55 protein-coding genes and 1 pseudogene (2 of these 56 only partly in view) are annotated in these 55,924 nt (G+C 64.9%); 24 read left to right on the forward strand and 32 right to left on the reverse strand.

Annotated features, from left to right (window positions below; genetic code table 11):
- The 4 genes in view from MRBLWH13_RS12465 to MRBLWH13_RS12480 are tightly spaced (at most 27 nt apart) and all read right to left on the reverse strand, a layout consistent with a single transcriptional unit that may run on beyond the window.
- Window positions 1-1,294, reverse strand: the 5' portion of a protein-coding gene (locus MRBLWH13_RS12465; RefSeq protein ID WP_341955322.1) for a beta-L-arabinofuranosidase domain-containing protein. The gene continues 590 nt to the left of window position 1, outside the view; only the first 1,294 of its 1,884 coding nucleotides appear in the window; its start codon is at window positions 1,292-1,294; its stop codon lies beyond the left edge, outside the window.
- A gap of 27 nt (window positions 1,295-1,321) precedes the next feature.
- Window positions 1,322-2,239 (reverse strand): carbohydrate ABC transporter permease, encoded by a 918-nt coding sequence (locus MRBLWH13_RS12470; RefSeq protein ID WP_341955323.1) that lies wholly within the window; start codon window positions 2,237-2,239, stop codon window positions 1,322-1,324.
- Window positions 2,236-3,168: a sugar ABC transporter permease gene (locus MRBLWH13_RS12475; protein WP_341955324.1), complete on the reverse strand. Its 933-nt coding sequence runs from the start codon at window positions 3,166-3,168 to the stop codon at window positions 2,236-2,238. Before MRBLWH13_RS12475 ends, MRBLWH13_RS12470 begins: the two co-directional genes overlap by 4 nt.
- Window positions 3,169-3,170: 2 nt before the next feature.
- The gene (locus MRBLWH13_RS12480) at window positions 3,171-4,445 is read right to left on the reverse strand and encodes a sugar ABC transporter substrate-binding protein (protein WP_341955325.1); all 1,275 of its coding nucleotides are present in this window, start codon (window positions 4,443-4,445) and stop codon (window positions 3,171-3,173) included.
- A 212-nt stretch (window positions 4,446-4,657) separates the two neighbouring features.
- Here MRBLWH13_RS12480 and MRBLWH13_RS12485 point away from each other — a divergent pair, with 212 nt between their 5' ends.
- From MRBLWH13_RS12485 to MRBLWH13_RS12495, 3 genes are read left to right on the forward strand one after another with little or no spacing between them, the layout of a single operon-like run.
- Window positions 4,658-5,608, forward strand: a complete 951-nt coding sequence (locus MRBLWH13_RS12485; RefSeq protein ID WP_341955326.1) for a LacI family DNA-binding transcriptional regulator — start codon at window positions 4,658-4,660, stop codon at window positions 5,606-5,608.
- Window positions 5,605-6,486: an MBL fold metallo-hydrolase gene (locus MRBLWH13_RS12490; RefSeq protein WP_341955327.1), complete on the forward strand. Its 882-nt coding sequence runs from the start codon at window positions 5,605-5,607 to the stop codon at window positions 6,484-6,486. The genes MRBLWH13_RS12485 and MRBLWH13_RS12490 overlap by 4 nt, the downstream gene beginning before the upstream one ends.
- A complete protein-coding gene (locus tag MRBLWH13_RS12495) occupies window positions 6,476-7,354 on the forward strand; it encodes an SMP-30/gluconolactonase/LRE family protein (protein WP_341955328.1) in 879 nt (292 codons plus the stop codon). Before MRBLWH13_RS12490 ends, MRBLWH13_RS12495 begins: the two co-directional genes overlap by 11 nt.
- 29 nt (window positions 7,355-7,383) lie before the next feature.
- On the opposite strand, the gene MRBLWH13_RS12500 is transcribed toward MRBLWH13_RS12495, so the two are convergent.
- The 3 genes from MRBLWH13_RS12500 to MRBLWH13_RS12510 are packed head-to-tail and all read right to left on the reverse strand — an operon-like array spanning window position 7,384 to window position 10,265.
- Window positions 7,384-8,205, reverse strand: coding sequence for an alpha/beta hydrolase (locus MRBLWH13_RS12500; protein WP_341955329.1), 822 nt, complete (start codon window positions 8,203-8,205; stop codon window positions 7,384-7,386).
- Between the two features lie 24 nt (window positions 8,206-8,229).
- The gene (locus tag MRBLWH13_RS12505) at window positions 8,230-9,249 is read right to left on the reverse strand and encodes an ankyrin repeat domain-containing protein (protein ID WP_341955330.1); all 1,020 of its coding nucleotides are present in this window, start codon (window positions 9,247-9,249) and stop codon (window positions 8,230-8,232) included.
- Complete coding sequence (locus MRBLWH13_RS12510) at window positions 9,246-10,265, reverse strand: alpha/beta hydrolase (RefSeq protein ID WP_341955331.1); 1,020 nt, start codon at window positions 10,263-10,265, stop codon at window positions 9,246-9,248. The genes MRBLWH13_RS12505 and MRBLWH13_RS12510 overlap by 4 nt, the downstream gene beginning before the upstream one ends.
- A 116-nt stretch (window positions 10,266-10,381) precedes the next feature.
- Here MRBLWH13_RS12510 and MRBLWH13_RS12515 point away from each other — a divergent pair, with 116 nt between their 5' ends.
- From MRBLWH13_RS12515 to MRBLWH13_RS12540, 6 genes are all read left to right on the forward strand, one after another.
- On the forward strand, window positions 10,382-11,002 hold the full coding sequence (locus MRBLWH13_RS12515; protein WP_341955332.1) for a TetR/AcrR family transcriptional regulator: 621 nt from the start codon (window positions 10,382-10,384) through the stop codon (window positions 11,000-11,002).
- A gap of 82 nt (window positions 11,003-11,084) precedes the next feature.
- On the forward strand, window positions 11,085-11,522 hold the full coding sequence (locus tag MRBLWH13_RS12520) for a hypothetical protein (RefSeq protein ID WP_341955333.1): 438 nt from the start codon (window positions 11,085-11,087) through the stop codon (window positions 11,520-11,522).
- A 124-nt stretch (window positions 11,523-11,646) separates the two neighbouring features.
- Window positions 11,647-12,855, forward strand: a complete 1,209-nt coding sequence (locus MRBLWH13_RS12525; protein WP_341955334.1) for a histidine kinase — start codon at window positions 11,647-11,649, stop codon at window positions 12,853-12,855.
- The gene (locus MRBLWH13_RS12530) at window positions 12,852-13,538 is read left to right on the forward strand and encodes a response regulator transcription factor (protein ID WP_341955335.1); all 687 of its coding nucleotides are present in this window, start codon (window positions 12,852-12,854) and stop codon (window positions 13,536-13,538) included. Before MRBLWH13_RS12525 ends, MRBLWH13_RS12530 begins: the two co-directional genes overlap by 4 nt.
- 71 nt (window positions 13,539-13,609) lie before the next feature.
- Window positions 13,610-14,074 carry a MarR family transcriptional regulator gene (locus MRBLWH13_RS12535; protein WP_341955336.1) on the forward strand — a complete coding sequence of 155 codons (465 nt, stop codon included), beginning with the start codon at window positions 13,610-13,612 and terminating at the stop codon, window positions 14,072-14,074.
- Window positions 14,075-14,133: 59 nt separating this feature from the next.
- Window positions 14,134-15,012, forward strand: a complete 879-nt coding sequence (locus MRBLWH13_RS12540; protein WP_341955337.1) for an NmrA/HSCARG family protein — start codon at window positions 14,134-14,136, stop codon at window positions 15,010-15,012.
- A 38-nt stretch (window positions 15,013-15,050) separates the two neighbouring features.
- Here MRBLWH13_RS12540 and MRBLWH13_RS12545 read toward each other — a convergent pair whose 3' ends face one another.
- The 5 genes from MRBLWH13_RS12545 to MRBLWH13_RS12565 all read right to left on the reverse strand — a co-directional run bounded on the left by MRBLWH13_RS12545 (window position 15,051) and on the right by MRBLWH13_RS12565 (window position 21,246).
- Window positions 15,051-16,349, reverse strand: a complete 1,299-nt coding sequence (locus tag MRBLWH13_RS12545; protein WP_341955338.1) for an ABC transporter permease — start codon at window positions 16,347-16,349, stop codon at window positions 15,051-15,053.
- 23 nt (window positions 16,350-16,372) lie between these two features.
- Window positions 16,373-17,047, reverse strand: a complete 675-nt coding sequence (locus MRBLWH13_RS12550; protein ID WP_341955339.1) for an ABC transporter ATP-binding protein — start codon at window positions 17,045-17,047, stop codon at window positions 16,373-16,375.
- A complete protein-coding gene (locus MRBLWH13_RS12555) occupies window positions 17,047-18,615 on the reverse strand; it encodes a hypothetical protein (RefSeq protein WP_341955340.1) in 1,569 nt (522 codons plus the stop codon). The genes MRBLWH13_RS12550 and MRBLWH13_RS12555 overlap by 1 nt, the downstream gene beginning before the upstream one ends.
- Complete coding sequence (locus tag MRBLWH13_RS12560; RefSeq protein ID WP_341955341.1) at window positions 18,615-19,634, reverse strand: hypothetical protein; 1,020 nt, start codon at window positions 19,632-19,634, stop codon at window positions 18,615-18,617. Before MRBLWH13_RS12560 ends, MRBLWH13_RS12555 begins: the two co-directional genes overlap by 1 nt.
- A gap of 472 nt (window positions 19,635-20,106) precedes the next feature.
- Window positions 20,107-21,246 carry a site-specific integrase gene (locus tag MRBLWH13_RS12565; protein WP_341933458.1) on the reverse strand — a complete coding sequence of 380 codons (1,140 nt, stop codon included), beginning with the start codon at window positions 21,244-21,246 and terminating at the stop codon, window positions 20,107-20,109.
- A 345-nt stretch (window positions 21,247-21,591) separates the two neighbouring features.
- Between MRBLWH13_RS12565 and MRBLWH13_RS12570 the strand changes: the two genes are divergently transcribed.
- Both MRBLWH13_RS12570 and MRBLWH13_RS12575 read left to right on the forward strand, forming a co-directional pair.
- Window positions 21,592-21,828 carry a helix-turn-helix domain-containing protein gene (locus MRBLWH13_RS12570; protein WP_341933457.1) on the forward strand — a complete coding sequence of 79 codons (237 nt, stop codon included), beginning with the start codon at window positions 21,592-21,594 and terminating at the stop codon, window positions 21,826-21,828.
- 137 nt (window positions 21,829-21,965) lie between these two features.
- On the forward strand, window positions 21,966-22,280 hold the full coding sequence (locus MRBLWH13_RS12575; protein ID WP_341933456.1) for a hypothetical protein: 315 nt from the start codon (window positions 21,966-21,968) through the stop codon (window positions 22,278-22,280).
- A 1,227-nt stretch (window positions 22,281-23,507) separates the two neighbouring features.
- On the opposite strand, the gene MRBLWH13_RS12580 is transcribed toward MRBLWH13_RS12575, so the two are convergent.
- From MRBLWH13_RS12580 to MRBLWH13_RS12590, 3 genes are read right to left on the reverse strand one after another with little or no spacing between them, the layout of a single operon-like run.
- Window positions 23,508-24,452 carry a hypothetical protein gene (locus tag MRBLWH13_RS12580; RefSeq protein ID WP_341933455.1) on the reverse strand — a complete coding sequence of 315 codons (945 nt, stop codon included), beginning with the start codon at window positions 24,450-24,452 and terminating at the stop codon, window positions 23,508-23,510.
- A gap of 1 nt (window position 24,453) precedes the next feature.
- Window positions 24,454-26,325 carry a hypothetical protein gene (locus MRBLWH13_RS12585; RefSeq protein WP_341933454.1) on the reverse strand — a complete coding sequence of 624 codons (1,872 nt, stop codon included), beginning with the start codon at window positions 26,323-26,325 and terminating at the stop codon, window positions 24,454-24,456.
- Window positions 26,318-27,202, reverse strand: a complete 885-nt coding sequence (locus MRBLWH13_RS12590) for a hypothetical protein (RefSeq protein WP_341933453.1) — start codon at window positions 27,200-27,202, stop codon at window positions 26,318-26,320. The genes MRBLWH13_RS12585 and MRBLWH13_RS12590 overlap by 8 nt, the downstream gene beginning before the upstream one ends.
- 300 nt (window positions 27,203-27,502) lie before the next feature.
- On the opposite strand from MRBLWH13_RS12590, the gene MRBLWH13_RS12595 reads away from it, so the two are divergent.
- Genes MRBLWH13_RS12595 through MRBLWH13_RS12605 form a run of 3 tightly spaced genes read left to right on the forward strand, consistent with a single transcriptional unit; the run spans window position 27,503 to window position 29,487 of the window.
- Entirely contained in the window at window positions 27,503-28,021 is a 519-nt protein-coding gene (locus MRBLWH13_RS12595) for a hypothetical protein (protein ID WP_341933452.1), read from the forward strand.
- 2 nt (window positions 28,022-28,023) lie between these two features.
- Entirely contained in the window at window positions 28,024-28,758 is a 735-nt protein-coding gene (locus MRBLWH13_RS12600; RefSeq protein ID WP_341955342.1) for a relaxase/mobilization nuclease domain-containing protein, read from the forward strand.
- 39 nt (window positions 28,759-28,797) lie between these two features.
- Window positions 28,798-29,487, forward strand: coding sequence for a hypothetical protein (locus MRBLWH13_RS12605; RefSeq protein WP_341955343.1), 690 nt, complete (start codon window positions 28,798-28,800; stop codon window positions 29,485-29,487).
- A gap of 7 nt (window positions 29,488-29,494) precedes the next feature.
- Here the strand turns inward: MRBLWH13_RS12605 and MRBLWH13_RS12610 are convergent, their stop codons facing one another.
- On the reverse strand, window positions 29,495-29,881 hold the full coding sequence (locus tag MRBLWH13_RS12610) for a helix-turn-helix transcriptional regulator (RefSeq protein WP_341955344.1): 387 nt from the start codon (window positions 29,879-29,881) through the stop codon (window positions 29,495-29,497).
- A gap of 75 nt (window positions 29,882-29,956) precedes the next feature.
- Between MRBLWH13_RS12610 and MRBLWH13_RS12615 the strand changes: the two genes are divergently transcribed.
- The 5 genes from MRBLWH13_RS12615 (at window position 29,957) to MRBLWH13_RS12635 (ending at window position 33,749) form a co-directional block, all read left to right on the forward strand.
- Window positions 29,957-30,778, forward strand: a complete 822-nt coding sequence (locus MRBLWH13_RS12615; RefSeq protein WP_341936249.1) for a hypothetical protein — start codon at window positions 29,957-29,959, stop codon at window positions 30,776-30,778.
- Window positions 30,762-31,373, forward strand: a complete 612-nt coding sequence (locus tag MRBLWH13_RS12620) for a helix-turn-helix domain-containing protein (protein WP_341933449.1) — start codon at window positions 30,762-30,764, stop codon at window positions 31,371-31,373. Before MRBLWH13_RS12615 ends, MRBLWH13_RS12620 begins: the two co-directional genes overlap by 17 nt.
- On the forward strand, window positions 31,366-31,932 hold the full coding sequence (locus MRBLWH13_RS12625) for a hypothetical protein (RefSeq protein ID WP_341933448.1): 567 nt from the start codon (window positions 31,366-31,368) through the stop codon (window positions 31,930-31,932). Before MRBLWH13_RS12620 ends, MRBLWH13_RS12625 begins: the two co-directional genes overlap by 8 nt.
- A 114-nt stretch (window positions 31,933-32,046) precedes the next feature.
- On the forward strand, window positions 32,047-32,877 hold the full coding sequence (locus tag MRBLWH13_RS12630; protein WP_341933447.1) for a hypothetical protein: 831 nt from the start codon (window positions 32,047-32,049) through the stop codon (window positions 32,875-32,877).
- Between the two features lie 65 nt (window positions 32,878-32,942).
- Window positions 32,943-33,749, forward strand: coding sequence for a hypothetical protein (locus MRBLWH13_RS12635; protein WP_341955345.1), 807 nt, complete (start codon window positions 32,943-32,945; stop codon window positions 33,747-33,749).
- Window positions 33,750-34,202: 453 nt separating this feature from the next.
- Here the strand turns inward: MRBLWH13_RS12635 and MRBLWH13_RS12640 are convergent.
- Window positions 34,203-34,582: pseudogene (locus tag MRBLWH13_RS12640) on the reverse strand (pyruvate carboxylase); the annotation flags it as partial.
- 148 nt (window positions 34,583-34,730) lie between these two features.
- Window positions 34,731-35,234 carry a MarR family transcriptional regulator gene (locus MRBLWH13_RS12645; RefSeq protein ID WP_341955346.1) on the reverse strand — a complete coding sequence of 168 codons (504 nt, stop codon included), beginning with the start codon at window positions 35,232-35,234 and terminating at the stop codon, window positions 34,731-34,733.
- 91 nt (window positions 35,235-35,325) lie between these two features.
- Between MRBLWH13_RS12645 and MRBLWH13_RS12650 the strand changes: the two genes are divergently transcribed.
- Window positions 35,326-35,949, forward strand: a complete 624-nt coding sequence (locus tag MRBLWH13_RS12650) for an NADPH-dependent F420 reductase (protein WP_341933444.1) — start codon at window positions 35,326-35,328, stop codon at window positions 35,947-35,949.
- Between the two features lie 364 nt (window positions 35,950-36,313).
- Here MRBLWH13_RS12650 and MRBLWH13_RS12655 read toward each other — a convergent pair whose 3' ends face one another.
- The 8 genes from MRBLWH13_RS12655 to MRBLWH13_RS12690 all read right to left on the reverse strand — a co-directional run bounded on the left by MRBLWH13_RS12655 (window position 36,314) and on the right by MRBLWH13_RS12690 (window position 43,565).
- The gene (locus tag MRBLWH13_RS12655; RefSeq protein WP_341955347.1) at window positions 36,314-37,180 is read right to left on the reverse strand and encodes an NAD(P)-dependent oxidoreductase; all 867 of its coding nucleotides are present in this window, start codon (window positions 37,178-37,180) and stop codon (window positions 36,314-36,316) included.
- A gap of 39 nt (window positions 37,181-37,219) precedes the next feature.
- Window positions 37,220-38,149: a LacI family DNA-binding transcriptional regulator gene (locus MRBLWH13_RS12660; RefSeq protein ID WP_341955348.1), complete on the reverse strand. Its 930-nt coding sequence runs from the start codon at window positions 38,147-38,149 to the stop codon at window positions 37,220-37,222.
- A gap of 268 nt (window positions 38,150-38,417) precedes the next feature.
- On the reverse strand, window positions 38,418-39,674 hold the full coding sequence (locus MRBLWH13_RS12665; protein ID WP_341955349.1) for a Xaa-Pro peptidase family protein: 1,257 nt from the start codon (window positions 39,672-39,674) through the stop codon (window positions 38,418-38,420).
- A 266-nt stretch (window positions 39,675-39,940) separates the two neighbouring features.
- Window positions 39,941-40,330, reverse strand: a complete 390-nt coding sequence (locus MRBLWH13_RS12670; protein WP_341933440.1) for a RidA family protein — start codon at window positions 40,328-40,330, stop codon at window positions 39,941-39,943.
- 39 nt (window positions 40,331-40,369) lie between these two features.
- On the reverse strand, window positions 40,370-40,933 hold the full coding sequence (locus MRBLWH13_RS12675) for a flavin reductase family protein (RefSeq protein ID WP_341955350.1): 564 nt from the start codon (window positions 40,931-40,933) through the stop codon (window positions 40,370-40,372).
- Between the two features lie 55 nt (window positions 40,934-40,988).
- On the reverse strand, window positions 40,989-42,191 hold the full coding sequence (locus MRBLWH13_RS12680; protein WP_341955351.1) for an acyl-CoA dehydrogenase family protein: 1,203 nt from the start codon (window positions 42,189-42,191) through the stop codon (window positions 40,989-40,991).
- Between the two features lie 155 nt (window positions 42,192-42,346).
- A complete protein-coding gene (locus MRBLWH13_RS12685) occupies window positions 42,347-43,015 on the reverse strand; it encodes a GntR family transcriptional regulator (RefSeq protein ID WP_341955352.1) in 669 nt (222 codons plus the stop codon).
- Between the two features lie 7 nt (window positions 43,016-43,022).
- Window positions 43,023-43,565, reverse strand: coding sequence for a VOC family protein (locus MRBLWH13_RS12690; protein WP_341955353.1), 543 nt, complete (start codon window positions 43,563-43,565; stop codon window positions 43,023-43,025).
- A gap of 155 nt (window positions 43,566-43,720) precedes the next feature.
- Here MRBLWH13_RS12690 and MRBLWH13_RS12695 point away from each other — a divergent pair, with 155 nt between their 5' ends.
- Genes MRBLWH13_RS12695 through MRBLWH13_RS12705 form a run of 3 tightly spaced genes read left to right on the forward strand, consistent with a single transcriptional unit; the run spans window position 43,721 to window position 48,605 of the window.
- On the forward strand, window positions 43,721-45,898 hold the full coding sequence (locus MRBLWH13_RS12695) for a thiamine pyrophosphate-dependent enzyme (protein WP_341955354.1): 2,178 nt from the start codon (window positions 43,721-43,723) through the stop codon (window positions 45,896-45,898).
- 2 nt (window positions 45,899-45,900) lie between these two features.
- A complete protein-coding gene (locus tag MRBLWH13_RS12700; protein WP_341955355.1) occupies window positions 45,901-47,202 on the forward strand; it encodes a dihydrolipoamide acetyltransferase family protein in 1,302 nt (433 codons plus the stop codon).
- Window positions 47,203-47,222: 20 nt separating this feature from the next.
- Complete coding sequence (locus MRBLWH13_RS12705) at window positions 47,223-48,605, forward strand: aldehyde dehydrogenase family protein (protein WP_341955356.1); 1,383 nt, start codon at window positions 47,223-47,225, stop codon at window positions 48,603-48,605.
- 173 nt (window positions 48,606-48,778) lie between these two features.
- Here the strand turns inward: MRBLWH13_RS12705 and MRBLWH13_RS12710 are convergent, their stop codons facing one another.
- Window positions 48,779-49,993: an acyl-CoA dehydrogenase family protein gene (locus tag MRBLWH13_RS12710; protein WP_341955357.1), complete on the reverse strand. Its 1,215-nt coding sequence runs from the start codon at window positions 49,991-49,993 to the stop codon at window positions 48,779-48,781.
- 422 nt (window positions 49,994-50,415) lie between these two features.
- Entirely contained in the window at window positions 50,416-50,802 is a 387-nt protein-coding gene (locus MRBLWH13_RS12715; RefSeq protein ID WP_341955358.1) for a RidA family protein, read from the reverse strand.
- Between the two features lie 186 nt (window positions 50,803-50,988).
- Here MRBLWH13_RS12715 and MRBLWH13_RS12720 point away from each other — a divergent pair, with 186 nt between their 5' ends.
- Window positions 50,989-51,888 (forward strand): N-acyl homoserine lactonase family protein, encoded by a 900-nt coding sequence (locus MRBLWH13_RS12720; RefSeq protein ID WP_341933430.1) that lies wholly within the window; start codon window positions 50,989-50,991, stop codon window positions 51,886-51,888.
- Window positions 51,889-52,075: 187 nt separating this feature from the next.
- Here MRBLWH13_RS12720 and MRBLWH13_RS12725 read toward each other — a convergent pair whose 3' ends face one another.
- The 4 genes in view from MRBLWH13_RS12725 to MRBLWH13_RS12740 are tightly spaced (at most 60 nt apart) and all read right to left on the reverse strand, a layout consistent with a single transcriptional unit that may run on beyond the window.
- Window positions 52,076-53,092, reverse strand: a complete 1,017-nt coding sequence (locus tag MRBLWH13_RS12725; RefSeq protein WP_341933429.1) for a TerC family protein — start codon at window positions 53,090-53,092, stop codon at window positions 52,076-52,078.
- A 27-nt stretch (window positions 53,093-53,119) separates the two neighbouring features.
- Window positions 53,120-54,532, reverse strand: coding sequence for a glyceraldehyde-3-phosphate dehydrogenase (locus MRBLWH13_RS12730; RefSeq protein ID WP_341958309.1), 1,413 nt, complete (start codon window positions 54,530-54,532; stop codon window positions 53,120-53,122).
- A 60-nt stretch (window positions 54,533-54,592) separates the two neighbouring features.
- Window positions 54,593-55,432, reverse strand: a complete 840-nt coding sequence (locus tag MRBLWH13_RS12735; RefSeq protein ID WP_341933427.1) for an aldolase/citrate lyase family protein — start codon at window positions 55,430-55,432, stop codon at window positions 54,593-54,595.
- Window positions 55,433-55,453: 21 nt separating this feature from the next.
- Window positions 55,454-55,924, reverse strand: partial view of a cupin domain-containing protein gene (locus MRBLWH13_RS12740; protein ID WP_341933426.1) — the 3' portion only. The gene runs 273 nt beyond the window's last position; only the last 471 of its 744 coding nucleotides appear in the window; its start codon lies off the right edge, out of view — the gene reads right to left on this strand; its stop codon occupies window positions 55,454-55,456.

Genomic DNA, 55,924 nt, shown 5'->3' on the forward strand with positions numbered 1-55,924 from the left:
TGCGCAGCCGCAGGGCGACATCGCGCTCCGCCGTGGAAGCCTCGATGCGGAATACGATCGTCTCGTCGAAGGGGTAGTCGGTCTCCTCGACGATCGTCAGCACGCCGCCGCCGATTTCCGCCTCGACCCTGCTCGGTCCGTATGCGGTGATTGACAGGGTGTCGTCCGCCGTCATCCACAGGGCGGCGATGAACTTCGGCCACCCCTGGTGGTAGTTGGCCGTGCAGCATCCGAAATGCGGCTCCAGTCCGAAGACGTTGGCGCCGTTGGTGCTGTACGCCCAGTTGCGGTCAGCGGTCGACGCCTCGATCTGGTTGGCCTGCTGATGGTACTGATGCGCACGCATGAGCGGGTCGGATGACGCGGGGAGCAGGTTGTACGCAGCCCCCTCCAGCAGATCCGAATAGGTGGCCTCCCCGGTGACTCGGGCCGCGATCTGCATGGTGAACATGTACTCGACGACCTGGCAGGTCTCCACTCCCCTGGCGGCCTCGCGCCCCGCGAGCCATTCCTCGCCGGAGAACATGCCGTGCACCATGCCGTGCCAGCGGTCGAGGTTCGCCAGTGCCCGCAGGGTCTCCTGATGCGGGTCTCCCTCGCCGAGCATCATCGCGCGCACGGCCGGATTCTTCAGCGCCATCGCGACGTTCGGGCCGTGGGTCCGATGGTCGAAGCCCATCGCTCTTCCGGTGATCAGCCCGTCGCCCAGCGCGTCGTCCCAGTCCAGCCCCTGGATCAGGAGGAGCCTCGCCAGTTCGGTCCACTCGGGACGAGGACTCCGCTCGTGGACCCAGGCCAGTGCGAGCACGTTGTCGATGGCGCGCGCCGCCGCCCAGCTCTGCAGGGGCCGACCGGGAAGCTCGCGGAGCTGGAACTCGTAGTAGCGCTCGAGGAACGGCAGCACCCGCTCGTCCCCTGTCGCCTCCGCATGCTGCTGCAGCACCTTCGCCGCGACCATCCGGGTCCACCAGTCGTCGTTGCTCGAGGGGCCGAACTGACCGCTGGGCTGCTGGCTCTGCAGCATCCATTCGATCCACTTGCGACCCTTGGCGATCAGCGCCTCATCGCCGAGGAGGTGAGCGAGCGGGATCAGACCGTCGAGGTAGTACGGCCCGCGCTCCCAGCTCTCGCCGTCGCCGCCGAGCCAACCGGAGTCGGGGCCGAGATCGTCCCACAGCTCCTCGATGGAACCGGAGAGTCCGTCGGCCTGGATCTGCAGCTGTCGGCGGAGCCAGCCCGATGGGGTCACGGCGCCGAGCGGCAGGGGCGAGAAGGCGGAGTGGATGGATGACATGGGAGTTCTCCTGGGTCGAGACAAGGTTCAGCCGCGCAGCGCGCCCTCGGTGAGACCACCGATGTAGAAGCGCTGAAGCACGAGATAGAGGACGAGGCAGGGCAGGATGGCCACGGTGGTTCCCGCTTGCAGCAGGCCCCAGTCGATCGAACCGTACGCACCGCTTCGGATATTGACGAGCATCACCGACAGCGTGAAGTTCGAGCCGTCGTTGAGCAGGAGCAGCGGAATGAAGAACTCGTTCCACGACACCAGGAACGCGAACAGGGCGACCGTCACCACCCCAGGCAGCACCAAAGGCAACGAGATGCGCAGGAACACTCCGAACGAGCTCGCACCGTCGACCCTGCCTGCCTCTTCGAGCTCGACGGGGATGGCCTCGAAGCTGTTCCGCATCAGGAAGATGCTGAACGGAAGCTGGAACACGGTGAGCACGAGTCCGACAGCGACGAGGCTGTCCTGCATTCCGGCTCGTGCGAACATGAAGTAGAGCGGCAGCACGAGCGTCGCATGCGGCACCATCAGCACGGCGATGACCGCCAGGAAGACGATGTTCTTCCCGCGGAACTGGAAGCGGGCGAAGCCGTAACCGCCCAGCGTGGCGATCACGATGGTCAGCAGCACCGAGACTCCGGCGACGACGAGCGAGTTGCCGATGTACTGCCCGAGCCCCTCGCCGTTCGCGATGAGCTCTTCGTAGTTCTCGCCGCTGAGCTGCTGAGGCCACAGAGTCGGAGGAGAAGAACTCGCCTCTGCCGGGGTCTTGAACGAGTTCAGGGTCGACCACACCAGAGGGAACAGGAACACGAGCGCGAGCACGATTCCGGTGATGTGGTACGGGATTCCCCGCAACGTGTGCCTCGTGCTCGATCGACGACGGCTGCCCATGGTCGTCAGGAGCTGCGTGTCCGTGGTCGAGGTCGAAGTCCGGTCGATGATACTCACTTGTCAGAGCCCTTCACGAACTTCATCTGGAGGCCGTTGATGACCACGAGTGCGACGAGCATGATGATCGACAGGGCCGCCGCCTTGCCGAGGTCGAACGAGGTGAACGCGGTGTTGTAGATCGACATCACCAGCGTGACCGTCGTGTTGTCAGGACCTCCCTGGGTCATGACCACGAACTGGTCGAAAGCGAGCAGCGATCCGGTGACCGAGAGCACGAGCAGGAGCGCCAGGGTCGGACGCAGGAAGGGCAGCGTGATGCTGAAGAAGCGCTGCCACGAGGTCGCGCCGTCCATCATCGCCGCTTCATTGACGCTGGCGGGGATCGATTGCAGCGCCACGAGGAGGATGATGACCTGGAACCCGACGAACTTCCACACGATCATGACCGTGACGGCGAGCGTCGCGCTCAGAGGGGTGTCGAAGAAGCCGACAGGACCGTCGGCGATGCCGAGCCACCGAAGCGCGTGCGCGTAGATGCCGACCTGGTCGTTGTAGTTGACCACCCACATCAGGCTCGCCGTCGAGAGACCGACGACGTAGGGGGCGAAGATCGCGATGCGGTAGAACTTCGACCCGCGTCGCGAGGAATTCAGGAATGCCGCCAACAGAAGCGCCAGGACGAAGATGGCCACGGTCGCGAGCAGCGTGTAGCCGAGGGTGAACAGGATGGCGCCGATGTAGCCCGGGTCGCTGAAGATCTCGACGTAGTTCCCGATTCCGATCACCGTGGGGGATCCGAGAAGCGGCCAGTCGCTCAGCGACATGAACAGCACGATCGCCAGGGGCAGGAGGAAGAGGATCAGGATCGTGACGGCAGTGGGGCCGATGAAAGCCCATCCGGCGAGCTGATGGCGGATGCTGCCGCGGCTCCGGTCGGGTCGGCGCACGTGCGCCGAACCGACCGGAGCAGGGGTGACGACGGACACGGTCAGTTCGCTCCATCCAGCAGTGCCTGCACGGCCTTCTGTCCCTGGGCGAGGGCATCGGGGTCGTCATTGAAGACGACGCCGCGCATCGCGGTCAACCATGGGCCGTTCGGGGAATTGATCGCCTCGCCGTATGGGAGGGTCGAGGGCGTGTAGCCGTTCTCCATGCCTTCGGTGATGGCGGTGAGACGAGGATCGGCTGCGGTGTACTCGTTGCCGGAGAGATCGACGCGGACCGGGAGGTTGCCGTCCTTCGCGACGATGTCCACCTGCGCCTCGTCCTCGAGCGTCCACTCGATGAAGTCCCACGCGGCATCCGCGTTCTTCGTCGTGCTGGACACTCCGATCACGTCACCGCCGACGAACGTGCCGGTGGCCGACCCGTCCGCCGTCGCCAGCGGCATGTACCCCCATTCGAAGTCGACCGTCTCGTTGACCGTCGGAATAGAGTACGAACCGTTCGGCCACATGCCGACCTTGCCCTGAAGGAAGGGTTCCTGCTGAGTCGTGGTATCCCCTGTCGTCGCTCCCGCGGGGACGAGTCCGTCAGCGAAGAGCCGCTGGTACAGCCCGAACCATTCCGCCAGAGCGTCACTGTCGATGTCAGCGGTCTTGCCGTCCGTGCTGATCGGCAGCTCCTCCGCGGCGCGAGCCACGCCGAACGAGGTGTAGGCGTTGCAGCCTGCGCAGTTGCCGGGGAAGTAGAAGCCGTACGTGTCACCGCCGAGTGCCGTGACGGCCTTCGCCGCCTCATAGATCTCGTCGTAGGTCGTAGGCGGGCTCTCGGGGTCGAGACCGGCGGCGGCGAAGAGGTCCTTGTTGTAGAAGATGAAGCTGGAATCGACCTTGTGCGGCACCGCATAGGTCTTTCCGTCGAATGTCGATGCCTCTATGTGCGCGGAGACGAGGTCGTCTCCGAAGGGCAGCGATGCGATCCTGTCGGTGATGTCCATATAGACGGACTGCTTCGCGTAGTTGGGCGCATAGACGACATCGGAGGCGAGGATGTCGGGGAGGGAACCGGCACCGGCCGCGGCACCGACCTTCTGCTGGAAGCTGTCGGACGCGACGATCGTCAGCGAGATCTGCGTGTCGTGCGTCTCGTTGTATGCGTCGACCAGGGCCTGCGTGTAGTCCTGGGTGGAAGACCGCGCCCACATCGTGAGCTCGTCGACATCGTCCGAACCCGACGTCGTCGCCCCGCCGCATGCGGTCAGGACCAGGGCGGCGGTCATCAGACCGGCACCGCCGGCGATAACCCTTCGTACTGCAGTCATTTCTACTCCTCATTGAGATGGACCGGCTGTGATGTCAGTTTCGGGCTACGTCGACGCGAGCACCAAGTTTTTTCCAGTACTTTCCCAAAAATGAGGATTGACTCCCCTGGAAATAGAGAGAAAACTCTTGCGCAAGGAGGGCAACGATGCCGGATCTTTCTCATCCCACCATTTCGGATGTCGCTCGCGACGCAGGAGTGTCCATCAGCACCGTGTCCAAAGCACTGGGCGGAAGCGGCCGCATGCGCGAGGACACCCGCGCACGGATCGTCGACGCGGCGCAGCGCCTCGGCTATTCGGCTCGACCGCGCCGCCAGGAGCCCCGCTCCACTCGGTCGTACACGATCGGCCTGCTGACCACGGACAGCTTCACGCGCTTCGCCATCCCCATGATGCTCGGCGTCGAAGATGCGCTGAGTGCGGGACGCATATCGGTGCTGCTCGCCGACGGGCGCGGAGACCCCATCCGCGAGAACCACCACCTGCAGACCTTCCTCGCCCGCCGCGTCGACGCGATCATCGTCACCGGGCGCCGCGCGGAGGCCCGGGCACCCATCGGCATCCCCACGCGCGTGCCGGTCTGCTACGTCCTGTCCCCGTCGCAGCGCCCGGAGGACCTCTCCATCGTCATCGACGACGAGCAAGGAGCCCGCCTCGCTGTGACGCATCTGCTGTCACTGGGACGCCGGCGGATCGCCTACGTCTCAGGTCCGCAGAAGCACCTCTCGGCGCGGCTCCGCCACGCCGGGATGACAGCGCAGCTGAAGGAGGCGGGAATCGAACACCCCGAAGGCGCCACCCTGTGGGGCGAGTGGAGCGAAGCGTGGGGACGCCAGGCGGCGAGCATCCTCGCCCGATCCGGCACCCACTTCGACGCGGTGTTCTGCGGCAGCGATCAGATCGCGCGCGGCGTCGTGGAACAGCTCCAACAGGAGTCGATCCGAGTGCCGGAGGACGTATCGGTGGTCGGCTTCGACAACTGGGACGTCATGGCTCTCGCTTCTCGTCCGATGCTCACGACGATCGATCCGCGGCTCGACGAGCTCGGCCGGGTCGCTGCGCAATCCGTACTCAGCATCCTCGACGGCAAGGATCTCCGTGGCGAGGTCATGCACGAGTGCGAACTCGTCGTCCGCGAATCGACGTCGGTGCTCCCCTCATGACGGCGTCGGACTGGGCCCCTCCGCTTGTGCGACCGGAGGATCTCGAGCGGCTGACGGAGCACGTGCATGTGATCCCGGACGGGAGCGTGCCGGGGGTTCCGAACGTCGGGATCGTCGTCGGCTCCAGGGCCGTCCTCATCATCGACACCGGAATCGGCGCCCGCAACGGACGCCGCGTCCTCGACGTCGTGACCTCGATCGCCCCCGGTCGACCGCAGAGACTCATGACCACTCACGTGCATCCGGAGCACGACCTCGGAGCAGGCGCCTTCCCCGCCGACACGGTCATGCTCCGGGCGCGCAGCCAGGTCGCGGAGATCGCGGCGGAGGGCCTGCGCGTCGCGGCCGACTTCCGCGGGCGATCGAGCGACTACGCAGACCTGCTCGAAGGTGCCGCGTTCCGCGATGCCGACATCGTGTTCGACGATGCTCTGGAGCTGGATCTCGGAGGAGTTCACGTCCGGCTGCGGTCGATGGGGGCGAACCACACGCCAGGCGACACCGTCGCCCACGTCGTCGAGGATGCGGTGCTGTTCTCCGGCGACATCGCCATGTCGCCGCCGCCGGCCTTCGCCAGCCCCCGGTCGAGCATGCGCCAGTGGGTGCGAAGCCTCGACGTGCTCGAGGAGATGTCCGCCAGGATCATCGTGCCCAGCCACGGCCCCGTCGGGGGCGACGAACTGATCGACGGGTACCGTCTGTACTTCCGCGACGTGCATCGGCGCGCATCGGCTGCGCGCGCGGCCGGCCGCACGGTCGAGGAAGCCGTGGCCGAGATCATCGACGCCCTGCTCCCCCACTACCCCGACGCCGGTCGCATCGCCGGTGCCGTGCGAGTCTCCTGCGCCGAGATCCAGGAGAACACCGATGACGAGTGACACGAATCTGATCCCCCCGGGGGCGAACCTCGAGCTCCTGGCCTCCGGCGCCACCTGGAGCGAAGGCCCGCTCTGGATCCCGGAAGAGCGCGCGGTGCGGTGGAGCGACATCCCCGGGAACCGCATCCTGCGCTGGGATGCCGCGACGGGATCGGTCGATGTGCACCGCGACGAGGTGGAGTTCACCAACGGGCGCGCACTCGACCGCGACGGCAGTGTCGTGCAGTGCTCTCACGGGCGGCGCCGCCTGGAGCGGGAGGCTCCGGACGGAACGCTCACCGAGATCGTCGCCCGGTGGGAGGATCACCGCCTCAACTCCCCCAACGATGTCGTGGTGGCGCCGGACGGCTCGTACTGGTTCACGGATCCCGACTACGGGATCGTGCAACCGCACGAGGGGCATCCCGGCGTCCGCGAGTACGGCGACTGCCGCGTCTTCCGCTGGGCGGAGGAGGACGGGCTCACAGCGGTGATCGATGACATCGATCGTCCGAACGGCATCGCCTTCTCCCCGGGCGGAGACACCGTGTACGTCACCGACACCGCCGCGGGCCTGGGCGACGGGCCGGGACACTGGATCCGTGCCTACGACGTCGACGGAGCGCACGCGAGTGGGGGCCGGCACTTCGCCTCGATCGAGATCGGCCTGCCCGATGGCATCGCCGTCGACGTGGAGGGGCGCGTGTGGTCATCTGCCGGTGACGGCATCCACGTGTTCGACCGGGAAGGCACGGAGGTCCTCTTCATCGCCGTGCCGGAGGTCGTCGCCAACCTCTGCTTCGGCGGCGATGACGGAACTGACCTGTTCATCGCGGCGACGACGAGCCTGTACCGCATTCGGACGGCGACGAGGGCAGCGCGCTTCTGACCCCCGAAGAGCAGGTCGTCCCGCCCGTCTCAGGGACAGTCTCCGCTCGCGGGCGCGGCCGGAGACAGAAAAGAGCGGATTGCGTCAGCGAAAGCCGACGGTGCTTCGATCGGCAGGAAGTGCCCACTTCCTTCGACGAGTTGCAGCGTGATGTCGGTGAAGTGCTCGCCCAATCGGTCAGACCATTCGATCGGAAACAGCGGATCCTCCGTCGGCCAGAGCATGACGGCGGGGGTCTCGACCGGCGACCGGTCGGCCCTGTATCCGTGGTTCGCGAGGTACCACCGGATGCTCGCGGCGAATGCGCCCGGCCGTGAATACGCCGCGACGAGTTCCTCGCGTCGGGGGTGGGTCTGCGGCGCGGTGGATCCGCTCCAGGCACCCCAGAGATGGTCGAGATAGCTGGCCACCGCGTCGGGTCTGCCGTCGATCAACGCGGTCGCGATCGGCTCGCGCTGGAAATGCTGATACCAGAACACGGGCGCGAGCGACGGCGCTGTCGCGCGGTCGCCGATACCCGGATACGCCGGCGTGAGGACGGCACCGTGGAAACGCGAGGGGTCAAGACGCAGAGCCGCCTGAGCGATGCGGCTGCCGATGTCGTACCCGGCGATGACGGTGCGGCCACCGCCGGGTACGCGATCGAGAGCGTCGAGGAGACGGTGAGCATGCGCATCAGCGGTGGCCTCCGACAGCGGAAGATCGCCCGCGAACGCCGATCCGAATCCACGGAGGTCGGGCACGATCACCGTGGCCGGTTGAAGCGCATCCCGAACCGCGTCGAAATCTGACGGGAGTCCGGGCCACCCGTGCACGAGGATCACGCGGTCGCCGGTGCGCGGACTCTCCATGCTCTGCCTCCAGATCAGCCGAGTCTACCGACGGCTGTGCAGTTCCTCCTCTGCCAGCAGGTTCACGAGTTCGTCATATCCGTAGAGACTCGCGAGATCCTTCGGGGTGAGTCCTGCATGTGTTCTCAGCGTCAATGAGGCCCCGGCGTCGATGATCGCCCGAGCCGAGTCGATGTGTCCGTGCCACACCGCATCGTGAAGCGCGGTCAGTCCGTTGTAGGGCCCTTGCGCATCGACGTCCGCCGCGGCGCTCGTGCGGCCGCCTGCAAGCAGACTGCGAAGGACATCGGCGTGTCCGAAGTAGGCGGCGTCGTGCACCGCCGTGCCCCTCATGAGTCCGATGGTGCGTCGCGGATCTGCGCCCGCGGCGAGCAGTCGCTCGACGACGGCCACATGGCCTTCACGGGCGGCGACGCCCAAGGGCGTGTAGTCGTCATCGAAGCCACCGACGATCGGGTGGCGCTCATTCAGCATCCATCCTTCTTCGATGAGCCGCTCGACGGCAGGAAGGTCGCCCGCCTTCGCGGCCCCGAACAGAGATAGCGAGGCCACCCGTCGGGCGCTGGCGGAGTCATGGGCCGTGATGAGGTCCGCGATGGCGTCCAAGCCGTCCTCACGCGCGAGCTCCACTGCGCTCTGATGCCAGTGGTTCCTCACATCGGTTCGAGCTCCGCGATGCAGCAGCGCCTGGACAGCCTCCGGCTGTTTCTGGAGCACGGCGTCCATGAGGGCGGTGTTCCCGAGTGTCGGCGACTGCTGATCGATGAAAGCGCCATGGTCGAGAAGCAGTGAGACCACGTCGCCGCTTCCCCCCTGCGCCGCTTTGTGGAGCGCCGTGGCGCCCATCTGCCGCTCCACAGCCCGAGGATCAGCGCCGGCGCTCAGGAGGATCGCGACGAGTTGCGCGTTTCCTCGAGCAGAGGCCACCATGAGCGCGGTGAGTCCGTCTGCGAAGGCCTGGTTGACGTCGGCTCCTGAGCGCAGGAGCTCCGAGACACCGGAGAGATCCTCCCGTCGAACTGCGTGGTCGAGGTTCATCATCATCTGCTCTTTCCTTCGGTGCGGTCATGGAGCGTGTCGGGCCAGTCGATTCCGGCGAGGAAGGTGACGATCTCCGCCGTCACTCGTTCGGCTGCCTCGTGCTGCGGCCAGTGGCCTACGCCTTCGAGGCGAATCACATCGACCAGCCTCGGGGCGGATGCGCGCAACTGTTCCACGGTGGGCGGTTCAGGGTGGAACAGCTGGCAGAGGCCGTCTTCCGCTCCCCAGATGTAGAGAGCGGGCTGTCGGATCGGTACGCCCTTGAATGCCGACAACTGCTCGAAAGTGATGTCGGACGCTCGGTAGTAGTTCAGACCGCTATCGAAGCCGCTCTTCTGGAATGCCGCGATCGAGGACGACACGTAGGAGGGATCCGCCCACGAGGGGACGCTCACCGGTGCCGGTCGCAGCATTCCGCGAGAGGCGTCGATGGGATCCCATCCTTCGCCCGTTGCCGGACTTCCCGACAGCCAGTACAGCGCACTCGGGATCGATGCTGCGGCCGGTTCGAACGCGAGATGCCCCTCCGGCTTCATCATCTCGAAGGCGTAATAGCGATCAGCCAGCCCGTCATTCCTGAGCTGATCCCACGTGCTCACCTCCCCACGCGGAAGGAAAGGGATGCTCACGCTGACGAGACCGAGGAAGAGATCCGGACGAAGCACCATCGCGCGCTGCGCGACATCGGCTCCCCAGTCGTGACCGACGAGCACTGCCTCGGTGATCTCCAGCGCCTCCAGAAGGCCGACAAGGTCTCCGACGGTGTGCAGAGCACTGTAGAGCTCGACATCGCTGGGCGAGTAGCTTGCGCCGAACCCTCGCATGTCCAGTGCCACAGCCCGGTACCCTGCTGCCGCGACACCGGCCATCTGGGTGAGCCACGTCTCTGCGACGTCGGGGAACCCGTGGGCGAACAGGACGGCGGGACCTTCTCCTTGATCGAGCACGTGGAAGGACTGACCGTTCACGTCGACCTCCCCCCGCCGCAGCGGCGGGATCGTGCTTGCTGATGCGTTCATGTGTTCGTCTCCCCTTCTCGTGAGCGGCGGGAGGAAACCGCGGAACGTACCGCCGCTCCCGCCCCACGCTCGGTAAGCTACTTATAGTAACAACATAACCTACTGAAGGTAGTTTAATGACCGATACGACGACGGCAAGGCAGGGCGATCCCCCCAAGCGCCGACTCTCCTGGCAGGCCCGCCACCAGGATCTGCTGGAGAAGGGGCTGAGCATCGTGCGGGAGAACGGAGTGGACGCGCTGACACTCGGCACCCTCGCCCAGCGAGCGGGGGTGTCGAAGCCCGTCGTCTACGACCACTTCGACACCCGTTCGGCGTTGTTGACCGCTCTGTACCGGTGGATCGACGCGGAGCGGAAGCGGGCATTCCAAGAGGGCATGGCCCAGGGTGACCTTGCTTACGAACCCACGATCGACGCCCTTTCTTCGACGTACATCCGGTGCGCGACCGATGCGAGCGGCGAGTTCTTCGCCATCGGCGCCGCGATGACGGGCAATGAGGAACGCTCGCGCATCTATCGCGAGCTCGTCGACACGGGTGTCGAGATGTTCGAGGCTGTCCTTCGACCCCATGTCCGCCTGCCCGACCCAGAGCTTCAGCGCCTCTGCATCGGCCTCGTCGGCGCGGGAGAATCCCTGTCGACCTCGGTCCTCGAAGGCGCGACCACTGAGGCCGAGGCGATCGCGACGTTCTCGCGGTTGATCGGGCGGGCGATGGGCGGTCCACTGTCCGACTAGCCGGAACGTTTCGCTCCTCGCCTCAGTTTGCGATCATCGCGATCGTTTGCGTTCTTCGCAATATGCTGCTTACAATGCAAGCATGGACAAGAGAGACAGAGTCGACGACATCATCGATATCATCCTTCCGCTGCCCGACCCTGCGCCGGACGACTGGGACGAGCGGAGCCGCAAGGCCCGTGAGGCGGTGCGCGAGGAGGTGGCCACGAAGCGCGGGATCTACGAACATCACCTGCGCACGGGCGATGGAGCCGACGGGGACGGGCTGGCCGAGGACTTCCTCATCTCGGAGATCCGACTCGCGGGCGTCGACATGCGAGACGCAGAAGAACGGATGCGCATGTTGATCGCCTACGGGCGCGAGTTCATCTCGCCGCAGCCGTACCCGTTGAAGACGATCGCGGAAGCGGCCGGAATGTCGATCTCGGGCACGCGCAGCGCGTACACCGTCGACGAGATCACAGCCGTCGCGGCACGGATCGGCCGCCAGCCCATCCGGCCCAAGGGCGAGTCGATCTGATCATGACCGGATCAGCCGAAAGAGGCAGCAGTACCGGCGGGCTCGAGCCAGGCGCACAAGTCTCGCCTCCCACGGAATCCACCGACATCACCTCGCAGCTCGACGAGTTCCCTCCAGCTTCCTGATGAGGGACCGTCAGGAGGAGCCCTTCGCCCGACCGTCATCACCGGCACCGCGTCAGCGACGCGTGTGGGATGCCGCGTGGCGCGTCACGGTCGCCGCCATCGCGGGGGCCGTGACCCTGGGCATCGTCTTCGGTATGAGCATCGATCTGGGAGCAGATCGGACATCGGCTCGTTTCGCAGGCCTGGTGCTGCTGGACGTTGCGGTGGGGTGCATCGCCGTCGGGTTGCTGCCGCTGCGGCGGCGCGCTCCTGTGGTCGTCGGGGGACTGCTCGCCGTGGGCGGTGCCGTGTCAGCGTCTGCCTGGCCGGCCGCGCTCCTTGCACTGGTATCCGTGGCGACTCGACGCCGCCCGGTCGAGATCGCCATTGTCAGCGCGACCTGGGTCGTCGCGGTGATGAGCGTCACCCTGACCGGTCTGAACCTGCTCGGCACTCGAGCATCCGGGGATGACGTTGCTGTACCTCTCGTGATGCTCCTTGTCGTGCTGGCGGCCACCGTGGCTGTGGGCGCCTCGATCGGTGCACGGAGGGCGTTGGTGATGTCGCTCCGCGAACGTGCGGTCCTCGTCGAGGAGGAGCAGCGTCTGCGGGAATCCGCCGCGCGGAACAACGAGCGCACACGCATCGCCCGCGAGATGCACGACGTACTGGCGCACAGGTTGTCGTTGACGGCAGTTCATGCCAGTGCGCTGCGGTACCGAACAGATCTCGACCCGGACGAACGCGTGACGGCGATCGAGACGGTGCATGAGAATGCTCGCGAGGCACTGGGAGAGCTCCGTGAGGTTCTGGCCTTGGTGCGCGACCCGGAGAGTTCGATGCGGGATCGGCCACAGCCGACGCTCACCGATCTCGATGCTCTTCTGTCCAGCCAGTCGGGTGTCGAGCTGCACTGCGCGATCGACGTCACGGGCCTTGCCGTCGCTGTGAGTCGACACGCATACCGCATCATCCAGGAGTGCCTCACGAACGCGCGGCGCCACGCACCGGGGGTTCCGGTACGTGTGCGCATCGATGGTTCGATCGGTGAGCACCTCGGCATCACGGTGGTCAACGCCATCGTCGCCGCGTCGGACCTGAACGCCTCACGCGGATTCGGGCTGATGGGCGTCGAAGAGCGTGCATGCTCGGTCGGGGGTACCGTCGATATCGCGTCCGGACCGGTCGAGCACCGCGTCGCCGTCACGCTCCCCTGGGCCGCGGCATGATCACCCCCGTCGATGCCGAGGTCCTGGTCGTGGTCGTGGACGACGATCCGCAGGTGCGGTTGGGCCTGCGCCTCGTGCTCGGCACGGATCGCGGCATCCGGGTGATCGGAGAAGCGTCCGACGGTGTGGAAGCGGAGGCTGTCATCGCAAGACATCGTCCTGACGTGGTGCTCATGGACATCCGCATGCCGCGTTGCGATGGTCTGACTGCGACCGCGCGCGAGGTGGCGGCCGATCCTGCTCTCCCCGTCATCGTGCTCACCGCATTCGACGCCGATGAAGACGTGGTGCGTGCGCTGCGAGCCGGTGCTCGAGGGTTTCTCTTGAAGGATGCGCCCCCGATCGAGCTTGTGGCCGCGGTGCGCGCCGCGGCCACGGGACGAAGGGTGCTCGCGCCTGACGTGCTCGACAAGGTGATGCGCCTCGCCGCCGACCACGCGCAGCTCCCGAGCGCGGCGGAACGTGATGCGCTAGCAGCTCTCACACCGCGTGAATGCGATGTCGCACGGGCGCTTTCGCACGACGCGTCGAACGCTGCCATTTCGGCGGAACTGTTCCTGTCAGTCACGACCGTGAAGACACACGTCGGACGGATCCTCGCCAAACTGGGTGTCGACAATCGCGCTCAAGCGGCGGCCGTCATCCGACGCAGCATGCCGGCTCCGCGCGCCGGCACGCAGTGACGCTCACCGAGAACCTGATCAACGACCAGCGACGAGTAGGCTGATCGCTTGTCAAGGGATGGGAGGCCGGTGTGCATTACGGCGACAAGCTCTTCTGGCTCTCGGTCGTGATCCAACGCAAGTATGCGCAGATCTGCGCCGACTTCGACCTGACCCCTGCACAGGCCACGTTGATCTGCGCAGTCAGGAACGAGCCGCGGCAGATGGCTGACCTCGCCACGTCGTTGGGCATGACCAAGAACGCCTTGAGCCAGCTCGTCGATCGCGTCACGCGGCTCGGGTTGGTCGGCCGAGCAGGCTCGGGGAAGGACCGACGGGTCGTGCTGCTCAGCACGACGCCCGCGGGAAAGATCCTCGCGGAGGCGTTGTACACCGCGATCTGCACGCGCCTGCCCGAGATCGCGAGCGACCTCGACTCCGACGACCAGCGCGACTTCGAGCGCGTCGCCGGCACCATCGCGGACACGTCCCAGCTCTCACCGCTCAACTCGACCCCTTCCGTCGCGCCATCAGTCGTCGATGGACCTTCGCGTTGACGTTGTTCACGGCATGAACTAGTTTGGTTCATGCCATGAACTAGTGAAGGGTGGCAGCAATGAGCACACAGGCGACCGGCACGATCGCGGTCTTCGGCGCAACGGGCCAACAGGGCGGGGCTGTGGTCGATGCTCTGCTGGACCGGAACGCCACAGTGCGGGCACTCGTGCGCGACCCGCAGTCCGACCGCGCTCGGGCCCTGGCGGACCGCGGCGTCGAACTGGCGGCCGTCCGAACCGACGACCCGACGTCGTTGTCCACCGCGCTGACGGCGATCACAGCGTTCTACTTCATGACCCCGGAGGCGAACAGCCTCGAGGAGGTCGAAACCGAGATCCGGATCGGCACCGCGCTCGTCGACGCGGCGGTCGCTGCACGCGTCCCGCACGTGGTGTTCAACTCGGTCTTCGGCGCAGACCAGGAGTCGGGTGTGCCACACCACGACTCGAAGCGCACCATCGAGGAGCGGCTGAAGAGGTCTGGCCTCAGGGCGACCATGGTTCGTCCTACCCCCTTCATGGAAGTGATGGCACCGAGGCTGGAGCACGGCGAGATCGTGCTGAGTCTGCCGTTGCCGGAGGACGTCGCAGTGAAGATGATCTCGATCAGGGACATCGGCCGGGTCGCCGCCGCGCTCCTGCTCGGCCTGGCCGATGCGCCCAGCGGAGCCGTCGAGCTCGTCGGCGACGAGCTGACGGGCCCGCAGATCGCCGCCGCGTTCGGCGCGCATGTCAGACTCCCCGCACGGTACCAGCCCCTCCCGTTGAGCGTGCTTTCCAACGACCTGGACAGGGCGATGTTCCGCCAGTTCGCGAAGATGTCCGAACATCCGTCGGATCTCGCCGCGGTGCGTGCGATCGAACCGGCCACGCTCTACCTGGAGGAGTGGATCAGATCCACCGCCTGGACCGCACCCGCGCAGGTGGCTGATTCCTGATCCGTCGCGCACCCGGGTTCGGCGTTCAGCGTCGAGGGTCAGGCGCCGCGCAGTGCCGCGACCGGCTCGATGCGCGCGGCGCGTCGAGCGGGATACCAGCCCGAAGCCCAGCCGACCACTGCGCCCAGCAGGGCGCCGGCGCAGGCGACAAGCGGGTCGGTCACCGGCGCCCATCCCTGCACGACGGCCACGACGATCACGGCGACCACGCCCACGGCGGCCCCCATGATTCCACCGATGAAGCCGATCACGATCGACTCGATCATGAACTGCGCGCCGATCTGCCTCCGCGTCGCACCGAGAGCGCGTCGCAGGCCGATCTCTCCGATCCGCTCCATCACCGACAGCAGGGTGACGTTTGCGATGCCGAGACCGCCGGCGAGCAGGGCGATCACCCCCAGGATCAGGAATACGACGTTGACGTCCGCCTGGACGTTCCGACTGAGGTCCGACGACGACGCCGGAGCGCTCGCCTCGAGGGCATCGGGGTCGTCCGGCTGAAGTGCGAGGATCGACTGCTCCGCGACCTGGGGACCCGCCCCGACGGCGATGTGGATGGCGAGCTCGGTCGGAGCAGCGAGGCCGAAATCCGCCCGGGCCGATTCCTGCGGGATGATCACCGCGTCCAGGAGTTCGGATCGCCCATCCATCCCGTCGACGATGCCGATCACCGCATAGGCGACGCCCGCGACGAAGATCGACGGCTGCGACTCGACACGGTTGATCCCCATCCGCTCGGCCGCGCCCGCACCGAGCACCGCCACGCGATCGGCGCGCTCGTCGTGTCCGCCGTCGAAGAACCGTCCCGTCGTGAGAGCGCCGTCCACGGCCTGGAGCAGATCCTCCGTGGTCGCGAAAAGTCGCGGAGACGGCGCGACCGGCGCTGACGGATCGTTGACGGGCACCGCGGTGATCGACGCCGCCTCCGCCAGCTGGACCTCGCCGATGAGGGCGGCACCTTCGACCCCGGCCAGCAGAGCCACGCGCTCGGGGGAATCCCAGGGCAGGCGTCCGACCGCGACGGTCGTATCGTTCGCCCCCGACTGCGCCTTCGCCGCCGTGACGACGACCTGAGTGGCGGCGACACCGTCGAACTGCCGAGCGATCTGTGCGGCAGCCGTCTGCGCGAATCCGAGCGTCGCGACCAGCGAGGCGATTCCGAGCACGGTGCCGAGAATGGTCATCACCAGGCGCGCGGGACGTGACCCGATGTCGGCCGTCGCTTCGGCGACGAGATCCTGGACTGTGAAGCGATCGGCGTGGGCGACGGCGGGGAGCAGTGGCGCCGCGGACTCCGTCTCCGCGTTCTGCCGTTTCGACCCCGGCGCTTCTCGCATGCGGCGGTGCCGCGACAAGCGCTTCACAGCTCGCTCAATCTGCCGTCGGCGATCCGGATGCTTCGCCGCGCGCGACGCGCGACGGCATCGTCGTGGGTGATCACGATCAGCGTGAGACCGTCGTCGTTCAGTTCCTCGAAGAGTTCCATCACCTCGCTCGATGTCTGCTGATCGAGATTTCCGGTGGGCTCGTCGGCGAGCAGCAGCCGAGGGCCGCTCACGACCGCCCGCGCCACAGCGACCCGCTGGCGTTCACCGCCGGAGAGAGACATCGGGAGAAAGTCGATGCGATGCTCGAGCCCCACTCGAGTGAGCGCTTCCCGTGCCCGTGATTCGCGTTCTCGGCGGGGGACCCCGCTGTACAGCATCGGCATCAGCACGTTATCGAGGACGCTGCGCCGGGGCAGCAGATGGAACGACTGAAAGACGAACCCGATGAACCGCGCGCGCACGGCAGCCCGTTCGTCGTCTGTGAGGTCTCCGGTGCGGGATCCGGCAATACGGTACTCCCCCACGCTCGGCCTATCCAGGAGTCCGAGCAGATTGAGCATCGTCGACTTGCCCGACCCGCTCGGCCCGACGATCGAGATGTAGTCGCCGGGCTCCACCCTCAGCGTCGCCGCCTTCAGCGCCTGCACCTCGGGTGAGCCGGGGAACGACCTGGTGACGTCGCGGAGCTCGACCAGCGGAGCCGTCATCACCGGCCCACCACCACCAGGGCGCCCTCGACGAGCTCGCCGTCGACCGGCGTCACCTCCACCGCACCCTTCGCGGCGAGGCCCGTCTCCACCTGCACGATACGCGTCTCCGCATCCTTCCCGTCCCGTGGGTCAGACTCCACGACCTCGATCCTGGACTCGCCGCCTGGTCCGGCGGTGAGCGCAGCGAGCGGCACCGAGAGCACATCGCCCTCGGTGGCCCCGACCGCGATGCGCACCCGCACATTGTTCCCCTGCAGCTGCGTGATCTGCTCAGGAGTGAGCTCGTCGGGTTCGAGCAGCACATCCCAGCGGGTCGTGTCATCCTCGCCCGGCTTCAACTCAGCGATCACCGCGCGATGCTCAGCTCCGTCCGGAAGGTCGAACACCGCTTCCGCCCCCACCTGCAGCAGCCTGGCATCCGCTTCCGCCGCCGCACCGGTCAGGCGCACGGTCGCCCCGGAGACCGTCATAGCGGCACCGGAGAGGATCGATCCGCGCTCCACCGTGACCGCGTCGACGCGTCGGGGCAGCTCGGTCAGATACAGCACCTCGCTCGACGGCAGGTACGGCAGGATGCTCTGTCGCGCCTCCTCGAGGGCCGTCTTGGCCGATGCGACCTGCGCCTCGGCGGATTCGAGGGCTGCGCGCAGCGCATCGGTGTCCTTCGGCGCCCACAGCTGATCGCGTTCGAGGCGGGCGGTCTGCACGTCCCACTCCGCCTGCTGTACGTCGCCGCCTTCGGCTATCGCGCTCGCGAGCGCCTGCTCCGCGGCGGCGACCTTGACATCAGCCTGCCAGCTGTCGACCTTGCTCGGTCCGGCCGACGCGGTGTTCAGGTCCTGCTGCGCCTGCGTGAAGCCGCTCTCCGCCGCGCGAACGAGTTCCTCTGCACCGCGCACGCCCTCCGTCGCGCCCTCCTCCGGCGACGGCGCGGGGTATCCGATCTGCGCGTAGAGCTGGCCGACCCCGTCGGCCGTGGCGTGATCGAACACGTGGGAGTTCACATCACCCACGTCGATACCGAGTCCGGCGAGTGCCTGTTTCAGCTGAATGACGTCCGGGCCGGAGACGCCGAATCGCAGAGTGCGGTACGCGGGCAGCTCGCCAGGCAGGACGATCACGGGTCGGCCGACGACCTCCAGCGCCACAGACAAAGGCGTCAGAGTCGCTCCGACCTCGGGCACCTGCCCGGTGACGACCGCAGCGCCCGCGATGGCTGAGCTGTCGACCTTCACCTCGACGGCGTCCGCATACCCGACGTCGGAGCGGAGCGTCACATCATTGCTCAGCGGACCGAACTCGACGGGTACAGTCACGAGTCCCGCGTCCGGAGCATCCCCGCTGGACGAATCGGGGGCGAGCACGAATCGACCCGTCAGCAGCCCGACGACGAGACAGATGACGGCGGCGAGCGCCACCATCCACAGTGTGCGATTGCCGCGTACGACGCGTCGCCACCCACTGACACGTGACGTGTCCAGGTCGTCATCGGTGGGCACCGTGTCGTCACTGTCTCCGGTCAACTCCGCCGGCAGCTCCGCACCGGGCACATCCCCCTCGCGCATCACTTGCTCTGCTCGGCGGCGGCCTTGAACGCGTCGAGCTCCGCCTTGTTCGCCGCGATGAACTTCTCTTCGCTTGCGAACTGCAGCTTCAGGGATTCCTCGACGTAAGACGTCTCCGTACGGCACTTCAGATCCACGAGGGCAAGCTCGATCTCCCGCTCGCCGAGCGCCGTCATCTCCGGTGTCTCGCGGGGATCGACGGACTCCGCAGACTCCGTGCCGATCTGCTCGCCTCCCTCTTCGCCCGCCGCCTGGTACAGCGCGTCGTGCGCATCGACGATCGACTGCGATGCGTCGGTCTGCGCCGAGAAGCCCGGTTCTCCCGCATCTGCCATGCAGGCCGCCCATTCCGCATTCAGCTCGGCCATCTCCGGCGACTCCTGTGACTGCGTCCACAGCTCCTCGATCTTGGAGCGCAGGTCCGCGAACTCGTCGCTCTGCCAGACGTCGTCGCCGTCGACCTCGTGCTGGGCCCAGCCCTGGCACCCGGCCTCCTGCCAGTCGTATTCATAGCCGCCGTCCTCGACGAGCTCCTCCTCGGTCGGAGTGGCCCCGTAGAGCGTCTCGTTGAAGGCCGCCCGCTCCGTCTCGGTCAGCGACTCGATGTAGTCCTGGTTCGGATCGACGTACGCCTCGCCCAGGACTTCACCTTGCGCGGTGAAGGGGCTGTTCACCACGCCGTAGCCATAGGTCTCGACCCATTCGCGCTTGTCCGGCTCCCAGGCCTCCACCGCCTCCGACACCGCCACGCCGCCGTTGTCGATGATCGGTGTGTATTCGAACCCCTCATCGGACATGCATTGCGCGACGAGCTCCTCGGTCTGGCGCTGGCGCTCTTCGACCTGCTTCTGCTGCTCTTCGGGAGAGAGATCGCCGCCGTACGCGGCGCTGACGTACTCCGCCAGGGGGGAATCGTCATAGCTGAGGCTGTCGTCGCCGGCGCTCGCGGAGCAGCCGGCGAGGACGACAACCATGGCAGTAGCCGCGAAGAAAGCGGCGAGAGGACCGGTGGAACGCATGAGAACTCCTTGGTGCTGCTGCCGAGGACGGCTGTGTTGCCGAGGACGGCCGGAAGGACCCAGATTAGTCATCCGTGACTAATTCATGCATCATCCGAGGGGATGACATCGTGGCGCGCGCAGACGAGACTGCGCTCTTGTCGAGCGCGCGTGTGCGACGTGGCGCACGTCGGCGAAGCCACTCGGCGAGTGCGGCCGCCGATCAGCAGGGATCGAGCCTGCGGAAGAGCGGCGACGACCCATACAGTGACAGAGCGCTGAAACCTGCACCAACTGCACCACGCCGCACCCCGGATACGGAAAAACCCCCGATTTCTCGGGGGTTTCCATGGCGGTGACGGTGGGATTTGAACCCATATTGATCAACGCCAGACTAAGCACTCACCGTCAGATTCAGCGGAAACACGGGGCATTTGGGCACATCTGCACACATCAGTTCACAGCGCATCGCATGCGTTCCGTTACTGCTGCGTTACCGCTGGAGCGCGGCAGCACGCTGACGGTGTAGTGCCGAAGCCACATCATCCAGATCGTCGTCGAGCAGGTCGGCGTATGTGTCGAGGGTCATAGCCGCACTCGCATGCCCGAGCATCCTCTGTATGGCCTTCACGTTCGCGCCAGCACTGATCGCCAATGACGCTGCCGTGTGTCGCAGATCATGGGGCGTGACTCGAGGCATGACGGCACGAACGTTCTCGCCGCGCGCCCGCGCCTCAGCGGCATCCGCCGCATCTTCGCGGCGAGCCCGCTTGCAGGCACCTGCGAACCATCCGGACTGCGCATTGCCCTGCCGAAGATAGCCGCCGGTCGCGGCGGGGAAGACCAAGTCATCCGGTCGCTTATGCGAGGTCGCTCGCGCCATCGCGTCATCTAGGAAGGCCGGATACACGACGGTTCGCCTCTCGTGGGTCTTCGGCGTACCGACGACGACGTGTCCATTGACAGTCACCGCATTGGAAGTGATATTCAGTCTGCGACGCGACAGATCGATGTCCGCGACCTTGAGCCCGGTGGCTTCTCCCCAACGGAGCCCCGTATAGGCCAAGAAGCGCACCAGGTCCGGGTAGAGCGAAGCGTCCGCAAGCCGCTCAACTTGCTGATGGGTGAGATAAGCCCTCGCCTTCGGGACCTTTCGAGGCGTCTTCACGTCCCGTGCCGGGTTCGATTGGAGTCGCCGGTCCCGCACTGCACCGTCGAGAATCGCGGCGAGCACGCCGTGACATCGCTTGACGGTTGTCGCCGACCGTTTCCGGCTCATCTCCGCCACCCACGCGGAGACCTCCGTGTGGCGGATTGTGCCGACTTGGCGACCTCCCCAGACCGGCTCGACGTGGACTCTCCACGCGCTCTCATCGCTGTGCAACGTCGACGGCTTGACCGCCGCTCCGTGCGCCACGAGCCACGCTGCACCAAGCGTGCCGACCGTGACGCGTGATTCTCCCGGCGCGATGTATGCCCCCTGAAGCTTCGCCGATTCCACCGTGGTAAGGTATGCCTCCGCGTCGCGCTTCCTCATGAAGCCGCCCTTCCGAGCAGTCTTCCCGTCCGGCTTGCGGTACCGCGCCTCCCACCGCCTGCCTTCTTTGGTCTCGTACGAGTAGGCGCTGCCCATCGGTCCTCCGCCAGTCTTGCTCTCAGTGTGGGATGCGAGCTTATGGCACACCACTGACATCTGTAGCGACACTGCACCCACGACGCCGACTGCAGCTTTCTGCTCGCAAACGAATGAAAACGTGTGCTACGGTGTCGACCTACACGATTCTGCAGCCCGAAAGTAAAAGGCTAGTTTCCGAATCCCTTTCAGGTTGAGCCCCACTCGGGCGGCAGCCCTCCTGGAAGCTTCGGGGATGCAATAGAGACGGTGCATCCGCACCAACCGCTTCACCACCATTGGCCGGTTCACGACGACCAGATGGAGCGGATCTCTTGGAGAGAAAACCACCTCCAAGGGATCCGTATGCCTACTCCGACCTCGCTCCCCGCTCCGTCAGTCCTCTCGACGCTCATCACGCCGGCGGCGCTCGCAGAGGCACTCGGCACCACTGAGCGCACTCTGAGCGAATGGCGTATTCGCGGCACGGGTCCCGCGTTCATCCGTGCGGGCGGCAGGGCCGTCCGCTACAGACCCGAAAGCGTGGACGAATGGCTGATCGCGCAAGAGCGCCGCAGCACTGCTGAAGAGCTCAGCGCCTGACCGTGGATCCCAGCGCCCCTTGGACTCACGTCGACCCGCCCGTCAGATCTGCTGCACCCCGCGCCCCGCCGCGCGCGACTGAGGTTCAAACGCCCAGTCGCCAGTTGCCAAGATGCACCAAAGGATGCCGCATGAGAATGACCACTTCACAGCTTCGAGCGAAGCAGATCGCCGACCTGCAAGCCCAGCAGGCCGCGTACGAGAGGAAGGTTGAAGAAGCCTTGAAATCCGCGGGCTATGCGCGTTGCGCAGTCGTTGAGGACTTATACGAGCTGATGGGGATTGAAGCTTCCCAGCGCAAGCGAAAGAACCGCAACGGAGAGATCATCCAGGTCCTTTCCGACAGGGATGAATCGGATCGCACGGCGCGTCTTATCGAAGCGGTGTCCTCCTTGCTCAACTCGAGCGAGCCCCTCAGCGCTCCGCTTTTCCCGCCTGCCACCTCGGCCTGAACACCGGTTGGCGGTGCGGAGGCCTCGACTTCGCACCGCCAACCTATCCCGCACTCTTGGGGTGTCGTCGTCTAGCCAGCTACCGAGCGGCAAGACAGGTCGAGACTCGAACAGCAGCATTCGCCAATTGAAGACCCTGCAGGTACAACGTGTGGATGCCACACTCCTTGGCTAAGTGCTTGAGTTAGCTCGCTAAGCGTGAGGTAAGGCGCCCCGGTTCCTCGATAGCGGTCGCGAATGGACAACTCGTTCTCGACCACCCACTCGTGCAGGCGGCCAAGCTTGGACACATCCCTTGGACGCAAGCCGATCACGCAGTCGCTAAGCACTACGCGTCCGACGTCGATCTGGAGCGGCGCCTGCCACCGGCCCACCCGCGAAAGACATACGAGGGGCGCGTCGTCACCTAGGTGCGCTGGAGCAGAGTCGCAACGCTCCTTCTCAAATTGACGCATGGATGTCGTGTGCAGCAGCGGCAGTAGGTCCGAGGCGCTCGCAACCCGGCTGCGATTTTGGTGGACGGGAACTCGACCGCGCACCACTTCAACGCAGCTACACCCGTCGATAGCTTCCGTGGTCGCTCGTACCTCGTGCGCGATGCGCGGCGGCGGCGCGACGGCGTCTTCAGCTGCTCGTCGCGTCAACTGAATGATCGTTGTCGCGACACGAGCGCCAGGAAACGAAGATGTGCCTGGCGATCCCAACCGATCTACGGAGAAGTCCTGTCGGATAGCATCCCAAAGCTCACGGTTACGCTCCGCCTCAACCGCACCGTTCGGCAGTATCGCGACGAATCCCGCTGCGGGATTGAAGGACTTGAGCGCCGTTATCAGAAACTCGACCGCAGGTGCGACCGCCCCCTCAAATGATCGGTATGAAGCAGACGTACCACCGTTGCCACGGTATGAGAATGGAGGATTCAACAGCACCGCAGCGAGGCCAGCCCGCGCCGCCCGCGCGGCCGCGGATGCGGTTCGGGAACGACTGTCGAGGAAGTCGGCGTTGCTCACGACCCATGCCGGGTTCTCTCTGCGCAGCCGACGAGTTGTTTGCGAGTCGACATCGATCGCGGCGAGCCTGACGGAACTGCCGAATCGTTTCTCAGCAGCTTGTAGAAGCGCTCCCTCTCCCGCCGCCGGATCCAGCACCAGGCCATTCAGGTCCAGGGGCAGTGACGAGACCATCTGCTCGGCTAACCACGTGGGGGTGTAGTAGGCGTCCCGTTTTCTAGGCATCCGCACGCCATCGCCGGTGGTGTGCCATGAACCCTGAGACGTCATACACATACATTGATCGCGAGCCAACAGTCCGGTTCGCGGTACGCACCGGATGATCGTAGATCAATTCAACAGCGTCCATGTGGTCGATCGCATACAAGACCGCCCCCAGCGCGTGCGGTTTCGTACCGATAGGAGCCACCCGCAGATAACGACTACCTGCGGAGTGGTGGATTCGCTCAAGCGCTTGATAAGCCTCGAAGGGACAATGTGCGGCAGCGAACTCCACTCTGTCCTCCATCCTGTCCCGATCTAGCGTTTCCTTGTTCGCGATGTAGGACTGCATCGAGTACTCGAGTCGGAACGCAGGGATGCCAACCACGGGGGACGTCACTCGAGAATCCACCTCCTCCTGATCGAAGATGTGCTGCAGGCGAGCGCCTTCAAACCCGAGGAGCGGCGCGAACGTCCCCCGGTCGTCTGCTCTGCGACCGATTCGCGCAAACCCTGGCAAGGGTTCGATTCCGCGATTCGAGCTCAGGTCGTAGAGCGAACCCGGCTCTTGATCGTGCTTTCGATAGTCCTGCGGCTCCGCATACAGCGCGACCAGTGCACGTCCGGCGCGCAGCAACGTCCTCACGAGTGGCGCCCACACACGATGCTCCAAACTCGTCAAATCGATAGCGACCACCCCGGTCATACGAGCGACGAGCGATTCAAGATCGGCAGTCTCGTGCAGATTGAACGAATCAGTCCACGGAACGACATGCAGTATCGCTTCATCGACCAGCGTCACACAGTGGAGATCGACGCCAATCGTCGACAACTGCGATGCTGCCGTCCGAGCTCGATCCTCATCGATCGTCTCCCCGTAGATCAGATGTCTGATGGCGAACCGCCCCAGCTCGTGACTCGCAACCTTGAACGTGTACGACACCTCGTCGAGATGGAGCATGTCATACACCTAGCCCGGCGAAGAGATCCAATTGGTCCGGGGGAGCGCCTCCGTCATCATTGCTCGAGGACAAGATGCGCTTGAACGCCGCGGTCGCGGTCTCACGCTGCGTCAACGCGATTAGGTCATCCGCAGGAATTGTGAGTCGACGCTTACTTCGATGGCTATAGACGAACGCGGGAGCCAGCACAGGGTGGAGTTGATAGTCAAGCTCCGGCGGCCGCCCTCGTTCCGCAGCCTCTTTATTGCCGACGAAATCTACGAGAACACCCTGACCAACCGCCTCAGCCAGTAGCGCGTCAACACTTGCCTCGGGGACGGTCGCGCCAGAATAGCGAACTCGGAACTGCACGACTTCCGGCGTAGTCAAGGCACTTGAACGAGCGAGCGACCCAAACAGTCCTCCGAGCCCGACCGTGAGTCGAGTCAGTGCAACCCCTCTCGTCGACCAGCCCTGAAGATCGCGAACGGTGATCTCCCCGACACGCTTTGCCGCGAGCGTCTGACTCAAGGGTGACACGGGCTCTTCGAGCCCTGCACCTTCCTCAACGTGGCGGCGCAACGCCTCTTGGACAAGCCTAAGAAGATAACGAATGTTCCCATCTGCGAGTTGGCGGTAGGTGCGCCATCCCGTGTAGTACTTACGTTCCCCAACACTGCGCTGTCGAACGGTGAACAACACCGCGTGATTGTAGTTGCCGACACGCGTCTTCCACTTAGACGGCCATCGGAGAGCGAACCGTACGACGTCAATCACCTGTTCGCTGTGAAGCTCCGCCCATCGAACGATCAACGCAGCCTCAACGAGGTTCCGATCGGCCGCGAAGGCCACTTCTTCTTCCGACCCACCGTCAGACCGGACCTCGTGAAGCAGAGTCTCCTTGAGTGCCTCTGCGCCCAGAAGCTCCGCTTCCGCATCCAGCGTTAGCCCCGGCAGCAGCTGGTCGAGCGGCAAATGCGCCAGCCCCTCGGAACTGAGGCGGCGGGTGATTACGGATTCGGCAAACTTCTTGAATCCAGCGTCCTTCAGCCGAGTCACGATGTCGATTGTGGCGAAGTCAGCGGTGTCCTGAAGCGGCTGGCCCTCGATCATGGTCGCTCGCTCGATCGCGACCTTATTACGGACCCCAATCTTGAAAGTGAAGGGCGCTCCTCCAACCTGCTTCACGAGCGTATTGAGAAGCCGCTGTTGGTCTGCCGAGAGGTTTTCGTACTCATCCACGCAGAAGACGAACGGCTTGGAGAGAGAAACCTGGAGGCCGCCGAGTGCCGCAAAGAGGTACTCGATCGGCTTGCCGAGGATGGACGTTGGCAACGTGGCGAGTTCAGACACACGCCCGTTGACCTTCGATTCAATCTCGACAATGGCCATGTCGATGTTGGCCTGTAGCGACTGAAGGCTAGCGGCGTTCTTCAGTCCGCAAGACCCCGAGAACATCGACATGTGATGAGTGTCGATGTCGACAGCCTGCCCATTGGATGCCAGCCACACGGCGTACTCAACGACGAGCGAGCTCAAACGAAGATTCAAGTAGTGAGCAAAGACGCGTTCCCATGTCGTCGAGTCGATCCCCTTGCCACGAAAAACCGACACGACCGTAGGCTCAGCCTTCCAGTAGCCACCAATTGATTCCCAATCGCGCGGGTCAACGCTTCCCGAGAGTTGATGTTGCCCGCGGAAGCCGAGAGCGCGCAAGGTCGTCGTCTTCCCCGTGCCTCGACCTCCGACGAGGAATGTAGGCGTGATGCCGGCGAGCTGATGCACGTAGACAGGCAGAGCAAGTCGACCATACAGTTCGTCGTCGTCTGAGTATTCCGCGCGTACAGAGCCCAACGCCCGGTTCAACTTCTCCAGAACGTTGCTATCAGTCATCGCTGATCAAAGGCTTCCATGTTGGCGAGGGGCGGGCTGGTTGAAGGATGGGCAGAGTGTTATTCGGGGCCTTGTCCTGAAAACTCACGGCAAGACCTTGCGCTTTGTAACCCAACGGGCCATCTGCGTCGAGGCCGGTCGAGGGAGCGTGGCGCGTCGCGACCTCAATGAGATGCTCACGAAGGCTGTCTGGGACAAGTCTCGTATCAGGAGAGTTTGCGGAGTAATCCTCGCCAAGGAGGTACGCGGGATGCACGACCGCTTCTGTTCGAGCCTCTATCTGAGCCTTGGCGAGTTCGGTCGCGACGATCGGAACAAAGTACACAGCCCCAAGGCGCTGCTCAGCGGCAAGCTTCCTCAGAGAGGATCTCCCAGCCTGAGTCGAGTAGACGCGCTCCCAGTTCGCAATAAACTGTCCCCCGGTTCCGCTGATGTCGTCCAGGAAAACGATCGGTCGAAGCGTCTTGGCGCTCAGCAACTCGTGGATCAAGCGCTCGCTGTCGATGCACCTGGCGAAGCCCAACGCGCGAGCTGTTCGCAGGTATTGATATCCCGAGGCCGCGCCATCGCCCGCGAATGAAAGCGGGATCGAGGCGATCGCCTCCCCAAGGAATCTCTCCCACGCCTCGACCCGAGCGGACGCATCCCCGAACTCGGGTCGCGTCGATAGCGATCGGATGGTTGAACTGAGTGCGGCGATCCGGTGATCATCGTTGATGAAGACGAAGGAGTCAAGAAGCGCGTGCGCAACCTCACGGTCAATCCCGTGCTCAAAGTTCTCGACCCAAGCCTCGACATGGAGGTTTCGAGCCTTGGGCCAGACGCGGATACGCGAGAGGTAACGCCGAGCTTCGACGATGTCCCTCTCGTGGGTCATGAGTGCTCCTGGATGTCAGCGCGACACGGCCGACTTCCTGGCGATCGAGCCTGCGTCGGCGACGGGTGGCCGCTAGGAACTCGCCGTCAGCTAGAACCTAGCAGAGACGCGGACGGCCCCTGCGAGGCGTGCGCTCCGGACTCTTTAGCGAACCCATTACCGGCCGGCTCCGGATAGGTCACTTGATAGAGCGTCATACAGATAAACTGCTTGCCGTCTATGCGATAGGGTGATGAAACGCTCATATACGAGCAAGCAGTGGGCCGGTCTGCTAGGAACTCGATCGAGGTGGACCGACAGATGGCAGCGACCGGAAACGCGAAGAAGCAGACGACGAGTCACACGCGCCGAAAGAAGACGACCTTCGGTGAACGCCGCAGCATCCGCTTCAGCGAAGAGGAGGAGCGCAGCGTTCAGGACCTGCGCGAAGCGATCGCGGTGCGGTCAGGACGCGCGTTTGAGGACGTCACATTCAGCGAGGCCGTTCGACTCCTAGTGCGCGACAAGAAGAGCGCTGCAGAGATCGAGGCCCGCGCTCTCGCCATTCAGCGCGGCGGCGGGAACGCATCCGAGTGGGGCCTCTGGGCGATCTCGGAGCGACTCGGATACGAGCTCGCGCCGATGCGGCGGTACATCGCACGCATCGGCGGCGACCTCAATCGAATCGCTGGTCGGCTTGCCAAAGAGGAGAAGATTCCCTACGAGGAACTCGCAGATGCTCTGCAGGCCGCGGCTGACCTGCGGCATGTCCCCGATGACATCGAACGGCGCATCGCTCACCTAGTGCAACGCGGTCTTCCCGAGCGAGGCGTGAAGTAGATATGGCTGTCGTGATGGCGAGCTCCACACGCTCCGCCGACGACCTCATTCGTTACGTCCTCGAGCCCAAGAGCGATCAGCGCGGCGAGCGCTACGTGATGGCATCCGGGACGGGTGGGCTGCTCGTGTCGCTGGCCCGGGACCAGATGCGAGATGTCCGCGAGAGGTGGGGTAAGAACGAGCCCGGGGCGTACGTGCAGGCCTATCACGTCATCCAGAGTTTCTCAGCAAGAGATGAGCTCGACCCGGCCGATCCGAGCGATTGGATGACCGCACAGGACCTCGGGATTGCACTCGCCGAAGAGGTGTTCGCAGGACGGCAAGTGCTCGTCGTTACACAGCGGGATGGCGCCGGCGGTTGCCTCCACAACCACTTGGTCGCCTCGAGCGTGAACACTGAGACGGGCGACAGCTTGAATAGTTCGGTGGTCATGCATGCGCGTCTGGTCGAGACGCACGAGGCGGTTCTGGAGCGCGAGGGATTCCATCAGCCCGACGATTTGAGACAGGCATACACCGACGCGCTGGATCGCCGCGATCGTGGCGAGTCCAGCAGGCTCCGCCGCGCGCCAACGAAGGAGCAGCGCGCACTGATCGAGGCAACGCGCCACGCACAGTGGCAAGCCTTGCGCGCGACTGCCGAGTCGGGCACAGCACGTCGGCTCGAGCCATTCAGCTTGCTCGTTCTGAAGCACCGCATCGACAGTGCAGTGACGGCCCGAAGCACGACAGACTGAGTCACGTTTGTCACAAACGCGCGGACCGAAGGGGTGAGCGTGGAACGCGCGGAGGGAGATGATCTCGTGTCGTTTGGCATGATGCGTCGAATGCACGACGGATCCTTCCGCGCGCCTACGGCCAGCGATCGCCGCCGCGGTTCCACGATTGGCGAGGGTTACACCGTAACTGCCCTCGAACAACGGATCACCAGCCAGCTCGACGCGATCGCGAGGTCTGCGCGCACGATGACATTCGTCTTGACCGCGGAGGACGAAAGAGAAGTCGAGGCCCGCATGGCCATCTACTGGGCCGAGTTCGAGAATGAGCGCGCAAAACCGTTCCGCGCGCGGGGGTCGCTTGAACAGCAGCCTCCGCGAGACATCCCGTCAGCGGCGACAGGCGATGCGGATCCGAGCGACTCTGCGACTGGCGCACCGACGAGCGACCTGCAGAGAGAACGCGACTTGGACGACCTCCGCGTAGAGCTTGAAGGCAGCTCTCCCGGAAGTCTCCCAGCGCCGGTCTCTGCCGGCGCCAACGATAGCCTCAATCTGTCTGATCCCAGCACCGAGATCTGCGCTGACTACGAAGCTCCGCGGTCAACTCCGACGTCACCCGCACCCGAGAACCGCGATGCTAACTCGATCGCGGAGGCGAGACGACGTCGACCAAGACGACAGGCGATGTTCGACTTCGATTTGCAGGACGACACCTCGCCGCGTGTTGAGGGCGAGCTGGAACTATAGTCGACGGCTATCGACTGCGGAGATCCGGTACCGGCTTCGGAAGAAGATCCTCAATGGGCACCTGAAGGACCTGAGCGATCGAAAGGACTGAACGAAGCGCGGGGTTGGCTGCTGTGCCCCGCCGGGATTCACCGCTCTCGTACTGGCGGTAGATGAAGCGGCTCAGGCCAGCGCGAGAAGCCACTTCCTCCTGGCTCAGTCCCGCCTCGAGGCGAAGCCTGCGCAATTGCACCGAGAGCCCCAGGACGAACCTCTGCCACTCTGCATCCGCTGCGCTCGCGCCGTCCGTCACATCTTCAAGCGTTGCGAGAATGGCAGCCTTGTATGGGCTTACGCGTAAGCCATAGTGTTGTGCGCGGGGAGGCGGATCCGCAACGCATGCGAGATCGGCCACGCCCCCCCCTTTCGGCCGAGCGACGTGCGCAGGCTGTCGGGACGACGGAGTAAGAGCGAAAGGACGATAGCGGCGATGCCCAATCCGCGATCAAAACGCAAGTCCGCCACCTGGTGGGGCGGTAAAGGCTGCCCGCCGGCCGCATGGATCGCAGCATTCGACGACTTCACCCAGGGAGCTTCCGGCCGCGAATGGGGCCTGGCAGCCTCGCTATTCGTCATGCACCATCATCGCAAACACTCTGAGGGGCCGACCTTCCGCGAAGTGTTCGAGCACCTTTTACCCGAGACAAACGGAGCGCCTTCGCTTCTTGCCGGGTGGGAGCCATCCGAGCGGTTGCAAACCGTCCACCGCTTCAGGTACTTCGTTCTGTCGAAGTGGAGCCAGCGAGGGTTCGTCGAGTTTGACAAGGGTGTCAGCCGAAGCCTCCGCACGGGGCCACAGTTCCGAGAGATCGCGATCCGGGAACGCCGCATCCAAGACCTGGTTCGCAAAAAGCCCCCGCGATCTGGGCGCGGGCCGAGCGACGCCGTGGCGGCTGCGACGCTCGCCCCGGAGGGCGCGGCGGCTCGACTTCGCATCACCGAGACCGCGTTGAGGCGCCTTACAAAGGCGGGATACCTCCGCCGGGTCACACACGAAGGTCAAGCGCTCTATCCGTCCTGGCAGTTCTCACCCCAGCCGGATAAGCCTGTCGTCGCCGGCATAGAGGTCGTCGCCCCCGCCATCCCGGAGCACTGGCCGTTGGCCGCAGAACACTACTTCATGGCCGCCCCGCGTATGGAACTTGCAGTCGACGGTCGGCACCGCTCCCCCAGCGACTGGCTCGACCTGGGCATGAATCCACACGTCGTCGCCGGCATTCTCGAGAAGTACTCCTATGACATCGGCCGTTGAGCACGCGGCGGGCGCGGGATCGGAGCCATGGACTCAAGCCGACGCTGACACAGTTTCGGAGTCCTTGAATCTGCTCATTGAGACGGCTGCGCAGCAGGGGCGCGACGGAAAGCTGGTGAGCGCTCTGTTGACCACTATGACGGCGTTCATCGCAGACCGGGGTGCGGACGTCCTCGCCCCGCCAGATCCGGAGGATCCGGGGCGCCGGCTCCGCCCTGAGTTCAGAGCGCGAATCGACGCAATTGTCGACTCTCTGAGTGACGACGAGACCGCCGCCTTCCTCGGGATCGGCGTGCGACAGGTGCGGCGACGCGCGCATCAAGGAGCGCTCTACTTCTTCACCGTGGGAAAGCGACGCCGCTACCCCGCATGGCAGTTCGATGAACTGCTCGGTGTGCTCCCCGGTATTCGCGACATCTTGCGGGCTATCCCGGAGGACTGGACTCCCGAGCGAGCACAGCTGTTCATGTCTGGGGTAGGTGCCGAGCTCACGATCGCCGACAAGCCGATTTCGCCGCGGACCTGGCTGATTGTCGGCTTAGACCCGATGGAAATCGTCAACCTGATCCGGGAGGGCACGGAAGAGAATGGATAAGCGATCATCGACGCCCGAAGAGGCGAAGCGCGCACTCGCTGCCATCGACAAGGGCCACCAACTCGAGGGTAAGCAGCTGAACGCGCGCGATCTCGACCGCGCTCAGCGCATTCTGACGGGAGAGCTCAGCCCGGAGGAGGCTCGGACCGAGCTGCGGGAAGCGCTGGACCTGGTCATCGACACCGAACGAAGGCACGTGGAGGCCATTGGCTGGACGGACGCGGCGCCCACTGGGGCTCTCGCCCGCCGCCTGACGGCGGTCCTAGGGCCGACGCTCGTGTCCACTCTCGCCGGCTCGAAGGACCTCCGCACCGCCACAGGGTGGGGCTCTCCGGATGGGCCGCTGCCGAGTGCTTACGCCTCGCTTCGGCTGGAATGCGCCTACGACGCCTGGCAGAAGATCAGCACCGCTGAAGGCGACGACGTCGCTAGAGCGTGGTTCGTCGGCAGCAATCCCTGGTTAGGAAACGACTCACCCATCACGGCAATCCGCGAGGGCCGGTTCGTGGACGTAGCCAACGCGGCTGAGGCGTGCGCGAACGATTCATTCAGCGGGTAAGCAAGTACGTCACGGCTGTCCAGCATTCCTGTGTTCGGAGCTTCGCGGCCGTGGACTCTATCCGGTCGCGGCACAATGCGTCGGTTGGCCGTGAGCGTTCGATAGGTTCAAGGCATGTCCCGGCACTTCGACGATCCCGGCCTTTGGGCCGGGCAGCTTGAGGCGTACGAGCCCGCCGTCGCGAGCATCATCCTCCGCGCGCCCCTTCAGCGCGCAAGATCCTCGGGCGCCGGTGCGTTCTTGGGCATCGCGGACGATGGTCTGCAGTACTGGTTCAAAGTGCCTGGCAACCCCCAGGGAAACTACGTTCTCGCGAATGAAGTGATCGTGGAGGGCGTCGGCGCGCTCATCGGCGCTCCGGTATGCAAGAGGGCTCTTGCCACAATCACCACCGCATCGATGACGTGGGACATGTATCCCGGACCGCCCGTCCCGAACGCCGTGACCGCGCACGCGTCCCGACACGTTGGTGGCGCCATCGACGACGATGCTCTCGGCTACACCCGGCGAGACGACAACGCGCGTAGGCAAGCGGCGCTCGTCGCGTTGTGGGACTGGTGTCTCGGCGACGACGAGCAATGGTTGTATGAGGCTGCCGCGCAGTCCTCCGTCTGGTCGTACGATCACGGGTTGTGGTTCACCACTGGGGAGGGCGACTGGGACTCCGAGGTCCTGCGCAGTCTCGAGGGCATCGATGGATCCTTCCGGCAACCACCGTCAGGCCTGAACGAGCAGCGGCTCTTGGAGGTCGCCGATCGCATCGAAGCAGTCACCCCAGAGGAGCTTCTGCGGGTGATGTCCCAGGTGCCCGTAGAATGGGGTATCCCCAGCGGCGACCTGGAAACGATGGGGTGGCTTCTGTATCGACGGGCACCGGCAGTCGCCCAGCGAGTACGAGGACTCGCCTCGCTCCCCACAGCTACCCAGACAGGAAATCCACGATGAACGAGCCATACCTTTATTGGCTCGTTCGCTATGTGCCAGACGTCGCCCGAGGCGAGAGGGTCAACGTGGCCGTCATCGTCGGGCGCGACGGTGGCGACTGGGCTATTCGATCTGCACCAAATCTTCGTCGCGCCAGTCGTATCGGCGGCGACGCGCAAGCGATCCGGCCCTGGCTCGAAAGTCTCGAGCGCTCCGTGCGCGACTACGAGCATCCCCCGCTTGCATTGTTCGCATCGCTGGAACCTCAAACGGTGAGCCGAGCGTGGCTCTCGCTGCTCTCTCACCGCTTCAACAACACACTTCAGCTCAGCAGCCCTGCGCCCGTGGAAGCGGTGTCTGCAGAGGACGCGGCAGGCTTCCTCTATTCCGTTCTCGTAGCTACCCCCGACATCAGCCCGCGTTCGAAGACTCGAACCCGGCTCGTCCAGCACCTGAGCGACCTGTATCTGCGCACGAGCAGCCTCGAGCTCGGAGAATCATTACTGAGACGACCTCGAGCCCTGGTCGGCAAGCAGCGCGGTCGTTTTGATTTCGCCGTCGTCGATGATCACGTCGATCAGCTGTCGCATGCGTTCGCGTTCGACGTGAAGGACACCGATTCACTGGAGCAGGAACTGCAGTCGTGGAACTTCGTTGTCACGCGGCTGCGGGATAGCGGCGCGATCGTCGCGGCCGGTCAGGAGGAGCGCACGGCCGAATCCGACGTGCCGGTCTCGGTGGTATTCCAAGAACCTCCTCGCAGCGCGGACTCTCGGACGTGGGACGTCTTCGATGCCGCCCTCGAGGCCTGGCGCACCCTGGGCGTCGACGCCGTGCCGGGATCCGAGATGGACCGTATCGCGGTCGAAGCCCGGGATCTTTTCCACGCCTAGAGCTCGCACATCACTCACGACCGGCTGTCCATGCGTTGAGCGACGGGCCCGCTTCAGGACGGTGCCCCACCCTCGGCAAGGCTGAGTTCGGCGCCTTCGATTCGGCGAGCCCGCCCCCGGGCCTGATCTGCTCACCGACGACCAGACCCCCGCGATCCCGTTCGGCGACAGCTCAAACGCCGCACACCGGCTCGGCCCTATCTCACTTCAACGTCTAGCCCATTGCCGACGATAACAACAGTTATCCAGATTATCGGCGCGAACCCCTTCTCAGTTCTCCGCCCGGCCGTTTACCGACGATAAGACCACTCATCGCAACTATCCGGCGCAACTCTTGCCATCTTGCGAGCCCCTGTGCCAGCTTGTTGTACGTTCGCGAGCGGGCTGCGCAGCTCGGGGGCGGGTTCACAGGTTTTCCGGTTTACGCCATACCTACTTCAGCGACCGCGTAGCCACGGTGTTCTGGCCGCGGAGTAACATCTGTATCGGTAGGTTCGGCACGGTCTCTCGGAGCGCGGCGAGCCTCTCCCACGGGCCCTCCCCGAGAAAGCGGAGCGCGACATCAAAGGTCGCACCGCCCCACGCCTCAACAGCGAGCAACTCCGGTGTGACGCGGACCCCGTACGGTGCGATCCTGACGAGGTCTTTCGTGCGAACTCATGTCGCGAATAGAGACTGATGCGCGTCACAGTAGGTCGTCTCCGTGACGCCCAAGGCCTCTTGCGCGCAGAGCGGTCGCGAAGCCTCGCGGTCCAAGTTCGAGTAGCCGCGCACGGTGCCCGGCAATTACGGGCTGTGAGTGGGTCGAGTTCAGGCAACTTCATTCTGGGCTCCCCGAACCCGGGACGACCGCTCCTCATTCTCACCCGCCTGCTTACGCAGCTTCGGCCAGCGACGGCCAGCTGGGTCGGGCGAGCCGCGCCCTGACGGGGTAACCGATACATGAGAGTCCCGGTCAAACGCGCCCCAGCCGGACGCGCCTCAGTCGAGTGAGGCGCGTCCGGCAGCGGTGAAGCCGACCCGTCGGTGTGGGTCGAGCCGGTCAACGAGGGGTTCCAGGATGCGGGCGAGAGAGCCGAGATCCTCCTCCGACAGCTGGTCCATCACAAGCTCCTTCGCGAGCGCGATGTGGTCAGGAACCGCCCGGACGAGCGCCCGCCGCCCCGTCGTGGTGAGACGAACGTTCACGACCCTAGCGTCCGTCGTTCCCCCGGCGCGTTCGACGAGGCCTCGAGCCTCCAGCTTACTCAGAACGCGTGACAGACGAGGAGGCGTCGCATTCACCGCCGCAGCGAGATCCTTCGTCCGAAGAGCGCTCTTCGAGGCCTGCCTCAGGGTGCCGAGGACCATGAACTCGAAGTGGGTCAAATCCGCGTTGGACTGCAGCTGCGCATCAAGCACTGCAGGAAGGAGCTCCGCCATCCAGACCAGCGCAAGCCAGGCGCGCGACTGCTCCTCCGTCATCCGCGGCACCGTGTAAGTCATGATTTCGTCAGCCTACGGGAATAGATGCACCTGCAACCAGGTTCACCTTGATAGTTGTATATGCAACTGAAACTGATCAGGAGGAAAGAACATGGCAAGCATCTCCGTCATCGGAACGGGAAACATGGGGTCGGCCATCGCCAGCATCGCAGCGAAGGGCGGCGCATCCGTGCAGGTCATCGCACGCGACGCCGCCAAGGCAAACACTCTCGCAGCCCAGTTCGACGGCACTGCCACCGCGTTCGGAGAGACCCTTGCCGGCGACATCGTCGTGCTCGCCCTTCCCTACCCCGCGCTCGAAGACGTCATCACGGCCTACGGGGAGCAGCTGAACGGCAAGATCGTCGTCGACGTCACCAACCCCGTCGACTTCGACAGCTTTGACGCACTCACCGTCCCCGCCGATTCCTCCGCCGCCGCGCAACTCCAGAGCGCACTCCCCCACGCGAAGGTCATCAAGGCCTTTAACACCAACTTCGCCGCCACCCTCGGCAGTGGCGAAGTCGGAGGCGTCCCCACCACCGTCATCATCGCCGGGGACGACGAGCAGGCCAAGACTTATCTCACCGAACTCATCTCGTCGGGCGGCGTCTCCGTCACCGACGCCGGTTCGCTCAAGCGCGCACGCGAATTGGAAGCCGTCGGCTTCCTCCAGCTCGTCCTTGCTGTCCGCGAAGAGATCGCATGGACCGGAGGTTTCGCGGTCCGATCCTGACGCTGTGACCGGCGGGCGCAGCCTTGCGTCACAGCTCGCCCGCCGTCCGCCGTCCGCCGTTAGAGATACGACACCCGCTCAATAATCAGCTGCGGGCAAGGCGGTCTTCTGGATTACACGATCGGCATCGCGTTGCGCCCGTCGAGACGGTGCCGCGTATCGACGTAACACGTCGATGGACGCGTTCGCACCCTCGCACTCGTCGAGATCACGACCACCCAGGCGCTCGGACGTCAACCTACGAGCGGGCATTCGCCCTTGGCTAAGCGCGTCGAGCGATAGGTCATTGTCACTCGGCGAAAGTCACTGCACTGAGCGAGAACGTGCCAGCCGCCGATGGCGGGCCTGGATTCGACAATCCCGCTCAGGACTGGCGGCGCGTGATCTCTGCCATGGCCGACCAGTCGAGAGAAGCCAGCTCCTCATCGCGCAAGGTCTGTTCAAAGATCTCGGTGAGCACCGGTGCGGTCGGCAATGCTGCTCGATATTCTCCTGCGGCGGCTCGAGCCAGCATCAGGTCTTTGAGCCCTAGCTCCGCGGAGAACCCCACGGGCTTGTAACCGCGCTCCGCGATCATCTTTCCGTATCCCGTGTAAGCACTTCCGGTGTAGGCGGCATCCGTCAGAATCTCGACGAAGGTGGGCCCGTCGACACCTCCCCGCTCGATCAGATTAACGGACTCCGCCAGAGCCTGTAGCGTGTGGATCAGGTTGTAGTTGACGCCGATCTTGACCAGATTCGCACGCTCGGGCTGATCTCCCAGGCGCCAGGTGCGCTTGCCGAGAACGCTCAGGAACTCCTCGGCGCGATCCAGGGCCGCCTCGGGGCCGGCGGCGACGATGTTCAGACCGCCGCTGGCCGCCAGGTGCGGACGTCCCAACACGGGGGCCGCGACGTAGTCGACCCCGGCCGCATTGTGCCGCTCGACCAGCTTGCGCACGGTGTCAAGGCTCAGCGTCGACATGTTCACGTGCACCGAGCCGGCCGCAGCGCGGAGCGACTCATCCGTGAAGACCGCGTTGGCGGCCGCATCGTTCGCGAGCATGGAGATCGCGACCCCGGCGCGAAGGGCCTCGGCTGGTGTCTCCGCCGCGCGAGCCCCGGCGGCGACGAGTGGCTCCAGTGGACCGCTCGAGCGGTTCCACACGAGCACGTCATGCCCGGCATCGATGAGCCGGTGAGCCATGCCTGCACCCATGGTGCCGAGGCCGAGGAAACCAACAGTGGTCACGAGAAACTCCGTTCGGTGGTGAGGGGAGAGAGAACAAGCTCAGGGTGAGTATGCGGTCGTCGAGCCGCGCTCGATGAACTCGGGGTCAAGCGTCTGACGGACTTCGGTCGGCCGCACTCCTTCTAGGAGATCGAATGCGATGCGCGCACTGCGACGCCCCAGCTCGAAACCGGGCATACGCACCGTCGTGAGCGGCGGGTTGAGATGGTCGACGAGCGGCGCGTCGTTGTAGCCGACCACCGAGATGTCCTCAGGACAACGCAATCTAGCGGCTCGAATCGCATCGATGGCGCCGATCGCCATCAGGTCGTTGTGCGCGAAGATCGCCGTCGGCCGCCTATCGGGCGGCTGCCGAAGAAGCATCTCGGCCTGACGTCGCCCTTCCTCGACGTTGCTGTCCGGCGCGTGGGCACCGGTCGACACGTCCGCAGCTTCTGGATGCTCACGGAGAGCCTCCTCGAACCCCCGCGCGCGCTCGACGAACGAAGAGATCTGGAACGTACCGGGAATCTGGGCGATGCGCCGGTGGCCCAGGGACAGGAGATGGTCGACCGCCACCCTGGCACCGACGAAGTCATCAGGCAACACTTCGAGATGGCGTCGTTCGATGCCGGACTGCGCCGAGGAACTGAATCCTCGCACCGCCAGCACCACCGGAACACGCCGCTCGAGGTCTGCGACGAAGTCCTCATCGTCGACCTGCGCGGCGCTCAGGATGATGCAGTCCACCTGATTGCGCAGCAGCCGTGTCACGACGCTGCGGAGTATCGCCGGGTCATCGTGGGTTTCGGCGACGAGCGGCGTGTATGTGCCAGTGCGGGCTTCGTGCTCGATCCCCCGCAGCAGGGAGACCACGAAGGAGTTGGCCAAGTCGGCGACGACGACACCGATGGTGCCCGTCCTTCCCCGGCGAAGACTCTGTGCGACCGCGTTGGTGCGGTAGCCGAGCCCCTCGGCGATGGCGACCACCCTCGCCTTGGTCGCATCGCTCACGAGGTGGGACTGGTCATCGCTCAGTGCTCGCGACGCAGTGGCGACATGGACGCCGGCCTCACGGGCGACGTCCTTCAGATTCGGTACTCGAGATTCGGCCATCTTCGCACTGTAACGCCCGTTGATTCGTCCCCGGCGCAGGGAGTCCGCGCTCCGCGTCATGCGGACCGATCCCCTGGGGTCTCGGTCCGCACGATCGACGCCGTCACTCTGACCCACGCTCTCGTGAGATGTTTTCCCTCGCTCAGTACGGGTTGGCGACCATGAGTTCTTCGGCAGGGTACTTCGTGAGGATCACCGGGCCGTCCTCCGTGACGACGACCTCTTCTTCGATGCGCGCGGCAGAGTAACCGTCGCTCGCAGGGCAGTAGGTCTCGACCGCGAACACCATTCCGGTCTTGATCTCGACGGGTTCGCGGTAGCTGTTCAGTCTCGAGATGACCGGTCGTTCGTGGAGTCCGAGCCCGAGGCCGTGGCAGAACTGCAGCCCGAAGGCCGACAACTCGTCATCGAAACCGAGGGACTCCGCCGTGGGGAACAAGGACGCGATCTCGTCCGAGCCCACGCCCGGCTTGATGGCGGCGATGGCGTTGTCCATCCACTCCCTCGCGCGGGAGTAGGCGCTCTTCTGCGCGCCCGTGGCGCGGCCCACGCTGAACGTGCGGTAGTAGCACGTGCGATAGCCGTTGAACGAGTGGATGATGTCGAAGAACGCCTGGTCTCCCGGACGGATGATCCGATCGGTGAAGTTGTGCGGGTGCGGGTTGCATCGCTCGCCGGAGATCGCGTTGATCGCTTCCACCTGGTCAGACCCGTACTCGTAGAGCTTCTTCGCGGCCATGGCGACGATGTCGCTCTCGCGCACGCCAGGTTTCAGCGCCTCGACGATGTCGGTGTACACACCGTCGACCATCGCCGCCGCCTGGTTCAGCAACATGATCTCGTCGGAGCTCTTGATCTCGCGAGCATCGAGCATGTGCTGCTGGGCATCGACCACCGTGAGACCCTGGCGCTGCATCTCGAACAGGAAGGGAGGCTCGACGATGTCGATCCCGACGGGTGCATTGTGCAGACCCATGTCCTTCAAGATGCCCTTGATCTCGGTCACCGCGTCGACCATGAGACCCGCCGTGGGAGCTACCGCGCCTCGGAAGCCGAGGAAACCGGGGTGGTTGTGATCCTGCTTCAACCACGGCGAATAGAGCTGGTGGTGCTTCACCGCGGAACCGAAGTCCCACAGGTGCGGCTCGCCACCTCGTGTGAGCAGGGCGTACCGGATCATCTTGTCGCCCAGAGCGCCGCCCACCCAGGACGACGTGGTGTAGCGGATGTTGTAGAAGTCGAACAACAGGAACGCCCCGCATTCGCTCGCTTCCAGGGCCGCTTGCGCGCGCTGGAGGCGGTAATCCCGCAGGCGGGAGAAGTCGACCCGCATCTCGTAGTCGACACCCATCTGCCCGGGCGTCAGGAGCGGTCGGGGAGTGTTGGCGGCTTCGGCCATCAGTGGCGGCCTCTCTGTCGGGACGGTTGTCGTAATTGACGTTACCGCAAATTCAAACGATTGCATTCATGTGTGGAAGCCGATTCCGGAGGGGGGATCGCCACCGCTTCCTCACGGAGATCACGGGGAAGCCATCTGGCGTCCGACTCGCCACCCGACCGCCGAACGAGGTGGGCTGGACAATGCTGTGACGCGTGGAGCGCAGACAGCGAGCCGCAGGGTGGGCTTCCTTGCTCATGGAGCGAGGAAGCCCACCCTGTCGGCCGTCAGCGCACCGCGGCGATGCCGTCGATCTCGATCGTGGCACCGTTGTAGAGCGAGTGGACACCGATGACGGTGCTCGCGGACGGCGTCGTTGTGTTGATGATACGGTTGCGCGTCTCGCGCCAGGTGTAGAGCTTCTCCTGGTCCAGCTCCGTGATGTACACGTTCACGCGAACCAGGTCGTCGTACGTCACGCCGGCGGCGTTCAGAGCGCGCTCGAACTCGCCGTACGTGAGCTCGATGGCACGGACGAAGTCGGTGGGAACGGACCCGTCCTCTTCGAAGCCGACCTGGCCCGAGATGAAGACCAGCTCGCCCGCGGTGACGCGAGTGCTGTCCGAGATACCGGGAACCACGGGCGCCGGGATGCGGGAGATGCGTTCGTTGGTCATATTCATTGCTCCTTTATATTGCGGATGGCCTGACGGGCTTTACTCGTCGCGTCCGTAGACGACGCAGAACGGGACGGAGGACGCAGGAAGCGAGGATCGATCCGAGAGTGTGTGCCACCGGCGATTGTGATAAACGAGCGGCACGGGCTCCTTGTCGACATCGTCGCCATGCTTCTTGGACTCGATCGCCTCGACGAGGATCAGGGTCGAGCCGTTCGCATCCACACGCTGCACGACCCGGCCGCGCAGCCAGTGCGCCCCCGGATAGTACGGCTCACCGGTGGGGAGCCGCCCCCACTCGACGTCTGGGCTGAATCGGTCGACACCGCGCTGCGCCCCCAGCTTGGCCAGCGCGACCTGATCCGCGGCGAGCATGTGCACGACGACCGTCTCAGCTTTGAGGATCGTCGGCGTGCTCGACGAGAGGGCCGACGCGGAAAACACGAGAGTCGGCGGATCGATGGACACGGACGCGACAGAGCTGACGGTCATCGCGACCGGCCCGTCGCCGGCGTCGGCGGTGACGATCGCGACGCCGGCCGGATGCGACCGGAAGGCGAAGCGGAAGTCGTCGGCGGAGATGGCGGAAGGCGTCTCAGTCATGGTCATTTTCATACCGTTCACTTGGTTGGTTTCGAAGTCGGGTACAGATGGGGACTCATACGACGGGCAAGACGAAACGGGCATCGCCTTCACGGCCCACCATGACCCTGCCCAGAGCCTCGTAGCCGCTCGCAGAGAGGGTGTGCCCGTGTCGGGCCGCCGCTGCCTGGTCGCGCCAGATCCGCTGAAGAACCGACGAATCGGCGAACCCTGCGGAACCGTGCGCCGTCACGAGGTCGCTGATGAGCTGAGTGATCGTATCGATGACCCAGCCCACCTTCGCGCGCAGGGCGATCCGGTCGGCATACGGCGCATAGTCTCCCCGCTCTGCCGTGCGGTAGATCTCGTCGGCGACCTGTTCTGCCAGCGCTTCGGCCGCGGCAAGCTGCACGGCGGCCTTCGCGAGCGTGTACTGGAAGATCGTGGAATCCGCCTGACGGTCATACCCCGTGAAGGCGATCGACTTCGTTTCCGCCGCCGCTACGACGAAGTCCAATGCCGCGCGTCCCATTCCGAGGTGTGGCCCCACCAGGTTCATGAAGAGAGAGGGCACGAACATCGTCCGGTACGAGGTCCCGTGGTTGCTGCTGATGTACTCGCCCTCGATCGCGGCAGTCAACCGGAAGATGCGATGACTCGGCACGAAGACATCGGTCGCGAGCTGAGTCACGCTCGCGGTCGACTTCATTCCGGCGACGAACCAGTCATCTTCGAACGTGAGGTCCTCGCGCGGGATCAACGCGACACCGGCGTCGACGATCTCGCCCGCACCGTTCTTGAGTGGCACACCGAGGAGCGACCAATCCGCCTCGCGGCTACCCGTGCCGTACGTCCATCGACCGGTGATACGGAATCCCCCGTCGACGGCGACGGCTTCCGACGTGGTGGCCAGCACGATGGAGACGAGGGCGCCCACCTTCCCGCGCTCACCCCAGACGTCTTCCTGTGCCTGATCGCTCATGAGGCTCAGCACCCACGCGCCGGTGTTGTAGATGCCGGCCATCCAGGCGAGACTGCCGTCGCCTGCGCCGATCGCGCTGGTCACAGCCTGCACGTCGCGGGTACTGGCTGCGAGCCCGCCGAACTTCTCCGGTGCAGACACATTGAAGGCACCCGTGGCGCGCACGGCTTCGAAGACACGCTCCGGAACGCGTCGAGAGAGATCTCCTTCACGCCCGCCTTCCGCGAGCTCCGGGCGGAGCCTCGTAACCTGGTCGACGATGTCGGCGGTCGATGGTCGAACAAGTGTGTCAGACATGGGTGTTCCTCCTCGGGGCGGTTGATCGTTTGGAGCGAATGGCGGAGTGCAAACGATTGCTATCGCCTGATGGTAAGCCGAGATTGTTGCGGTGATGTTTCGCGGTCATGGGTGGTCGGCGGCGTCGCTCGCGTTGGGATGCCGCCTTCTGCGCGCTATGCATCGAAGACCTCCGGGTGTCGAGCAAGTTCCAATCGACTGCGGCGGATGTGCCGTCGGAGCACCTGCTCAGCCTCTTCGACATCTCGCCGACGAAGAGCCGTGACGAGCAGATGATGGTCGTGGTGGACCGCATCGTCGCCCTCACGATAGAAGAGACGTGTCGCGGTCCGCCGATAGTGCTGTGTCCGATTCCACAGCCGGAAGACCGTCTCGCCGAGCACGGTGGTCTGCACCGCCTGCAGGCTCGAGTGATGGAACTCGCGGTCCAGGAGCAGGAAGCGCTCGACATCCGACGTGCTCGCCATCGCATCAGCGAGGGCATCCATGCTGTCGATCACCGAGTCCGGGAGGAGGGGGACGTTCAAGCCCAGAAGCAGCGGCTCCAGGCTCTCCCTCATGCGATACATCTCTTCACAGTCCGACACCGTGAGCCTCGACACCCAGGCCCCGGTGTTCGCGACGATCGTCACGAGGCCCTCTGCCTCCAGCATCCGCAACGCCTCGCGGACGGGCAGCCGACTGGCGCCGAGCTGATCGGCGAGTTGGCCCTGACGGATACGCTCGCCCGGCGCGTACTCGCCCAGCAGGATGGCATCGCGCAACGTCGCCGCGATGCGAGCGCCGGTCGCGCCATGAATGAGAGTGCTGTTCGCTATCGACATGCGGGGCTCATCGTTCGGGGTGGGCCGGGTGCCAGAGCAGCCGGTCGGATGACTGTTCGTATGCCTTGCCTTCAGGGAAGCTCACGAGCTCGAACTGCAGACCCCACGGGCTGGTGAAGTAGACCCAGCGCTGGCCTTCCGCGGCCTGGGCGCTGGATGTCGGCGAACCCATGACGTCGACGCCGTTGTCCTTCAGGTAGCGCACCGCCTCGTCGAGCTCATCGACGTAGAACGCGATGTGATATCCGCCGAGGTCACTGTTGCGCGGGTGGGGGGCCTGACCATCGGCAGCCTCGTACAGGAACACCTCGAAGTTGGCCCCGTTGCCCAGGCGGAAGAAGCGGATCTCGCTGATGACGGTGCGCGGATGCACTCCCAGATGGGTGTGCATCCAGTCATCGTCGGACTGCTTCGACCCGAGGGTGTAGACGCGGTCGCAACCGAGGATGTCGACAAGGAAGCGCTCGGCTTCTTCCAGATCCGGGACGGTGAATCCGATGTGATCGGTCCCGCGGATGCCGGGGATACCCCGACGCACGGCCTCAGCCATAGTGGACTCCTCTGTCACTGCAAAATTGGATACACCGTACCCACATCCGGAGTCTACGACGGAGTATCCACTTATGCAATCGTTTGTATTGTATCCGATACTCCGCTACCGTCGACTCAGCGGTCTAGGTGATCGCGCGAGAGGAATGGGCGAAGATGCCGAAGATGAAGCGACTCCAGACCGGCGTCGACTGGTTCCAGCTGACCACCACCGACGCGGATTGGAATGCAGCCGATCCCGCACTTCTGGGGACCATGCTGAGTGAGCTGCATCTGATCCGCGCCTTCGAGGAGACCGTCCTCGAGATCGCCGGCGAGGGTCTCGTCCATGGCCCCGCGCACTCGAGCATCGGACAGGAAGGCGGCGCCGTCGGCTCGATCGTCGGGCTGCGCTCGACGGACGGCGTCAACGGCTCTCACCGCGGGCACCATCAGTTCCTCGCCAAGGCCCTCACTCACGTCAGTGCCGGCACGATCGATCCCGCCGAGCCGGTGAACGATGCCATCCAGACCGTCCTCCAGCGCACACTCGCCGAGATCCTCGGCCTCGCACAGGGGTACTGCCGCGGCCGCGGCGGGTCGATGCACCTGCAGTGGTTCGAAGCCGGCGCACTCGGCACCAACGCGATCGTCGGCGGTGGCGCACCGATGGCCACCGGCAATGCCTGGGCGCAGAAGCACTCGGGCACGACGGATCTCTCCATCAACTACTTCGGTGACGGAGCCGCACAGATCGGTTCCGTCCTGGAGTCGATGAACCTCGCTGCCGCATGGAAGCTGCCCGTCTGCTTCTTCGTCGAGAACAACCTGTATGCCGTGTCGACCCGCGCGGACGAGATCACCGCGGACCCCCGGTTCTCTGTCCGCGGCCAGGGCTTCGGCATTCCCTCGTGGCGCGTCGACGGCATGGACCCGCTCGCGGTGCACCTGGCAACTCTTGAGGCATCCGAGCGGATGCGCTCGGGCGAAGGTCCGACCGTCATCGAGGCCGAGGTCTACCGGTTCTTCCACCAGAACGGCGCGTACCCCGGCAGTGCTTTCGGGTATCGCACAAAGGAAGAGGAGGCGCACTGGCTTGCCCGTGACCCTCTGGACCTCGTTGCCCGGCACATGATCCGCCGTGGACTCATCGACGATGCCGGTGTCACAGCCCTTCGCGAGCGTGTTCAGGCCGCGATGACCGAGGCCACCGCTCAGCTTCTCGAGCCGGACCCGGACCGTCCCGGAAAGCGCCGCATCCGACCGGAGCTGTGGCCGGAGACGAGCTTCGTCAACGTGGGCGTCCGCGGCGACGGCACCGAGTTGCAGGGTCTCCCCGCGCTCGACGAGTCCACTCCCCTACGCCCGGTGAAGTTCATCGACGCCGTCTCCCAGGTGATGGACCGCCGCATGGAGACGGACCCGCGCATCGTCGTGATGGGCGAGGACGTGCACCGCCTCAACGGAGGCACCAACGGCGCCACCAAGGGGCTGCCGAAGAAGTACGGCGAGGAGCGCATCCTGGGCACCCCGATCAGCGAGAACGCGTTCGTCGGCCTCGCCGGTGGCCTCGCCCTGGACGGTCGCTTCCGCCCGGTCGTCGAGTTCATGTACCCCGACTTCATGTGGGTGGCCGCCGACCAGGTCTTCAACCAGATCGGTAAGGCGCGTCACATGTTCGGCGGGGACAATGATGTACCCCTGGTGCTGCGCACCAAGGTCGCGATGGGGTCCGGCTACGGGTCGCAGCACCTGATGGACCCCGCGGGCATCTTCGCGACCAGCCCCGGCTGGCGCATCGTCGCCCCCTCGAACGCGAGGGACTACGTCGGTCTGATGAATGCGGCTCTCGCACTGCAGGACCCCGTGCTCGTGATCGAGCACGTCGACCTCTACGGCACCGCCGACGAGATCCCGGAGGGCGATCTCGACTACATCATCGAGCCAGGCTCGGCCGCGGTGCTTCGCGAAGGCTCCGACGTCACGGTCCTCACCTACCTGTCCATGGTCGCCCACTCCAAGGAGGCCATCGAGCAGACCGGGATCGATGCCGAACTCATCGACCTGCGTTGGCTCGACCGGGCATCCATCGACTGGGACACGATCGGTGAGAGCATCCGCAAGACGAATGCCGTGCTGATCGTCGAACAGGGTTCGCAGGGCACGTCCTACGGCGCATGGCTGGCCGACGAGATCCAGCGGCGGTTCTTCGACTGGCTCGATCAGCCGATCGCCCGCGTCACCGGCGAAGAGGCATCGCCCAGCATCTCTCGCGTGTTGGAGCGGGCAGCCATCGCCCGCACGGAAGAAGTGGTCGCGGGGCTCGAAGCCGTCCGCGCCGGATTCGGATCCTGATCATGGTGGAAATCATCCGTATGCCCGCGATCCTCGCCGGCGCCGAGGAAGCGGCCGTTCAGGCGTGGCTCGTCGCCGCGGGCGAGACCATCGCACAGAATCAGCCGATCGCCGAGATCGAGACCGACAAGGCGAGCGTGGAGATGCTCTCGGAAGTCGCCGGAGTGGTCGGACGACTCCTCGTGCCCCAGGGCGACAGCGTCGCGGTGGGCGATCCGATCTTCGTGATGCTCGCCCCCGGCGACACCGAGAAGGACATCGACACCGCGCTCGCCGCGATCGGGCTGGGGGCGCCGGCATCGCCCCCGCCATCAGAGCCGGAACCGGCGAGCGCCGTCCCGACGGTTGCATCGACGGCATCGTCGGATAAGACGAGCGCGCTCGCCGAGGAGCGGAGCGACGAGCTCGAGACACGCCGGCTCTTCGCAACCCCCATCGTTCGCCGGCTCGCCGCTCAGCACGGCGTGGCGTTGAGCGATGTGCGGGGAACCGGCCCGCACGGCCGGATCGTGCGTCGCGACTTCGAGGCTCATCTTGCACAGCTGACGGCGGCTCCCTCCGCCGCTCCAGCACAGGAACTCTCCGACGCGAACCCCGTAGCGGCAGCGCCGAGCAGTGGAGCGGCTTACGAGGATATCCCCCTCGATCGGATGCGCAAGGCGATCGCCCGCCGCCTCACCGAGAGCAAGTCCACGGTGCCGCACTTCTACCTCGTGGCCGACTGCCGCGTGGACGCGTTGATGGCCCTGCGTGCGACGGTGAATGAGACGGCGAGCCGCAAGATCTCCGTCAACGACTTCGTGGTGAAGGCCGTCGGTGCGGCTCTCATGGAGGTCACGCAGGCGAACGCGACGTGGAACGGCGACAGCATCCGCCAGTTCTCGTCCGCTGATGTGTCGGTCGCGGTCGCCACGGAAGGCGGCCTGACGACCCCGGTCCTGCGCGGCATCGAACGCATGTCCCTGACGGAGGTGAGCGCGACCATCGCCGAGATGGCCGAGCGCGCACGCGCAGGGCGGCTCAAGCAGCACGAGCTTGAAGGAGGCAGCTTCTCCGTCTCCAACCTCGGGATGTACGGCACGTCGCAGTTCACCGCCATCCTCAACCCGCCGCAGGCGGGAATCCTCGCGGTCGGGGCCGCGCGGTCGGTGCCGGTGATCGACGCGGACGGGGCGCTCGCGACCGGGAAGGTCATGACCGTGACCCTCTCGGCTGACCATCGCGTGCTCGACGGGGCGGTCGCGGCCCAGTGGCTCGCCGCCTTCCAGCGACGCATCGAGAACCCTCTCACCATCCTGATCTGATCTGAGGAAAGAAGACAACCATGGCAATCATGCGAAGTGTCAACCCCACCACCGGGGAGGAGCTGGCGACGTTCGAGCACGACAGCGACGATGTCGTCGAGCAGAAGCTGGCCGCCGCCAGCGCCGCCGTGCCCCAGCTCAAAGCGGCAGGGTGGGCACGACGAGCCGAACTCATGAACGCCGCCGCCGATCTACTGGAAGCAGACCTCGAGCAGGTCGCGGCGATGATCACCGACGAGATGGGCAAGCCCATCGCACAATCGCGTGGGGAGGTGACGAAGTCCGTCTACGCCATGCGCTACTACGCGGAGAATGCCGAAGCCTTCCTCAGCGGACGCACCCTCGACGACCCCTCCGCCGTCGGGGCGACCCGGGCCGGAACGCGCTTCGACCCGCTCGGCGTCGTCCTCGCTGTCATGCCGTGGAACTACCCCATCTGGCAGGTCGTCCGCTTCGCCGCACCGGCTCTGATGGCGGGGAACGCCGGCGTCCTGAAGCACGCCTCGAATGTGCCGCAGGCCGCGGTATACCTCGGCCGCCTCTTCACCCGGGCGGGGTTCCCCGAAGGATCCTTCTCGACCCTGCTCATCGGCGCCGGACGGGTTGAGGGCGTGATACGGGACCCGCGCGTGTCCGCCGTCACCCTGACCGGTTCGGAGCCGGCAGGGCGTTCGGTCGCGTCGATCGCGGGAGACGTGTTGAAGAAGGTCGTGCTCGAACTCGGCGGATCCGACCCATTCATCGTGATGCCCTCCGCCGACCTCGATGCCGCCGCGGAGATGGCCGTGAAGGCCCGCACCACCAACAACGGCCAGGCCTGTATCAACGCGAAGCGCTTCATCGTGCACACCGACGCATACGCCGGGTTCTCCGAGAAGTTCGCCCAGAAGATGGCACAGCTGCGGATCGGCGACCCGCAGGACGAGAGCACGGACATTGGCCCCCTGGCCACTTCCTCGGGCCGCAACGACATCGTCGAGCTCGTCGACGATGCCCGGAAGAAGGGCGCGAGCATCATCGTGGGCGGCTCCTTCGACGACAGCGCCGACGGCTGGTTCTACCCGCCGACGGTGATCGCGGGGATCACCCCCGAGATGCGCCTGTTCGAGGAGGAGGCCTTCGGACCGGTCGCGAGCCTGTATGAGGCGGCTTCGCTCGAAGACGCCCTGGCGATCGCCAACAGTCTGGACTTCGGCCTGGGTTCGGCGTTCTGGAGTTCGGACGAAGCGGAGATCGACCACGCCATCAAGACGATCGAGTCCGGCGCCGTCTTCGTCAACGGCATGACGATCTCCTATCCCGAGCTGCCCTTCGGAGGCATCAAGCGCTCCGGGTACGGCCGCGAGCTGTCCGCCGAGGGTATCCGGGAGTTCTGCAATCTCAAGACCGTCTGGGTCGCTTGACCCACCACGCGGCGTAAGGAGCTCACCAGCGAGCGCCCACGCCGCAAGACGGCCCCGTGGAGAAATCCACGGGGCCGTCTTGCGTGTCCCGGACGAAGCATCTCGGCGACACGAGAAGGGCCCTCGCGGCGGTCGACGTCTCCGTCACCGCCCCGAGGGCCTTCCCCTGACGATCAGAAGGGCTGGACGTTGTCCTCGATGCCGAAGAGGAACTTGCCGTAGACCTCGGCGCCGATCTCCGGGTGCACCAGAGCGTGACGGCTCGCCGTCTCGCTGTTGCGCCAGAAACGCTGCAGAGGGTTGATCTCGGCGAAGCTGAAAGCCCCGGCGATGCTGAGGCAGCGGTTGATCGACTTGCGCACGAGCGCTGCCGCCTGGCCGTTGTCCATGCGAGTCCTGGCACGCTCCTCCACCGTCATCGGACGACGGTCGCGGGCGGCGGAATCGATGGTCGCGACACTGCGAGTGACGAGCAGGTACGCCTGGTCGGCCTCGGACTGTGCCTTGGCCAGCTCGATCTGGTGCACGACCGAGTTCTTCGCGTGCTGGTACACGGAGTACGTGATCGGCTTCTCACCGACGCCGCGGGCGATCTCGATGGCTCCGCGCGCCATGCCGATCTGCGCAGCGCTCAGCACGATCTCCGCGACGGGAACGAAGGAGGCGTTGTAGTTGTCCTCCTCGGCCCACTCCCGCGGGTACTGCTCGGTTGCCAGGTCGCCGATCGGCACGATCCGGTGCTCGGGGATGAAGATGTCCTCGACGAAGACAGTGTTCGAGCCCGTTGCGCGCATGCCCGCCACGTACCAGGTGTCCCTGATGTTCGAGTCCGCCCGCGGGATCAGGACGAGCGAGTTCACGGGGAGCCCGTTCTCGTCCTCGCTGGTGCGTACCGGAACGATCGACCAGTCCGCGTGCAGCGAACCGGTGGAGTAGCCCCACTCACCCGTGAGGCGGATGCCGCCTTCGACGTGCTCGACCTTCTTGGTGGAGTTCGCCTGCATGAAGGGGCCGCCGGGCGAGAGGACTGCGGCGACGGATGCGCGGGGGTTCGAACCGAAGACGTCTTCCTGAGCCTGTTCGGGGAAAAGAGTGGCGAACCACGTGGACGAGTTCAGCAGCGCTGAAACCCAACCAGTCGCTCCGTCCGCCTGCCCGACAGCCGCGACGGTGTCGATGAAGGTGCGGAAGTTTCCGCCGAGACCGCCCCAGCGCTTCGGGATCGAGATGTGCAGAAGCCCTGCATCCCGCATCGCCGTGATGACCTCATCCGAGACACGACGGTTCTCCTCACCCTGCTGGGCGTACTCGCGGATCAGAGGCTGCAGTGTCTGCGCCTTCGCGATAATCTCGTAGTCGGGGCCGGGGGCGCCGAAAAAGGCGTCCATGACTGGCGCTTCTTGAACTGAACTGCTCACTGTCGCTCTCCTTCGATGACTCTGGCCTGAAGCCTGCACGTTACTGCAATCGTTTGCTTCTGAAGATGATGCTATACGGCGGACGAGGACTTTTGTGTTTCAGTTTTGAAAACTTCAGGCTCGCGGACGCACAGCGAGGAGCCGAGCGGGACCACCGGGCTGCCGGACGTCGACCTGCACCGGCACGCAGAGGAAAGCATCCGATTGGGCGATGCTACCGACGTTGCGCCACGATACAACGTCCATTGCACCGGCGGTGCCCCACCAGGCCAGAGCCGCGCCGACGTCGCCGATCGGAGCCCGCCTCGGAGTCGCTATCGGGTTCTCCCGAAGATGCTCCCGCGGCACCACCACAAGGATTCACCCGGGTGCGGGAGGGGACCAGACCTAGCTCAGACTGCGGCGATCGCGTCAATCTCGATCACGGCTCCGTTGTACAGTGAGTGCACTCCGACAGCGGTGCTTGCCGGAAGTCGATCAGGATCGAGAATCGAATCGCGCACTCGGCGGTACGCCTGCAGCTTGGCCTCGTCGAGATGCTTGATGTAGACGTTCACCCTCACGAGGTCATCGAATGTCGCACCACCTCGATGCAAAGCTTCTCTCAGTGCTTCGAAGGTCAGTTTGATGGATTCCTCGTCGTTTCCTGGGTGCGGCGCGTAGACCCCCGACACGTAGAGGAGCCCGGTGGTCGTGTCCAGGACACTGTCGGAGATCCCGGGGACCACCGGAGCAGGAATGCGTATTAGCCGATCAGAAGGCAAGCTCTCTCCACTCACTCAGGACGACGGTGCTGCCGGAAACGCTCAAGAGTGCGGCTTCACGCTGCAGCCCCTTCGATGACGTTACCGTCTCATTAAGACTATTGCAATCGTTTGTAGATGTGGGTACACCTGGGTTAACTGCACAAGCGCGCAGCATCGACAGCTCTCACACGAAGCCCGAACCCGAGAAGGACACCACGAATGAGCGAACGCAAGACCGACTACTCTATTTACTCCCTTGAGTTCTGCCAGGGCACGATGCCCCATGACTTCTTCGGAGGTTCAGGCCTCTACAGCAACGCAGGGACGGTGCGCATCCCGATGCTGTACACCCTCCTCATCGGCGGGGAGGTCGGGGGCAAGCAGCACGTCGCCCTCGTGGACTGCGGCTTCCGCGATGACTACTGGCTCGACCGCTACCCGTTCCAGAGCTGGGAGAGCCCCGCCGAGGTCCTCGCCAAGGTCGACCTAACCCCCGAGGACATCGACATCATCCTCGTCTCTCACATGCACTTCGACCACATGGGCAACTTCGAAGCATTCCCCAATGCGCAGCTCTATGTGCAATTCGACGAGTACGTGGGCTGGTCCGAAGCGGTGAACCTCGCGAATCAGATGCCGAGCGACGCCGACCGCGCATGGATCTTCTCCTCATTCGACCCCACCGATCTGACTCGCGCAGCCAAAGGCATCGCGGACGGCCGCATCCGCTTCGTCAACGGCGATGAGGAACTCCTCCCCGGAGTCACCGCACGCCTGGCACGAGACTCCCACACCTTCGGATCCCAGTGGTTCAAAGTCGAGACCCAGAGCGGCCCCTTCGTCGTCGCCGGAGACACCGTCTACTGGTACTCCAACGTCGAGAAGATGTGGACCCCCGGCTACGGCCAAGGTAACGACTTCAACCTCATCCGGCTATACAAGACCCTCAAAGAAGAACTCAAAGAGGAAACCAGCCGCATCATCCCCGGCCATGATGTCGACATTGTCAATCGCTACAAGTCCTGGACCACTGACAGCGGCAACTACGTCATCGAGGTCAACACACGCGAGAACGAGGCCTCCCGCGCCCCCGCCGACGCAGGCATCCTCCTGACCTGATCCGACAGACGAGGTAGACCGCGCTTGCACCCGACAACGAGTGCAAGCGCGGTTCCGTCGTCAGCGTCGAGAGCGTTTCGGAACGCGCGACGCCGCTTTCAATCCGACGTTTCGGATCAGGTATCCGGAAGAACTTCTCGGAGACATCGATGCGATCCACCCGACGCTCGCCAGGCTCGACCGCGCCTCAGTCCGACGTGAAGTTCGCGACCTCGTCAGTGAGGCGGTGTCCGCGCTTGGCTGCGTCACGTCGAGCCTTGATAACGCTCGCCACGGTCGATACTGCCATGGCTGCAACGATGACGCCGAGCGACGTCCAGGTGTTGATCTCGGGCGCCCAGTCGATGTGCTCGCCGCCGTTGAGGAACGGGAGCTCGTTGACGTGCATGGCGTGGAAGACGAGCTTGACGCCGATGAAGGCGAGGATGAACGCGATGCCGTACTTGAGGTACTCGAGCCGTTCGAGCAGACCTCCGAGGAGGAAGTACAGCTGGCGCAGACCCATGAGCGCGAAGACGTTGGCGGTGAAGACGATGAACGGGCTCTGGGTGATTCCGAAGATCGCGGGGATGGAGTCGAGCGCGAAGAGGAGGTCGGTGGTGCCGATGGCGATGAGGACGATGAGCATCGGTGTGAAGTGCTTGTGGCCGTTCTCGGTCACCTTCAGCTTGATGCCGTTGTACGTGTCGGTGATCCGGATGCGCTTGCGCAGCGCGCGGACGATGAAGCTGTCCAAGTCGTCATCTTCGTGGTCACGCAACTGCTGGATAGCGGTCCAGACGAGCCACGCTCCGAAGATGTAGAAGATCCAGGAGAAGTTATCGATGAGTTGTGCGCCCAGGAGGATGAAGATGCCTCGCAGGAGCAGCGCGATGATGATGCCAATCATCAGCACTTCCTGCTGATTCTTCTTCGGCACGGAGAAGCGAGCCATGATGATGACGAACACGAACAGGTTGTCGATGGACAGGCTGTACTCGGTCAACCATCCTGCGAGGAACTGCCCTGCCCATTCACCGCCCGCGAAGTTGAGCATCAGCAGGGCGAACACGAGGGCAAGACCGACGTACAGGCTCACCCACAGCGTGGCTTCCTTCATGGATGGTACGTGCGGGCGTCGAACGACGATGAGCAGGTCGATGATGAGGATCGCGACGAGCGCGACCATCGAACCAATCTCGAAGAGAGGGGGCAGTTCAGGCATCGGAATGCTCCTTGTGGTGGCACGCGACTATGCGGGGAGGGTCTCGGCCAGCACGCGCTCGCGCGCGGGGATCACGATGGGATGGATGCCGGCCATACGTTCGAGGACGCGCACGACCTGGCAGCTGTAGCCGTATTCGTTGTCGTACCAGACGTAGAGGGTGAGGTTGACTCCGTCAGCGACGGTCGCGAGCCCGTCGACGATGCCGGCGCGGTGGGAGCCGACGAAGTCGGTCGACACGATCTCCGGCGATTCGACGTAGTCGATCTGCTGGCGCAGGGGCGAGTGCAATGACACTCGGCGCAGGTAGTCGTTGACCTCGTCGCGAGTGACCGCACGCTGCAGCGTGAGGTTGAGGATGGCGAGGGACACATCTGGAGTGGGCACACGGATGCTGGAGCCGGTGAGCTTTCCTTCCAGCTGAGGAAGTGCTTTCGCGACAGCCTTCGCGGCGCCCGTCTCGGTGATGACCATGTTCAGCACCGCGGAACGTCCTCGTCGGTCGCCCTTGTGGAAGTTGTCGATGAGGTTCTGGTCGTTCGTGAACGAGTGGACGGTCTCGACGTGGCCACGCGCGACACCGTAGGCATCGTCGAGCGCTTTCAGCACAGGGGTGATGGCGTTCGTCGTGCAGGACGCTGCGGACAGGATCCGGTCGGTGGAGTGGATCGTGTCGTCGTTGATGCCGTGGACGATGTTCTTCAACGGGGTCTTGCCGGGCGCAGTGAGCAGAACCCGGGATACGCCGGGACTGCGGAGATGCTGCATCAGGCCCTCTTCGTCACGCCAGCGGCCGGTGTTATCCACGACGACCGCGTCGTGGATGCCGTAGCTGGTGTAGTCGGTGGCGGCGGGGTCGTCGGAGTAGATGACCTGCACGCGCACACCATTGGCGATGAGGACGTTGGCCTCGTGGTCTACGGAGACGGACCCGGAGAACGGGCCGTGGACGGAGTCGCGCAAGAGGAGGCTGGCGCGCTTGTCGAGGTCGTTGCCCGATCCGCGGCGCACGACGATGGCGCGAAGCCGCAGTCCGTGTCCGTTGCCGGCCTGGGCGATGAGGATGCGGGCGAGCAGTCTGCCGATTCGGCCGAATCCGTAGAGGACAACGTCCGTGCTTCCGGCTTCGGTGTCAGGGATCTCAGCGAACAGCGCACTGAGGACGTCAGCCTCAGACGCCGCGACTGCGGCGGCGACACGGGCGATGTCTATCGAGGACGGCGCCGGTGCTGCGGCGAGGAGAGCCTCGAGGACGGAGGCAGTCTGCTCCAGAGCGATGGCGGGGTGGCCCATGTCGGCCGCTCGGTCGTGCGCGGCGATGACCCCGGTGGCGGAGAGGTTGATGAGGTGGTGACCGTGGATGGATGTCACCACTCCGTGGTCCCGGTACAGCTTCCCGATGAGGGGAATGAGGTTCTCGGCGAGCTCTTCGCGACGCACCCAGCTGTCGCGGTGGGAGTCGAAGGCGGATTCGGTCACGGCTGTTCTCTCGGTTTGGCGTCAGTCGATGCTGAGGCGGAAGGCGTGTGCGAGTTCTCTGATGCGTTGCGCGCGTCCGAGGCGCGGAAGGTCGCTGCCGTCGCGGACGACACCTCCCCGGTCATCGAAGTCGGCGAGAAAGTCGCGGGCCCAGATCACGTCGGAGCGCGAGGGGCTGAAGGCCTCGTTGACGACGGTGGGCTGCGCATCAGAGAGGCAGAGCTTGCCCGTCATCCCGAGTGCCACTCCGACCGCGGATTGCTCGCGCAGGGGCGCGTGTCCCGGGGTGACAGTGGGACCGTCGATGGGGCCTGGTAGCCCACCGATGCGGGATGCGATGACCAGGCGAGACCGCGGATAGGCCATGGCGAGGTCGTCGGCGCTGGCTCCCGTGTCGCGGCGGTAGTCGCCGCTGCCGAAGGCGAGTCGGGCCGCGCCTTCGGCCCGTGCGATGCCGACTGCCTCTTCGATGCCGAGTGCGGACTCGATGAGGGCGATGACGGGCGTCTCCCCGCCGAGACCTATGAATGTCTCCGTCACAGCCGTGGCCGACTCGACTTTCGCGAGGACGACGCCGCGGAGCCCTCGGAAACCTTTCAGCTCCGCGACGTCGTCGGCCCAGAACGGGCTCTCGTGATTGTTGATGCGCACCCAGGCGCTGTTGTCCGAGAGCCAGCTGGCGACATCCTGACGCGCGTCGTCCTTGAACGACTCATCGACGGCGTCCTCGATGTCGAGGACGATCTCGTCAGCGTCGCCCTCGGCAGCGACCTGGAACCTGCCAGTGTCCCGCGCGGAGACAAGGAGCCAGGATCGGGCGAGGTCGCTGCCGAGAGAGGTGCTGTCGAGAATGTCAGTCATGAGCGTCGTCAGAGGTCGGGATCAGAAGGCGGCGAGGACGTTGCGAAGGTGCTCGACCTGCGGGGTGCCATCGACGTGCGGGCCGATGAGTTCGCGCCACGCCAGGAACGCACCCGATTCGCGGAAGGTGACCATGTGGTCGTCGATGGACTCCCAGCCGACGAAGAGGCGGTACACGGTCGGCTTCTCCTCGGACGATTCGAGCCGGAACGTGCGGGCTCCGTGCGCCCGCTGGAACAGCGGCGCCGCCTGCGCGACGGCCTCCTCGAACTGCTGCTGGTGCCCGTCGATGACGGTGATGGTGGCCATCTCCGTCACGATTCGCACTGCGCCCGCTGCGGCGTCTGCCGACTCGGCGTCGACACGTCCGTACTCTCCGGACTCCGTGAGCGTGCGGGTCGCGTCGAGCGATCCATAGGTCCACAGGATCCGCATCTCCTCCGTTTCCGAGGAGTTCTCGAAGTGGTGGGGAATGTTCGCGGGCACGAAGGT

Origin of the sequence: Microbacterium sp. LWH13-1.2 (genome assembly GCF_038397735.1) — a bacterium.
Taxonomy (GTDB): domain Bacteria; phylum Actinomycetota; class Actinomycetes; order Actinomycetales; family Microbacteriaceae; genus Microbacterium.

Coding starts and splice junctions, on each gene's coding strand:
- MRBLWH13_RS12480 (WP_341955325.1), bottom strand. CDS start 4,445: ATGACTGCAGTACGAAGGGTTATCGCCGGCGGTGCCGGTCTGATGACC.
- MRBLWH13_RS12490 (WP_341955327.1), top strand. CDS start 5,605: ATGACGGCGTCGGACTGGGCCCCTCCGCTTGTGCGACCGGAGGATCTC.
- MRBLWH13_RS12495 (WP_341955328.1), top strand. CDS start 6,476: ATGACGAGTGACACGAATCTGATCCCCCCGGGGGCGAACCTCGAGCTC.
- MRBLWH13_RS12500 (WP_341955329.1), bottom strand. CDS start 8,205: ATGGAGAGTCCGCGCACCGGCGACCGCGTGATCCTCGTGCACGGGTGG.
- MRBLWH13_RS12505 (WP_341955330.1), bottom strand. CDS start 9,249: ATGATGATGAACCTCGACCACGCAGTTCGACGGGAGGATCTCTCCGGT.
- MRBLWH13_RS12510 (WP_341955331.1), bottom strand. CDS start 10,265: ATGAACGCATCAGCAAGCACGATCCCGCCGCTGCGGCGGGGGGAGGTC.
- MRBLWH13_RS12515 (WP_341955332.1), top strand. CDS start 10,382: ATGACCGATACGACGACGGCAAGGCAGGGCGATCCCCCCAAGCGCCGA.
- MRBLWH13_RS12520 (WP_341955333.1), top strand. CDS start 11,085: ATGGACAAGAGAGACAGAGTCGACGACATCATCGATATCATCCTTCCG.
- MRBLWH13_RS12525 (WP_341955334.1), top strand. CDS start 11,647: ATGAGGGACCGTCAGGAGGAGCCCTTCGCCCGACCGTCATCACCGGCA.
- MRBLWH13_RS12530 (WP_341955335.1), top strand. CDS start 12,852: ATGATCACCCCCGTCGATGCCGAGGTCCTGGTCGTGGTCGTGGACGAC.
- MRBLWH13_RS12540 (WP_341955337.1), top strand. CDS start 14,134: ATGAGCACACAGGCGACCGGCACGATCGCGGTCTTCGGCGCAACGGGC.
- MRBLWH13_RS12545 (WP_341955338.1), bottom strand. CDS start 16,349: ATGCGAGAAGCGCCGGGGTCGAAACGGCAGAACGCGGAGACGGAGTCC.
- MRBLWH13_RS12550 (WP_341955339.1), bottom strand. CDS start 17,047: ATGACGGCTCCGCTGGTCGAGCTCCGCGACGTCACCAGGTCGTTCCCC.
- MRBLWH13_RS12555 (WP_341955340.1), bottom strand. CDS start 18,615: ATGCGCGAGGGGGATGTGCCCGGTGCGGAGCTGCCGGCGGAGTTGACC.
- MRBLWH13_RS12560 (WP_341955341.1), bottom strand. CDS start 19,634: ATGCGTTCCACCGGTCCTCTCGCCGCTTTCTTCGCGGCTACTGCCATG.
- MRBLWH13_RS12565 (WP_341933458.1), bottom strand. CDS start 21,246: ATGGGCAGCGCCTACTCGTACGAGACCAAAGAAGGCAGGCGGTGGGAG.
- MRBLWH13_RS12570 (WP_341933457.1), top strand. CDS start 21,592: ATGCCTACTCCGACCTCGCTCCCCGCTCCGTCAGTCCTCTCGACGCTC.
- MRBLWH13_RS12575 (WP_341933456.1), top strand. CDS start 21,966: ATGACCACTTCACAGCTTCGAGCGAAGCAGATCGCCGACCTGCAAGCC.
- MRBLWH13_RS12580 (WP_341933455.1), bottom strand. CDS start 24,452: ATGCTCCATCTCGACGAGGTGTCGTACACGTTCAAGGTTGCGAGTCAC.
- MRBLWH13_RS12585 (WP_341933454.1), bottom strand. CDS start 26,325: ATGACTGATAGCAACGTTCTGGAGAAGTTGAACCGGGCGTTGGGCTCT.
- MRBLWH13_RS12590 (WP_341933453.1), bottom strand. CDS start 27,202: ATGACCCACGAGAGGGACATCGTCGAAGCTCGGCGTTACCTCTCGCGT.
- MRBLWH13_RS12595 (WP_341933452.1), top strand. CDS start 27,503: ATGGCAGCGACCGGAAACGCGAAGAAGCAGACGACGAGTCACACGCGC.
- MRBLWH13_RS12600 (WP_341955342.1), top strand. CDS start 28,024: ATGGCTGTCGTGATGGCGAGCTCCACACGCTCCGCCGACGACCTCATT.
- MRBLWH13_RS12615 (WP_341936249.1), top strand. CDS start 29,957: ATGCCCAATCCGCGATCAAAACGCAAGTCCGCCACCTGGTGGGGCGGT.
- MRBLWH13_RS12620 (WP_341933449.1), top strand. CDS start 30,762: ATGACATCGGCCGTTGAGCACGCGGCGGGCGCGGGATCGGAGCCATGG.
- MRBLWH13_RS12625 (WP_341933448.1), top strand. CDS start 31,366: ATGGATAAGCGATCATCGACGCCCGAAGAGGCGAAGCGCGCACTCGCT.
- MRBLWH13_RS12630 (WP_341933447.1), top strand. CDS start 32,047: ATGTCCCGGCACTTCGACGATCCCGGCCTTTGGGCCGGGCAGCTTGAG.
- MRBLWH13_RS12645 (WP_341955346.1), bottom strand. CDS start 35,234: ATGACTTACACGGTGCCGCGGATGACGGAGGAGCAGTCGCGCGCCTGG.
- MRBLWH13_RS12650 (WP_341933444.1), top strand. CDS start 35,326: ATGGCAAGCATCTCCGTCATCGGAACGGGAAACATGGGGTCGGCCATC.
- MRBLWH13_RS12665 (WP_341955349.1), bottom strand. CDS start 39,674: ATGGCCGAAGCCGCCAACACTCCCCGACCGCTCCTGACGCCCGGGCAG.
- MRBLWH13_RS12670 (WP_341933440.1), bottom strand. CDS start 40,330: ATGACCAACGAACGCATCTCCCGCATCCCGGCGCCCGTGGTTCCCGGT.
- MRBLWH13_RS12675 (WP_341955350.1), bottom strand. CDS start 40,933: ATGACTGAGACGCCTTCCGCCATCTCCGCCGACGACTTCCGCTTCGCC.
- MRBLWH13_RS12680 (WP_341955351.1), bottom strand. CDS start 42,191: ATGTCTGACACACTTGTTCGACCATCGACCGCCGACATCGTCGACCAG.
- MRBLWH13_RS12685 (WP_341955352.1), bottom strand. CDS start 43,015: ATGTCGATAGCGAACAGCACTCTCATTCATGGCGCGACCGGCGCTCGC.
- MRBLWH13_RS12690 (WP_341955353.1), bottom strand. CDS start 43,565: ATGGCTGAGGCCGTGCGTCGGGGTATCCCCGGCATCCGCGGGACCGAT.
- MRBLWH13_RS12695 (WP_341955354.1), top strand. CDS start 43,721: ATGCCGAAGATGAAGCGACTCCAGACCGGCGTCGACTGGTTCCAGCTG.
- MRBLWH13_RS12700 (WP_341955355.1), top strand. CDS start 45,901: ATGGTGGAAATCATCCGTATGCCCGCGATCCTCGCCGGCGCCGAGGAA.
- MRBLWH13_RS12705 (WP_341955356.1), top strand. CDS start 47,223: ATGGCAATCATGCGAAGTGTCAACCCCACCACCGGGGAGGAGCTGGCG.
- MRBLWH13_RS12710 (WP_341955357.1), bottom strand. CDS start 49,993: ATGGACGCCTTTTTCGGCGCCCCCGGCCCCGACTACGAGATTATCGCG.
- MRBLWH13_RS12720 (WP_341933430.1), top strand. CDS start 50,989: ATGAGCGAACGCAAGACCGACTACTCTATTTACTCCCTTGAGTTCTGC.
- MRBLWH13_RS12725 (WP_341933429.1), bottom strand. CDS start 53,092: ATGCCTGAACTGCCCCCTCTCTTCGAGATTGGTTCGATGGTCGCGCTC.
- MRBLWH13_RS12735 (WP_341933427.1), bottom strand. CDS start 55,432: ATGACTGACATTCTCGACAGCACCTCTCTCGGCAGCGACCTCGCCCGA.